The sequence below is a fragment of the Pseudarthrobacter sp. rb genome, from assembly GCF_056389225.1.
Genome location: NZ_JBWJAR010000009.1, coordinates 1 through 55,515, shown reverse-complemented (window position 1 = coordinate 55,515; position 55,515 = coordinate 1). Strand labels below are relative to the sequence as shown.

The 55,515-nt window shown below is 66.1% G+C and carries 55 protein-coding genes and 1 pseudogene (1 of these 56 only partly in view); 23 read left to right on the top strand and 33 right to left on the bottom strand.

The window, feature by feature from the left end:
• Both ACWRN3_RS13565 and ACWRN3_RS13560 read left to right on the top strand, forming a co-directional pair.
• A protein-coding gene (locus tag ACWRN3_RS13565; protein ID WP_476740944.1) for a Tex family protein crosses the window boundary here: on the top strand, positions 1-1,391 show its 3' portion. The gene continues 1,042 nt to the left of window position 1, outside the view; the window shows 1,391 of its 2,433 coding nt (coding positions 1,043-2,433); its start codon lies beyond the left edge, outside the window; the stop codon is at positions 1,389-1,391.
• A gap of 46 nt (positions 1,392-1,437) precedes the next feature.
• On the top strand, positions 1,438-1,773 hold the full coding sequence (locus ACWRN3_RS13560; protein ID WP_476740943.1) for a hypothetical protein: 336 nt from the start codon (positions 1,438-1,440) through the stop codon (positions 1,771-1,773).
• On the opposite strand, the gene ACWRN3_RS13555 is transcribed toward ACWRN3_RS13560, so the two are convergent.
• From ACWRN3_RS13555 to ACWRN3_RS13525, 7 genes and pseudogenes are all read right to left on the bottom strand, one after another.
• Positions 1,770-2,579: a YqjF family protein gene (locus ACWRN3_RS13555; protein WP_476740942.1), complete on the bottom strand. Its 810-nt coding sequence runs from the start codon at positions 2,577-2,579 to the stop codon at positions 1,770-1,772. The genes ACWRN3_RS13560 and ACWRN3_RS13555 overlap by 4 nt on opposite strands.
• Before the next feature lie 58 nt (positions 2,580-2,637).
• Positions 2,638-3,417 carry an isocitrate lyase/PEP mutase family protein gene (locus ACWRN3_RS13550; protein ID WP_476740941.1) on the bottom strand — a complete coding sequence of 260 codons (780 nt, stop codon included), beginning with the start codon at positions 3,415-3,417 and terminating at the stop codon, positions 2,638-2,640.
• Entirely contained in the window at positions 3,359-3,664 is a 306-nt protein-coding gene (locus ACWRN3_RS13545; protein ID WP_476741019.1) for an HNH endonuclease, read from the bottom strand. The genes ACWRN3_RS13550 and ACWRN3_RS13545 overlap by 59 nt, the downstream gene beginning before the upstream one ends.
• Before the next feature lie 350 nt (positions 3,665-4,014).
• A pseudogene (locus tag ACWRN3_RS13540) lies at positions 4,015-4,866 on the bottom strand (DUF222 domain-containing protein); the annotation flags it as partial.
• A 528-nt stretch (positions 4,867-5,394) separates the two neighbouring features.
• Positions 5,395-5,790 (bottom strand): DUF1622 domain-containing protein, encoded by a 396-nt coding sequence (locus ACWRN3_RS13535; RefSeq protein ID WP_324644309.1) that lies wholly within the window; start codon positions 5,788-5,790, stop codon positions 5,395-5,397.
• 69 nt (positions 5,791-5,859) lie between these two features.
• A complete protein-coding gene (locus tag ACWRN3_RS13530; RefSeq protein WP_476740940.1) occupies positions 5,860-6,720 on the bottom strand; it encodes an SDR family oxidoreductase in 861 nt (286 codons plus the stop codon).
• A gap of 3 nt (positions 6,721-6,723) precedes the next feature.
• The gene (locus tag ACWRN3_RS13525; RefSeq protein WP_255174591.1) at positions 6,724-7,638 is read right to left on the bottom strand and encodes an MSMEG_6728 family protein; all 915 of its coding nucleotides are present in this window, start codon (positions 7,636-7,638) and stop codon (positions 6,724-6,726) included.
• Between the two features lie 156 nt (positions 7,639-7,794).
• Here ACWRN3_RS13525 and ACWRN3_RS13520 point away from each other — a divergent pair, with 156 nt between their 5' ends.
• Positions 7,795-8,382 (top strand): hypothetical protein, encoded by a 588-nt coding sequence (locus tag ACWRN3_RS13520; protein ID WP_255174592.1) that lies wholly within the window; start codon positions 7,795-7,797, stop codon positions 8,380-8,382.
• A 182-nt stretch (positions 8,383-8,564) separates the two neighbouring features.
• Here ACWRN3_RS13520 and ACWRN3_RS13515 read toward each other — a convergent pair whose 3' ends face one another.
• Positions 8,565-9,206: a transglycosylase family protein gene (locus ACWRN3_RS13515; RefSeq protein WP_476740939.1), complete on the bottom strand. Its 642-nt coding sequence runs from the start codon at positions 9,204-9,206 to the stop codon at positions 8,565-8,567.
• Between the two features lie 311 nt (positions 9,207-9,517).
• Here ACWRN3_RS13515 and ACWRN3_RS13510 point away from each other — a divergent pair, with 311 nt between their 5' ends.
• The 3 genes from ACWRN3_RS13510 to ACWRN3_RS13500 all read left to right on the top strand — a co-directional run bounded on the left by ACWRN3_RS13510 (position 9,518) and on the right by ACWRN3_RS13500 (position 12,209).
• Entirely contained in the window at positions 9,518-10,579 is a 1,062-nt protein-coding gene (locus tag ACWRN3_RS13510) for an adenosine deaminase (RefSeq protein WP_476740938.1), read from the top strand.
• 262 nt (positions 10,580-10,841) lie between these two features.
• Complete coding sequence (locus tag ACWRN3_RS13505; RefSeq protein ID WP_255174594.1) at positions 10,842-11,777, top strand: pullulanase X25 domain-containing protein; 936 nt, start codon at positions 10,842-10,844, stop codon at positions 11,775-11,777.
• Positions 11,778-11,882: 105 nt separating this feature from the next.
• The gene (locus ACWRN3_RS13500) at positions 11,883-12,209 is read left to right on the top strand and encodes an acylphosphatase (RefSeq protein ID WP_476740937.1); all 327 of its coding nucleotides are present in this window, start codon (positions 11,883-11,885) and stop codon (positions 12,207-12,209) included.
• 20 nt (positions 12,210-12,229) lie between these two features.
• Here the strand turns inward: ACWRN3_RS13500 and ACWRN3_RS13495 are convergent, their stop codons facing one another.
• The 4 genes from ACWRN3_RS13495 to ACWRN3_RS13480 all read right to left on the bottom strand — a co-directional run bounded on the left by ACWRN3_RS13495 (position 12,230) and on the right by ACWRN3_RS13480 (position 20,167).
• Entirely contained in the window at positions 12,230-15,907 is a 3,678-nt protein-coding gene (locus ACWRN3_RS13495; RefSeq protein ID WP_476740936.1) for a TM0106 family RecB-like putative nuclease, read from the bottom strand.
• Between the two features lie 146 nt (positions 15,908-16,053).
• Positions 16,054-17,256, bottom strand: a complete 1,203-nt coding sequence (locus ACWRN3_RS13490; protein ID WP_476740935.1) for a TerC family protein — start codon at positions 17,254-17,256, stop codon at positions 16,054-16,056.
• 37 nt (positions 17,257-17,293) lie between these two features.
• Complete coding sequence (locus tag ACWRN3_RS13485; protein ID WP_476740934.1) at positions 17,294-19,024, bottom strand: RecQ family ATP-dependent DNA helicase; 1,731 nt, start codon at positions 19,022-19,024, stop codon at positions 17,294-17,296.
• Positions 19,025-19,192: 168 nt separating this feature from the next.
• Positions 19,193-20,167: an aldo/keto reductase gene (locus ACWRN3_RS13480; RefSeq protein WP_476740933.1), complete on the bottom strand. Its 975-nt coding sequence runs from the start codon at positions 20,165-20,167 to the stop codon at positions 19,193-19,195.
• Between the two features lie 314 nt (positions 20,168-20,481).
• Here ACWRN3_RS13480 and fdhA point away from each other — a divergent pair, with 314 nt between their 5' ends.
• A complete protein-coding gene (gene fdhA / locus ACWRN3_RS13475; RefSeq protein WP_255174599.1) occupies positions 20,482-21,693 on the top strand; it encodes a formaldehyde dehydrogenase, glutathione-independent in 1,212 nt (403 codons plus the stop codon).
• A gap of 113 nt (positions 21,694-21,806) precedes the next feature.
• Positions 21,807-22,160 (top strand): GNAT family N-acetyltransferase, encoded by a 354-nt coding sequence (locus tag ACWRN3_RS13470; protein WP_476740932.1) that lies wholly within the window; start codon positions 21,807-21,809, stop codon positions 22,158-22,160.
• Positions 22,161-22,227: 67 nt separating this feature from the next.
• On the opposite strand, the gene ACWRN3_RS13465 is transcribed toward ACWRN3_RS13470, so the two are convergent.
• The gene (locus tag ACWRN3_RS13465; RefSeq protein ID WP_476740931.1) at positions 22,228-22,686 is read right to left on the bottom strand and encodes a hypothetical protein; all 459 of its coding nucleotides are present in this window, start codon (positions 22,684-22,686) and stop codon (positions 22,228-22,230) included.
• Between the two features lie 504 nt (positions 22,687-23,190).
• Between ACWRN3_RS13465 and ACWRN3_RS13460 the strand changes: the two genes are divergently transcribed.
• The 3 genes from ACWRN3_RS13460 (at position 23,191) to ACWRN3_RS13450 (ending at position 26,350) form a co-directional block, all read left to right on the top strand.
• On the top strand, positions 23,191-24,126 hold the full coding sequence (locus ACWRN3_RS13460) for a serine hydrolase (protein WP_476740930.1): 936 nt from the start codon (positions 23,191-23,193) through the stop codon (positions 24,124-24,126).
• 68 nt (positions 24,127-24,194) lie between these two features.
• Positions 24,195-25,556 (top strand): MFS transporter, encoded by a 1,362-nt coding sequence (locus ACWRN3_RS13455; protein ID WP_476740929.1) that lies wholly within the window; start codon positions 24,195-24,197, stop codon positions 25,554-25,556.
• A gap of 44 nt (positions 25,557-25,600) precedes the next feature.
• Positions 25,601-26,350 (top strand): dienelactone hydrolase family protein, encoded by a 750-nt coding sequence (locus ACWRN3_RS13450; protein WP_476740928.1) that lies wholly within the window; start codon positions 25,601-25,603, stop codon positions 26,348-26,350.
• A gap of 14 nt (positions 26,351-26,364) precedes the next feature.
• Here ACWRN3_RS13450 and ACWRN3_RS13445 read toward each other — a convergent pair whose 3' ends face one another.
• The 5 genes from ACWRN3_RS13445 to ACWRN3_RS13425 form a co-directional block, all read right to left on the bottom strand.
• Positions 26,365-26,814: a hypothetical protein gene (locus ACWRN3_RS13445; protein WP_476740927.1), complete on the bottom strand. Its 450-nt coding sequence runs from the start codon at positions 26,812-26,814 to the stop codon at positions 26,365-26,367.
• Positions 26,815-27,013: 199 nt separating this feature from the next.
• A complete protein-coding gene (locus ACWRN3_RS13440) occupies positions 27,014-28,309 on the bottom strand; it encodes a hemolysin family protein (protein ID WP_476740926.1) in 1,296 nt (431 codons plus the stop codon).
• A 40-nt stretch (positions 28,310-28,349) separates the two neighbouring features.
• Positions 28,350-29,102 (bottom strand): ArsR/SmtB family transcription factor, encoded by a 753-nt coding sequence (locus ACWRN3_RS13435; protein WP_255174606.1) that lies wholly within the window; start codon positions 29,100-29,102, stop codon positions 28,350-28,352.
• A gap of 55 nt (positions 29,103-29,157) precedes the next feature.
• The gene (locus tag ACWRN3_RS13430; protein WP_476740925.1) at positions 29,158-30,393 is read right to left on the bottom strand and encodes a mechanosensitive ion channel family protein; all 1,236 of its coding nucleotides are present in this window, start codon (positions 30,391-30,393) and stop codon (positions 29,158-29,160) included.
• A 105-nt stretch (positions 30,394-30,498) separates the two neighbouring features.
• Positions 30,499-30,906 carry a DUF1304 family protein gene (locus ACWRN3_RS13425; protein ID WP_476740924.1) on the bottom strand — a complete coding sequence of 136 codons (408 nt, stop codon included), beginning with the start codon at positions 30,904-30,906 and terminating at the stop codon, positions 30,499-30,501.
• Between the two features lie 117 nt (positions 30,907-31,023).
• On the opposite strand from ACWRN3_RS13425, the gene ACWRN3_RS13420 reads away from it, so the two are divergent.
• Entirely contained in the window at positions 31,024-31,359 is a 336-nt protein-coding gene (locus ACWRN3_RS13420) for a cupin domain-containing protein (protein WP_476740923.1), read from the top strand.
• A 132-nt stretch (positions 31,360-31,491) separates the two neighbouring features.
• On the opposite strand, the gene ACWRN3_RS13415 is transcribed toward ACWRN3_RS13420, so the two are convergent.
• The 10 genes from ACWRN3_RS13415 to ACWRN3_RS13370 form a co-directional block, all read right to left on the bottom strand.
• Entirely contained in the window at positions 31,492-32,568 is a 1,077-nt protein-coding gene (locus ACWRN3_RS13415) for a glycerophosphodiester phosphodiesterase family protein (RefSeq protein ID WP_476740922.1), read from the bottom strand.
• 196 nt (positions 32,569-32,764) lie between these two features.
• A complete protein-coding gene (locus tag ACWRN3_RS13410) occupies positions 32,765-34,006 on the bottom strand; it encodes an MFS transporter (protein ID WP_476740921.1) in 1,242 nt (413 codons plus the stop codon).
• 182 nt (positions 34,007-34,188) lie between these two features.
• A complete protein-coding gene (locus tag ACWRN3_RS13405; protein WP_324644329.1) occupies positions 34,189-35,442 on the bottom strand; it encodes an AGE family epimerase/isomerase in 1,254 nt (417 codons plus the stop codon).
• A gap of 43 nt (positions 35,443-35,485) precedes the next feature.
• Positions 35,486-36,229: a sulfite exporter TauE/SafE family protein gene (locus tag ACWRN3_RS13400; RefSeq protein WP_255174613.1), complete on the bottom strand. Its 744-nt coding sequence runs from the start codon at positions 36,227-36,229 to the stop codon at positions 35,486-35,488.
• The gene (locus tag ACWRN3_RS13395) at positions 36,230-37,669 is read right to left on the bottom strand and encodes an NAD-dependent succinate-semialdehyde dehydrogenase (protein WP_476740920.1); all 1,440 of its coding nucleotides are present in this window, start codon (positions 37,667-37,669) and stop codon (positions 36,230-36,232) included.
• Positions 37,670-37,733: 64 nt separating this feature from the next.
• The gene (locus tag ACWRN3_RS13390) at positions 37,734-38,549 is read right to left on the bottom strand and encodes a carbohydrate ABC transporter permease (protein ID WP_324644331.1); all 816 of its coding nucleotides are present in this window, start codon (positions 38,547-38,549) and stop codon (positions 37,734-37,736) included.
• A gap of 4 nt (positions 38,550-38,553) precedes the next feature.
• Entirely contained in the window at positions 38,554-39,510 is a 957-nt protein-coding gene (locus ACWRN3_RS13385) for a carbohydrate ABC transporter permease (protein WP_255174616.1), read from the bottom strand.
• Positions 39,507-40,796, bottom strand: a complete 1,290-nt coding sequence (locus tag ACWRN3_RS13380; protein ID WP_255174617.1) for an ABC transporter substrate-binding protein — start codon at positions 40,794-40,796, stop codon at positions 39,507-39,509. Before ACWRN3_RS13380 ends, ACWRN3_RS13385 begins: the two co-directional genes overlap by 4 nt.
• A gap of 92 nt (positions 40,797-40,888) precedes the next feature.
• The gene (locus ACWRN3_RS13375) at positions 40,889-41,773 is read right to left on the bottom strand and encodes an aldolase (protein WP_255174618.1); all 885 of its coding nucleotides are present in this window, start codon (positions 41,771-41,773) and stop codon (positions 40,889-40,891) included.
• 12 nt (positions 41,774-41,785) lie between these two features.
• Positions 41,786-42,700, bottom strand: coding sequence for a PfkB family carbohydrate kinase (locus ACWRN3_RS13370; RefSeq protein WP_255174619.1), 915 nt, complete (start codon positions 42,698-42,700; stop codon positions 41,786-41,788).
• A gap of 139 nt (positions 42,701-42,839) precedes the next feature.
• Here ACWRN3_RS13370 and ACWRN3_RS13365 point away from each other — a divergent pair, with 139 nt between their 5' ends.
• The 7 genes from ACWRN3_RS13365 (at position 42,840) to ACWRN3_RS13335 (ending at position 47,666) form a co-directional block, all read left to right on the top strand.
• Positions 42,840-43,982: a Gfo/Idh/MocA family protein gene (locus ACWRN3_RS13365; RefSeq protein ID WP_255174620.1), complete on the top strand. Its 1,143-nt coding sequence runs from the start codon at positions 42,840-42,842 to the stop codon at positions 43,980-43,982.
• A 69-nt stretch (positions 43,983-44,051) separates the two neighbouring features.
• Positions 44,052-44,834, top strand: a complete 783-nt coding sequence (locus ACWRN3_RS13360) for a DeoR/GlpR family DNA-binding transcription regulator (RefSeq protein ID WP_255174621.1) — start codon at positions 44,052-44,054, stop codon at positions 44,832-44,834.
• Positions 44,831-45,748, top strand: a complete 918-nt coding sequence (locus ACWRN3_RS13355) for a 2-hydroxyacid dehydrogenase (RefSeq protein WP_476740919.1) — start codon at positions 44,831-44,833, stop codon at positions 45,746-45,748. Before ACWRN3_RS13360 ends, ACWRN3_RS13355 begins: the two co-directional genes overlap by 4 nt.
• Before the next feature lie 31 nt (positions 45,749-45,779).
• Positions 45,780-46,247 (top strand): SRPBCC family protein, encoded by a 468-nt coding sequence (locus tag ACWRN3_RS13350; protein WP_324644336.1) that lies wholly within the window; start codon positions 45,780-45,782, stop codon positions 46,245-46,247.
• A gap of 8 nt (positions 46,248-46,255) precedes the next feature.
• Entirely contained in the window at positions 46,256-46,600 is a 345-nt protein-coding gene (locus tag ACWRN3_RS13345) for an iron chaperone (protein WP_476740918.1), read from the top strand.
• A 118-nt stretch (positions 46,601-46,718) separates the two neighbouring features.
• Entirely contained in the window at positions 46,719-47,042 is a 324-nt protein-coding gene (locus tag ACWRN3_RS13340) for a hypothetical protein (protein ID WP_255174625.1), read from the top strand.
• Between the two features lie 237 nt (positions 47,043-47,279).
• Positions 47,280-47,666 carry a VOC family protein gene (locus tag ACWRN3_RS13335; RefSeq protein WP_476740917.1) on the top strand — a complete coding sequence of 129 codons (387 nt, stop codon included), beginning with the start codon at positions 47,280-47,282 and terminating at the stop codon, positions 47,664-47,666.
• 59 nt (positions 47,667-47,725) lie between these two features.
• On the opposite strand, the gene ACWRN3_RS13330 is transcribed toward ACWRN3_RS13335, so the two are convergent.
• From ACWRN3_RS13330 to ACWRN3_RS13320, 3 genes are all read right to left on the bottom strand, one after another.
• Positions 47,726-47,893, bottom strand: a complete 168-nt coding sequence (locus ACWRN3_RS13330; RefSeq protein ID WP_476740916.1) for a hypothetical protein — start codon at positions 47,891-47,893, stop codon at positions 47,726-47,728.
• Between the two features lie 285 nt (positions 47,894-48,178).
• Positions 48,179-49,435: an MFS transporter gene (locus tag ACWRN3_RS13325; RefSeq protein ID WP_324644339.1), complete on the bottom strand. Its 1,257-nt coding sequence runs from the start codon at positions 49,433-49,435 to the stop codon at positions 48,179-48,181.
• Positions 49,432-49,893, bottom strand: a complete 462-nt coding sequence (locus tag ACWRN3_RS13320; RefSeq protein WP_324644340.1) for a MarR family winged helix-turn-helix transcriptional regulator — start codon at positions 49,891-49,893, stop codon at positions 49,432-49,434. Before ACWRN3_RS13320 ends, ACWRN3_RS13325 begins: the two co-directional genes overlap by 4 nt.
• A gap of 132 nt (positions 49,894-50,025) precedes the next feature.
• Between ACWRN3_RS13320 and ACWRN3_RS13315 the strand changes: the two genes are divergently transcribed.
• Both ACWRN3_RS13315 and ACWRN3_RS13310 read left to right on the top strand, forming a co-directional pair.
• Positions 50,026-50,532, top strand: a complete 507-nt coding sequence (locus tag ACWRN3_RS13315; protein ID WP_255174630.1) for a DUF3592 domain-containing protein — start codon at positions 50,026-50,028, stop codon at positions 50,530-50,532.
• Between the two features lie 63 nt (positions 50,533-50,595).
• Positions 50,596-51,195 (top strand): SOUL family heme-binding protein, encoded by a 600-nt coding sequence (locus ACWRN3_RS13310; protein ID WP_476740915.1) that lies wholly within the window; start codon positions 50,596-50,598, stop codon positions 51,193-51,195.
• 77 nt (positions 51,196-51,272) lie between these two features.
• Here ACWRN3_RS13310 and ACWRN3_RS13305 read toward each other — a convergent pair whose 3' ends face one another.
• Complete coding sequence (locus ACWRN3_RS13305; RefSeq protein WP_275182203.1) at positions 51,273-51,665, bottom strand: VOC family protein; 393 nt, start codon at positions 51,663-51,665, stop codon at positions 51,273-51,275.
• Positions 51,666-52,073: 408 nt separating this feature from the next.
• On the opposite strand from ACWRN3_RS13305, the gene ACWRN3_RS13300 reads away from it, so the two are divergent.
• Both ACWRN3_RS13300 and ACWRN3_RS13295 read left to right on the top strand, forming a co-directional pair.
• A complete protein-coding gene (locus tag ACWRN3_RS13300; RefSeq protein ID WP_476740914.1) occupies positions 52,074-53,348 on the top strand; it encodes an HNH endonuclease family protein in 1,275 nt (424 codons plus the stop codon).
• A 138-nt stretch (positions 53,349-53,486) separates the two neighbouring features.
• Positions 53,487-54,224, top strand: a complete 738-nt coding sequence (locus ACWRN3_RS13295) for a PASTA domain-containing protein (protein ID WP_476740913.1) — start codon at positions 53,487-53,489, stop codon at positions 54,222-54,224.
• A 1,023-nt stretch (positions 54,225-55,247) separates the two neighbouring features.
• Here the strand turns inward: ACWRN3_RS13295 and ACWRN3_RS13290 are convergent.
• Positions 55,248-55,515: hypothetical protein (locus tag ACWRN3_RS13290; protein ID WP_476740912.1), on the bottom strand; the 268-nt coding region annotated here is incomplete at its 5' end.

The window sequence follows — 55,515 nt, the reverse complement described above, 5'->3', positions numbered from 1 at the left end:
CGCTGGGCCTCGACCCGGGACTGCGGACCGGGGTGAAAGTTGCCGTGGTTGACGGCACCGGGAAGGTGGTGGCCACCGATACGGTCTACCCGCACGCCCCGGCCCGGAAATGGGACGAAGCCCTGGCCACCTTGGCGCGTTTGGCGCGCCAGCACGCCGTCGAACTTGTGGCCATCGGCAACGGGACCGCCTCACGCGAAACGGACAAACTGGCTGCCGAACTGATCAAGCTGCTTCCGGAGGTGGACCGGAAACCCCAGAAAATCGTGGTGTCCGAGGCCGGCGCGTCCGTCTACTCCGCCTCCGCGCTCGCCGCCGCTGAACTGCCGGGAATGGATGTTTCGCTTCGCGGGGCCGTGTCCATTGCCCGCCGCCTGCAGGATCCGCTCGCCGAACTCGTGAAGATCGATCCCAAGTCCATTGGTGTAGGCCAGTACCAGCATGATGTGACCGCGTCGAAACTGGACCGGAGCCTGGACGCCGTGGTGGAGGACTGCGTGAACGCCGTGGGTGTTGACGTCAACACTGCCTCGCCTGCGCTGCTGAGCCGGGTTGCCGGCGTCGGGCCCCTGTTGAGCGAAAACATCGTGGCCTACCGGAACGAGCACGGACCCTTCAGCAAGCGGACCGACCTCAAGAAAGTGCCGCGGTTGGGCGCCAAGGCGTTCGAACAGTGCGCGGGATTCCTGAGGATCACCGGCGGAGCCGAGCCGCTGGACGCCTCAAGCGTGCACCCGGAGTCCTACGCCGTGGCGAGGAAGATCCTCGTTGCCGCCGGTTCCGCCCCAGCCTCGTCCCTGGACCCGCAGAAGTTCGTCGACGGCACGTTCGGCCTGCCCACCGTCAAGGACATCCTCGCTGAACTGGACAAGCCTGGCCGTGACCCCCGGCCCGCCTTTGCCGCCGCCACGTTCTCCGAAGGCGTTGAGAAGATCTCGGACCTGGTGCCGGGCATGATTCTCGAAGGAACGGTAACCAACGTTGCGGCATTTGGGGCGTTCGTGGATGTTGGAGTCCACCAGGACGGCTTGGTCCACGTTTCCGCCCTGTCCAACCGCTTTGTGTCCGATCCGCGCGAGGTGGTGAAGTCCGGCCAGGTAGTCCGGGTGAAGGTACTGGAGGCGGATCCGGAGCGGAAGCGGATTTCGCTCACGTTGAGGCTTGACGACGAACCCGCCGGCGGCGGCGCGAGTTCAGGCCGGCGTGATTCAGGTTCCGGTCGGCGCGATTCTGGGAGCCGAAAGACCGAGCGTTCCGGGCGTCCGGACCGCCAACAGCAGGGGAAGCAGGGATCAGGCACGTCCGGTGGGAGTGTCAGGTCGAGCCCCGCATCCCAACCCGTCAACACGGCCATGGCCGAGGCACTTCGAAAGGCCGGCCTGGGCAAGTAGTCCACCAGGTCTTTTGGCGGTGACGGCTTTTCTGCAAGGGTGGGGTATGACCTATTTCCTGGAGTACACCGTTCCCGTTGCCCCCGGCGATGCCGAGTTCGAGTTCCCCAACGATGAGATCAACACCGGCACCACGGTTCCGCTGACCCAGACGGACGCCGACGTGGTGCACACACCGGTTCTCCCGGCCCGCACCGGAATCGTCGGCGCAACCGTGCCCGAGGCGAAGCTCGAGGCCGAACAGCTGATTACCCACAGCCGCGCGTCGGAAGCATCCCTGTACTTCGATCCCTCTGACTCCCTCCAGGCAGGCGTGGGTACCTTGGTGAGCACGTTCAGAGAAGGCCAGGGCTGGCAGGACGTCCAGGACGCGGGTCTTTAGCCGGCGCTCTCCAGCGTGCGCGGCCTGCCGAACCTTGTCCGGACCCCCGGGGAGTAAAGGGCGGACTCTGGCGGACCGCTGACGCTGATCCCGGCGGCTCCTACCAATCCATCGTTGAGCTGGTGGACCTCAGCGCCGAAGAGCGGCCACTCGTGGTGCGTGTTCGGAACATAGATGGTTCTGCCGTGGAAGCGGCCGTGCATGCCGTATCTGGCGGTCAGGAAGATGGATAAAGGGTCGGCTGCCGCGGTGTGCAGCTTGGGGATGACCCCAAAGTTGCTTCGGGCGGCAGTGGCGCCCAGCCGGCGTACCGAGTAACCAACGGCAGATCCATTCCGGCCGCCGGGTGTTCCGGCCGCGCCGGTGGCGTGCTGCCGTCCCCCGCCGTACCCCGGAAAGGGAGGCCATTGCCGGATGTGCGACCACACGTAGGGAATCCCGGCAGCCCGGGTCGCCAGGACAACGGGCAGCCGGTCTGCGTCCAGGCTCAGGAACACCACTCCGCGGGTGCCGTCCGGCTCGCGGGAGTAAAGCCGGACGTTCACCTCGTTGAAGCTTCCCAGATATGGGATGCCGGGGCCTCGCCCAAGCGCTGCCTGCTCCATGCGGAAGCCGATCAGGCCAACCCAGGAACTACCGTCGAACACATCGGGTTGGACTCCCTCCGGCATGAACGCGGCGGCGGCAGCCTCCGGAATGCGCCAGTGAAGGAAGACGGCATCAAGCCACCGCTGGTCGGAAAATACCGGCCTGGGAAGTGCCGGCGGCCGCGGCCACACTCCCGCGGTATTCAGGTTTCCGGTCAAGCTCCCACTCCTTCGCTCGGTCCAGGTGGCGAAGCTCCTGGTTTCCGCCCCGCAGCTCTCAGTTCAGCGGACGTGTGCCTTCTGGAAGCTGGCCACCGGCGAGAAGTTCGGCAGCTGTGTCAGCCAGGGCAGTCAGCGCCACCCGCTGGGTCCAGGGACCGTACGAAATGCGGGCCACGCCCAGTTCCTGCAGCTTCGCCGGAGGCAGGGACCCGGGCACGTTAATGACCGAGACCTTGTTCCAGCCGATGCCTTCCACCAGGGCCGTGACCGTGGGCTCGTCCAAAAGGCCCGGGACGAAGACCGTGGTGGCACCGACGTCCAGGAAGGCCTTGCCGCGTGCGATGGCATCCGCAAGAACGTCTTCAGGGTCCCGGTCCTTGCCCTTGAGGAAGGCGTCGGTCCGCGCGTTCAGGACGAAGTCAATTCCCTCTGCAGCGCCGGCATGCACAACGGCTGCCATCTGGTTCACCGCGTCCTCGAGCGGGCGCATCTGGTCCTCGATATTGGCGCCAACAATTCCGACTCCGATGGCCTTGCGGGTTGTCTCCCCAGGGTTCCCGTAGCCGGACTCAAGGTCAGCGCTGACCGGCAGGTGGGTGGCGGCCGCGATGCGGCCCACAAAGCTGATCATCTCGTCGACGGGAATGTTCTCGCCGTCCTCGTAGCCCAGCGTGGCGGCGATCGAGTGGCTTGCCGTTGCCAGGGCAGTGGTTCCCGGGATGTCCGTGATGACTTTGGCTGTGATGGCATCCCACACGTTGACCACTTGGAGGATCTCAGGGGCCTGGTGGAGGCGGAGAAGTTCGGAGGCTTTTGCGCTGCTGTTTTCGGTCATGGGTGAAGCCTAACGGACAGTCTTTGGACACTCTGCGGTGTGGTGGTTGGGGTGGCGGGGGTGGTTTGAAGTAGTGGTTTTGTTGGGGTTTTTGGGTGGGGTCGATGTGGGGTGGGGGGACGAAGGCGGGTGTGCCGGGGGTGGTGGTGATAGTCCATTGTTCTTTGTGGATGACGTGGTGGTGGTGGCTGCAGAGCAGGACGCCGTTGTTGGTGGTGGTGGGTCCGCCGTGGGACCAGTAGGTGATGTGGTGGGCTTCGCACCAGGGTGCGGGGATGGTGCAGTTGGGGAAGGCGCAGCCTTGGTCGCGGGTGATGAGGGCGGTGCGTTGGGCGGAGGTGAAGAGGCGGGTTTTGCGTCCGAGGTCGAGGATTTCGCCCGCGGTGCCCAGGAGGGCGGGGATGATGTCGGCGTCGCAGGCGATTTGCGGAGGGTGGCGGCGGGGACGGGTCCGGTGAAGGCGAAGGTCCCGGTCCCTGTTTCCACGCTGTGGTCTTTTCCTGCCAAGGTGGCGGACGTGACGGGGTTGGTGGGGAAGAGGTCTTGGTAGTTGATAGTGGCAATGATTTGGGGTCGATTGCCGCCGGTTATGGGCAGGGTGTTGGTGGCGAGGGCGGTTTTGGCGGCGGTGATGAGGCCGTCGAGTTGTTTCTGGGCGCGGGTGCGCCGGTCCAGGTTGGGAAGCGCGGTGTGCTCGCTTGCGCCGTGTTCTGTTGTGTTGTTCGCCGCCGGGGTCTCGGAACTGCCTGGCCGGCCTGGATTGCCTGAACTGCCTCGGCTGTCTGGACTCGTTGCTGTGCCGGCGGTGGTGCGTGGGTTGGTGGCGGTATTCATGACGGTGAGGAGGTGTTCGTATTGGTCGGTGGTGGCGAAGATTTCGAGGTGGTGAAGGCCGTGGCGGGGTTTGCGGATGAAGGCGCCTTGGGTGTGGCGGAGGGCTTCTTCGGTGGGTTCGGAGCCGTCGGCGTCGATGGTGTCCGTCCAGCGTTGGGCCAGGCGGGTGAGGAAGTCAGGGTCGGTGGTGGTGGCGGCTGTGGTGAGGTGGTGTTCGATCGTGTCCAGGGTCTCTGCCGTGGTGTGGTGCTGGAGGCGGTCCAGGGTGGCGGCGATGATGGTCGCGGCGTGCGAGGACACGGCCGGGCCCTGAGCCGACCCGGGCCAGGTGCCGGCCTCGGTGATGGATTCGGAGTTGGCGGGGGTATCAGTGCCGGCGGGTGTGAGGGCGGCGGCGAGGTGGGGCCGGGTTGGTGGGAGTGGTTCGCCGGTGAGGCTGGTGGCTGGGAGGACCTGGTGGGCGAGGGTGAGGCGGCGGCGGGCTTCGCGGATGGGGATCCGCAGGCGCAGGCGGAGGAACTCTGCGGTGTTCCGGCACCCGTCTTCGGCCGGTGACACCACCGGGCGGCCTGGACGCGTGGGCGGGTTGGGCCAGGTCGCGTCGGTCTCAACCATGGCGGCGGACCGGTCAGCACCATTCGTGGGGGAGGTGTTCAGGGTTTCGACACCGTTGGTGTCCCACCGGCTGGTCCACTCCCCGGACCCGTTGGCGCGGGCCGTGGCTGCGGCGTCGGTGATGGCCTGGGCGCGGGTCCGGTCCACCGCCGCGGCGCTCAGGAGTTGCAGGTACTCCACCCTCCGGGCGAGGTCCTCGGCGCGGGCGGCGAACTCGGCGGCTTCGAGGTAGGAGGCAGACGCCAGCACGTCCGGGGCGGCCAGGGCAGCGACTGCCAACTGTGAGGCCAGCTCATTCAATACATCCGGCTGACCGGGTCCGGCGGCTGATGGCTGTGGAGGCTCCTCCGCACCGGGGACCGCGTGAAGGTGGGCCGGGTGCGGCAGCCCACTGCCGGCGTCGTACGCTTTCCCGCCGTACACCACACCAAGATGCTCCCCAATGGCCTCCATAACCTCACTCTGCCAGCCACCACCGACAATGAAGACCCCCCAAAACCCCTATGTGGAAAACGCGGGCGGCGGACCTCAGCCGGCGGCGGCGGTGGACCCGGCACGGGCCGCTGAGGGTCCCTTCTGCCACGGCCAGCGCCCGGTGATTTCCAGCTCCAGGGAAAAGCTGAGGAACGTCCTGATCAGCACGATGATGGCCAGCACCCCGACGCTGGCGAACGTGGGCGTGACGGCAACGGTGCGGATGATGTCGGCAGCGACGAGCAGTTCCAGGCCCAGCAGAATGGATCTGCCCAGCAGCTGCCGGTAGGAGCGGTAAAAACTCAGCTTTTCAGCACTTGGCGGAAGCTGCCGGGGCTGATGACCACGGATCGCCAGCGGGAGGGAGACCACCGCGCCGATCACCATCACGGCAACTCCGGCGAAGTCGACCAGCTGCCCAACCGTCTCAATAATCTGCCGAAATTCCATGCCCTGCCTCAACTAAGGCCAAGGCCCGCCCAGCGGGCCCTGGCAGTGGTCAGGGGACGGCGGACTCAGTCACGGATGGCGGACGCCGTTCCCCGCTATAACGTCCCTGTACCCTTCCCGGAACGTCGGAAACGTGAAGGAAAATCCAGCGCTGCGGAGGAGATCGTTACGGCAGCGCTTGTTGCCCCCGCGGGCAGGTCCTGCGTCACCCACCTTGGGTTCAGGGAAGCCGAGTTCAGCTGCCAGGAATCGCAACACCGCGCCGAGGTCGGCCGGCTCGTTGTCCACGCCGATGTATACGGGGCCCGGTACAGCTGCCATCCCGGCAAGATGCACGATGGCAGCCGCGGCGTCGTCGCGGTGGATCCGGTTGGTGTAGCGCACGTCTTCATGGATCACGGCAGAGCCCGTCTTCACCTGGTCAATCAGGCGCGTCCGTCCCGGCCCGTAGATGCCTCCCAGCCTGAGCGAGACGCCGGCTGTACGGGTCCCCGAGAGCCTGGCCTGCAGGAGCCCCTCGGCTTCCAACAACACCCGGCCGGAAAACCCGCCCGGCTCCGCTGCGGTGGACTCATCCACCCAGCCGCCACCCGCGTCCCCGTAAACGGCAGTGGAGGACACAAAGATGATCCGCTCAGGCGACACCTGGTCACGCTCCAGGGCATCAAGGACGTTTTCCACGCCGCGTACATACGCAGCGCGGTATGCCTCCTCGGCAGGGGAGTCAGCAGCAACAGCGATGACGACGGCGGTGGTGTCCGCGGGGACGGGCGGCAGGTCTTTCGATCCCAGGTCAGCCGCGGCACCTTCGATCGCCGCCGGCAGTTTCGCGGGGGAGCGGCGCCAGCCCACAACCCGGTGGCCCAGGGCAGCAAACCGCAGCCCAGCCTCGGTGCCCAGGTCCCCGCACCCCGCCAACAGAACCGTCATGGCCTACGGTGCCTCCACCGGGAAGAACACGCGGGGATCCTGCAGCAGGGCAGGGTACGCGAATGCCGAACGGTCAATGATCTCCATGACTTCGAAGTTCCTGCCGAAACGGCCGTCATCGAGGGTAAGGGGGCGCCCAACCACCTGTCCTACGGCGAACTTGGCCCCATTCTCGAACGGAACAGCAACCGGCGTTTTTCCCGGAAGGGTCCGGAAGGCCTCCTCCTGCGCCAGGCGCTTACGGGTGGGCTTCTTCATCTGCGGCCTGGGCGGCGCCTTCTTGGGGGCCCTGGAAGGCCGGCGGGACCCGTCCTCCACGTACACGGGAGAGTAGCCGTCGCCCCCGGCCGCCGCGGCGGCTGCAGCATTCCGGTTCACGGGTGGAAGCGCCACGGTGGTCAGGGACTGGGGGTCGACGTCGTCGTGCGGCTCCCGCAGGATCCACAGAATGTCCCCTTCCGGCTCCTGCGGCAGGAACTCGTGCCGCGGCTCCGGCCAGACGTAGTCCATATCCGGGATCGCATCCGGGAAAACGCGGGAGTAAAACTTGGGTTCCTTGTGCACCAGCTTGGAACGGTGGCTCAAATGGAAGTCAGGGTCCCCGAGCCACGGCGGCATCACAATTTTGGCGGCGTAGTCAGGGTGGGCTGCCTGCGGCGCGAACTCCGCGATGTTCGCGCGGGTGTTGTCCGGGTGGCCGCGCTCGATCCATTCGTCCGCCATGGCCAGGCCATACATGGTGAGGGCGGGTACGTGGCCCATCCACATCCGGATTGCCGGATGGGTCTGCCAGCCGTACTCCGGAATCACCAGGGCACGAAGGGTTTGCAGCGCTTCAACCCGCTGCTTGCCCAGCCGTGCGGTGTCCAGGGCTTTGGCGCTTTCGCGGAAGTCAGGGTACGGGAGGAAGGTTTGCATCTATTCAGTCTGACGGCATGCGCCGGATGTTCCAATTACAGTGCGCAGGACCACGTGAGGCAATGCAACGTGTCCAAATAATGGACACCTACATACGGCTTTCAGCTGAAACCACTAAGATCACCGCAACCACCCCCGCGTTTTGGAAGCTCTCTCATGACATCTACACCTGACAAAGCCGTCGACCACGCCCGCACCGCGTTGCCCCGCTACGGGCAGATGCTGGGCCCGGAAGCCCAGGGAATCCTGGTTCTGGACGAGTTCACAATCGATCCCGCCGCCGCGCGCAAGGATCAGCACCGGTTCCGCGATGGCATGGCTGCCGTCGCCCGGACGGTCCGTCGCATCGCCGCCCTCCGGGTGGTCATCGCGCTCGTGGCCATTGGAAACCTGCCACTGTTCCTGCTCTCCAGCGGCTGGTGGATCTATGGCGTCTCGCTGACCCTCGTGGTTGCAGTGCACGCCGCCGTAACACTGCTCAACCGGCACGAGCCGCGGCTCAAGCAACGCTCCGCGCTGGAACTGCACATGCACCGGGAACGCAGCGCCAACTACCGGCAGCTGCGCGACGCCGTGAAGTACATGATCGACACCCCCAGCCGGATGAACGAGCACCTCTACCTGGAGCTGCTGGCCGTCAAACGGGTTGCCCTGAATCTTGCACATGGCACCGTCGCCCTGCTGGACACCAGCGACGAGTCCGCGTGGAAGGTGCGGATCGTTCGCGAGCTCCCCGCCAGCTGACAGTCCGGTCCCTGCCGCCCAGGGCGGCAGGGGCTGACTGATTAAAGTACGACGCCGGCACATCCCTTATGGGGGTGTGCCGGCGTCGTTCTTTGGTCAACGGAATTTGTCTATCGCCGACCTGTCTGTGGCGCCTGTGAAAGGCGCGGCGGCCGCAGCCGCTGGTGGAACGTCCCCAGGTGTTAGGCGGGGAGCTGGATGACCTGTCCCTCGAACACGAGGTTCGGATCCGAAATGGTGTCCAGGTTTGCGTCGGCAAGGTGCTGCCAGCCGCCTTGGATGCCGAGCTTCTGGGCCACGATGCTCAAGGTGTCCCCGGCCTGCAGGGTGTAGGTCTCGCCGCTGAGGGGAACCGAGGTTGCATGCCGCGGTGCAGGTGCCTGCTTGACCTGAGCGCTCTGGACCGGCGCGCTCTGAAGCTGGGTGCTCTGCACGGGGGCACTCTGTACGGGGGCGCTCTGGACCGGTGCTCCGCCGCCGCCGCTCAGTCCGAGTTCCGACGAGCAGGACGGCCAGGCGCCCCAGCCCTGGGATGCCTGGACCCGCTCGGCTACAGCGATCTGCTGTTCCCGGCTGGCGTTCTCCGGGGAGCCGGTTCCGCCATAGGCTGACCAGGTGCTGGAGGTGAACTGCAGGCCGCCGGAAAAGCCGTTGCCCGTGTTGGTGGACCAGTTCCCGCCGCTCTCGCACTGCGCGAGTGCATCCCAGGTGGACGTGGGGGTCGCTGCGTTGGCCGCCGTGGCTGAGAGGGCCAAACCTGCCGCGGAGACGGCGGCCAGGGTGACTCCGCGGCGTGCGGCAGTACGGAATTTGGTGTTTTTCATGATGGTGATGCTCCTGAAGGCCACCAGCGCTGGTTCCGTCCCCGGAGATCGTCGCGCCACTGCCCGCCCCTGACGAATAGAGGTCACTATCGGTGGCTGCCGCTGGGCAGTTCTGGTGAAGGCAGCACCGGGCAATCAAGAAGCCCGCCGAACGGGCATGCATTTCACGCTAAGACATCGTTTGGGTGTTATCAAATCGAGATTCCAGCGGGCGTGTTGAGTGTGGGCCACGGCACGCGCCACGTGTGGGACCCATCCGCTTCCAGAGGCCCGGGCAGGCGCGAAACGGGACGGGGCACTATCCTGACCGGATGGACAACTTTCCCGGCGGCAGCACCATGCCCGAAACCGAAACGGACTTCGCGGAACCTGCGGTCCCTGCCAAGCCCCTCCCGGTGGCCGAACTGCACCTGCACATTGAGGGCACGCTGCAGCCCGAGCTCATCTTCGCCCTGGCCGAACGCAACGGCATTGCGCTGCCGTATTCGGGCCTGGACGAACTGCGCGAAAAGTACGAGTTCACGGACCTGCAGTCCTTCCTGGACCTCTACTACGCCAACATGGCCGTGCTGCGCACCGAGCAGGACTTCGCGGACATGACCCGGGCATACTTGGAGCGGGCTGCTGCCGCCGGCGTCCGGCACGCGGAAATCATGATGGACCCGCAGGCGCACGTATCCCGCGGGATTCCCCTGGATGCGTGCGTCCAAGGTGTGGCCTCGGTGCTTGCCACGTCGGAGGAGGACTACGGCATCTCCACCATGCTGATCGCTGCGTTCCTGCGTGACCTCCCGGAGGACTCCGCCCTCGAAGTCCTGGACCAGCTGCTGGCCATGAACGCTCCGATCGGCGCCATCGGCCTGGACTCCGCCGAGGTGGGCAACCCGCCTTCCAAGTTCGAGCGGCTGTACGGGAAGGCGCGTGAAGCGGGCCTGCGGCTGACCGCCCACGCAGGGGAGGAGGGCCCGGCCTCGTACATTATCGAAGCCCTGGACGTCCTGGGCGTGGAACGGATTGACCACGGCATCCGCTGCATGGACGATCCCGACCTGGTGGAGCGCCTCGTGGACGCACGCATTCCCCTGACGGTCTGCCCCCTGTCCAACGTCCGGCTCCGCGCCGTGGACACCCTCGCCGACCATCCCTTGCCCGCCATGCTGGCGGCCGGCCTGAACGTCTCGGTCAATTCCGACGACCCTGCGTACTTCGGCGGGTACGTGGATGACAACTTTGCGCAGCTCACCGCGGTGTTCGACCTCTCCGATTTCGACAAGGCGCGCCTGGCGGCGAACTCCATCCACTCGTCCTTCGCGTCGGAGGAGCGGAAGGCGGAACTCCTGGCGGAATTGAACGGCAGGGAAGTGTCTGACTGACCCCTGCTGTGTCGGGCGCAACAGCGGTGCTTTTTGCCCGGTAAACTAGGTGCCGCAGGCGTGTCCGGGGAGTGCAGGGCGGCACCCATGCCAGCGCTTCCAGGGTTATGCAGACAGCCCTTACCCGAGACCTCCGCCTCACTTGCGGCACCATCCGCTTCACAGTCGGTCACGACACGCAGAGTTAACCAATTAAAGTCGCGCGATTTAATGGGCAGTTGGCAAGATGCCTAAGACCGATCGCTTTTATATAAGGGGAATCATGGCCAAGTCCACCGCAGAAAACACCTACCTTCGACTCAAGACCGTCCTGGATGTCCTGACCGAAGGCGTGTGGTCCGGCGATGCACTGAATGCGGGCCAGGTCCTGGCGGAGGCAACCGCCCGGGTGCCGTTCAACGACCATGAGGCCGAACTCCTCAGCGGCGGCATCCCGCGCGGCCACAAGACCCTCACCTCGGCCACCGCCAAGCTGGTGAAGGCCGGCTGGCTGATCAAGGGCCGCACCGGCTGGACCATCACCGAGGACGGCATGCGCGCCACGGTCGCCTTCCCGGATGCTGACTCCTTCGCGGCCGCGCTCGACGCCGGTACTCCCGTCCCTGCCGACACCCCGGTCCCCACGGCTCCCGAAGGCTTTGTCCGTCCCGTCTCCGCCGCCGCCGCCACACTTGAGGTTCCGGCCAAGACGGAAGCTCCGAAGAAGACCGCCAAAAAGGCCCCGGCCAAGAAGGCAGCCTCCGTTGTGGGCAAGGCAGCCAAGGCGATCGAAGACGCCGTCGAGCCCGTGGTGGCAGCCGTCCGCAAGGGCAAGACTCCCGCGAAGGACAAGGCCGCTGCTGCACCTGCTGCCGATGTTGCTTCCGAACCGTTGGAGGGTCCGGACGTCGAAACCCTGCCGCAGCCCGAAGCCGTGGCCCTGGCCGGCGACTTCAACACCATCCTGGGTGCACCCGAGAACTGGGCGCCGCAGTATGACGAAGCACAGATGGAGTTCGACTTCCTGGACCAGCTGTGGAAGAAGAGCGCCGAGCTTCCCGCCGGCTTTTACACGTTCAAGATCGCCCTTAACCGCTCGTGGACTGAGAACTACGGCGCTTTCGGCACCTTCGACGGACCCAACCACGAGCTGCACCACGCCGGCGGCACGGTGACCATCCGTTACAACCACGCCACCCGCGACATCACCATCAACTAGCCCTTACGCAGCCTCCCATCGGGTCGCAGTACCGTCTCCCGGGTTGAGGGACGCGGGTACTGCGACCCGATCGGGGCGGGCAGCTAGGTATGGAGAAGGAGCACCATGGGCAGGCACGCAGGCTCAGCGCACGATTCAGCGCGGGGCGGTTCGGCCCAGGACGCTGTCCGGCTGGACGCCCGGGTGTTCGGGACGGTCCAGGGTGTGGGCTTCCGCTACTGGACCATGGGCACCGCGGAGGAACTTGGATTGTCCGGCGAGGTGAGCAACCTCGACGACGGGTCGGTGTCGGTGATTGCCGAAGGCGCCGAACCGCAGGTCCGGAAACTGCTGGACTGGCTCAAGTCGGACCGGACCCCTGGGCGGGTGGAGCGGGTTGAGTCCGGCTTTTCAGCTGCCCAGGGGACCTTTGGGGGATTCCGGGCGCGCTGACGGCACCCGTTTCTGTGCGGTTACTCCCGGGGGCTTAGGCCGATGAAGGCGCCAAGTTCCTCCAGCGCCGCGGGCTTGTGGGGCATGTAGCTGGTGAGCTCGGGGGAGCGGATGATCACGGCACGCCATTGTCCGCGGGACACGGCCACGTTGATCCGGTTCCGGTTGAGCAGGAATTCCGCGCCGCGCGGGGCCTCGGACACCGCCGAGCACGCCATGGAGACCAGCACCACCGGAGCTTCCTGGCCCTGGAATTTGTCTACGGTTCCTACCCGCACCTCCGGCAGACCGGCCTCTGCCAAATGCTTACGGATTAGATGGACCTGGGCGTTATAGGCAGCAACCACCAGCAGGTCCTGCTGCCCGAGGGGGCGGGCTTCGTTCTCCGGGTCGCAGGTCCACTTCAGGCCGAGATGGCGGCGGGCCTGGCGAACCACTTCCACTGCCTCCTCCCTTGACGCTGTGGTGTTGCCCGCGTGGTTGACCAGGACCGTCTCCACGCCCGGGGCCAGCTGCTCCAGTTCGCGGAGGGACGCGGCAGGAGCGGAACGCAGCTTTCCTTCATAGCTGAGGTTGGACACCGCCCGGCACAGCTCCGGATGCATCCGCCATGTATCTGCCAGGAAGTACCCAAGGCTGTCGGGCAGGGTAGCGTGGCCGGCGGCAAGCCAGCCGAGAGCGGATTCATCCACAGGTTCGGGGTGCGTGCCCTGTGTAACCTGCGGGAGCTGCTGCGGGTCGCCCAGCAGGAGCAGCCGGTTGGCTGCCCCAGAGACCGCCAGGGTGTTGGCCAGCGAGAACTGGCCTGCCTCGTCAATGACCAGAAGATCCAGTGACCCTGCCGGGACTTCCTTTCCCGTCACGGTCCATGCCGTGCCTCCGACCAGGCATCCGCCCGGCGACGCGAGCAGCCGGGCCACATCGCCTTCTGACGTTTGGCTCCAGGGAACCTGGTGTGGGGCGGCCAATTTCTTGGCCACCAGCTGCGGATCCACTCCACCGGTTTCTATGGCCCGGCACAGCAGGTTTTCCACCACGTTGTGGGACTGGCCCACCACCCCGATCTTCCACCCCTGGGCTACCAGCCTGCCGATCACATGGGCACCAACGAAAGTCTTGCCTGTCCCCGGCGGCCCTTGGACGGCCAGGTAGGAATGGTCCAGGTCCTGCAGCGACCCGGTGATCGCCCGTGCATAGTCAGCGGCGCCGTCTTTACCAGGCAGCACTTCGGCTGGTCCTTGCCGGGAGCGGAACCGCGGCGGCAGTTTCCGCAGGATGTCCAGGCCCGGCTGCGCGGGGAGGGACGGCACGGAGGAGCCAACAGCCTGGGCTATCGCCGCGATGGCGGCTTCAATACTGGCGGTGGCGAGGGGCTGGTCCTCGGTGAGGGCCACCGGCAGGTGCGGGTAGGCGCGGACCTTTCCGGTCTCCCGCTCCGCAACGGTGATCAGGTGCTCCGGGCTGTCCGGCGCCGCTTCCAGCTCACTGATCCTGGTCCCGAACGTGAATGCCCGGGCACCGGTTGCGGCCGGAGGATCGGTCATGCCATCGGGTCCAGGCGCGTCATACAGGCGGCACCAGCTGGAGTCGGGACGGAAATCTGAGCCCTCGGTCATGGTTCCGCGCAGCTTCAGGACCCGCGTGCGCATCCGTTCCCGGGGCTTTGCCAGGGCCCAGTCAGACACAACTTCCGCCGAGGACACCACGAACACGTTCCGTTGGTCGGACCAGTTGTCCAGCGGTGCCTCGACCCGGTCGAAGTGCTGCCACCAGAACTGCTTGCGCTCGCGGCGGTGGTATCCGGTGGCGGCAGCAACCATGGCGATGGCGCGCTCGTCGTCGGTCCAGGGGCGGTTGTCCGGCAGGCCTGCAAGGTACTCCCGCAGCCTGGTTTCCTCAGGCGACTCCTCGGCGCGGGCTGCACCGTCACCGGCAGTTCCTGTGTCAGCCGGTGACAGGACGTGCCCGGGCAGAGTGGCCTGTCCGCCCGCAGCATCCACCGCTTCCACTGCGTCATGGCCCGGCTCTCCGGTGACACCGGTTTTCTGGCCCAGCTGAAGCAACCAGTCCCGGAGCCGGAGGGTGGAGAGGCAGTCGTACTGGTTGTAGTCCGAGATCGAGGCCAGGATGGCGTCGGCATCCTCCTGCCGCCCGTCATCGCGGGCGGCGCAGTAAGCGGCGTAGGCAACCACGGAGGCCCCGGCGTCCTTGACTTCCCCGGACCTGAGGTTGTCCCCCATGTAAAGCGGTTCCAGCTTCTTGATGGAATAGGATGCTTCCGAAACCCGGATGGAGTGCCGGACCGTGGCGTACAAGTCCACCAGCAGCCCCTGCCGGAGCCAGTCGTCCACCGTGTCCTCACCGGCCTGATGCGCCAGGGACAGTTTCCGCAGCGCCGTTTTTTCGTACGCGGCGTAGTGGTAGACGTGCATGTCCGGGTACACGGCGCGGCGTTTCTCGACGTAATCCAGGAAGTCGAGGAAGGCGCGGCGCTCACCGGAGCGGGAATGGGCCCAGAACGGCCGGAACACCGGGTCCCCGGGGGCGCCCGGCACCGGGGCCTCTATGACACCAAACAGGTATTCGATGCCCCAGGCGCCGGTGGCGGGATCCTGCCAGAGCGGATCGCCCTCGAAGTCAAAGAAGATGTCGCCGGCGCTGGCGGCAGGTAGCGAGCCGATCGTATGGTCCGGAAGGACGCTGAACGACACTGTTTGCGGCTGTCCATCCTTGATGAACGTCCGGGAACCTGCAGTCCGGTCCAGGCCAAGTTGCATCCGTGCCTGGGCGCGGAGCCGGACCACCGAGTTCCTGGCCTCGTCGGCAGGCATGGCTGCAAGTTCGTCGATGGTGGTGATGCCGGCCGCGTGCAGCTTCCGCCGTTGGACCACGGACATGCCCGCCACCATCAGGAGGTCCCTGTGAAGCTGCACCTGCTCGGCGCAGTAGTCGCAGCGGCCGCAGTGGGCGACGCCGGGCTGTTGCCACTGCACTGCGCCGTCACCGGCGCGGTGGCTGGCTGTGAGGTGGCGGAAGCGCCGGCGTCGTTCCCGGAAGACGGGCAGGAGGTCCGGCAGGGAATGGCTGCTCCTGAGCCAGTCATCGCCTACCCGCGTTCCAAGTACCAGCGTGACAACCGGTGAGGGCTCCAGGCCCATTCCCAGGAGCTGGTCGCCGTAGGCGGCAAGCTGCAGCAGGGCCCCGACTTTGGCATGGCGGGCAAGTTTGGTGTCCCACACCTCGTAGCGGCCGGGTTTGCCGGTCCCGGCGGCCTCGTTGACCAGGAAGTCGGCGTAGCCCAGGAACTCGCCGTCGAAGAACGTCGCCTGAAAGACCACATCTGCCCCGGAGCGGAGGGCGAGTTCGGTTTCCGCGTGCTTTGCCTGCAGCTCGGCGCGCAGGGTCCGGCCACGGTCAAGGGAATAGACCCCTGCGCCGCGGCTGGCGTCCCATTCGCCGTACTTGGCCACCAGGCTGGCAAGCACGGTCCGCTCATGCTGGTCGCCCAACTCGCCGGCGCGTTTTTGCATCTCGTCAGCGGGAAACTCTGCCTTGGCGGTGCGGCCCAGCTTTTCGTCCAGGATGCGGAGCGTGCGGTACTCACATTCGCTGGCTGCCACCAGGTCGCTGGCCGAGAAGACCAGGTCCGGCGGCGTGCCGGGTCCGGCGTCATGGCCGGCAGCGTCGAGCAGAAACACGGGGCCTCCCCAACTGTTCGCGGGCCGGAGGACGGTTCCCCTGGCCTTGAATCAAACGTAGCAAGAGGGGCTGACAAACACTCCGGCAGGCCCTCATGATGGCCCCGGGCAGGACTTTTTTCAGGCCCCGTACCCAGCTGCCGGCGTCAGCCCTCGTTGGCGGCAGCCCGCACCTGGGCTTTGTCGTGCTGGTCATGGGCGGTCCGGATCAGGTCCAGGAACTCGGTCTCATTGCGGATCAGCCGCTTGTACTTCTCGGGGAGCTTGCGGATCTGGTCCTCCTCACGGACCATCCTGGCAAAGATCTTGTCCCGCTCCGCCATGTCCGTCTCGTAGTTGAGGTCCACGTACTCGGTGGCATGCCGCCTTGCCCCCGAGACCGCGTTCTTGGCCTTGCCCTTGGGGCTGAAGACAGACGCCAGGATGGTTACCACGAGCACCCCGAGGATCACGGTGAGTGACAGGCCGGTGCTGACCTCCACCACGTTGACGTGCTCGCCGTCGTTGATGAACGGCAGGGTGTTCTCGTGCAGGGCATGCAGGATGAGCTTCACGCCGATGAAGCCAAGGATGACCGCCAGGCCGTAGGAGAGGAAGATCAGCCGGTCCAGGAGGCCGTCGATCAGGAAGAACAGCTGCCGCAGGCCCATCAGCGAGAACGCGGTGGCTGTGAAAACGACGAAGACGTTCTGGGTCAGGCCGAAGATGGCCGGGATCGAGTCCAGGGCGAACAGGATGTCCGTGCCGCCAATGGCCACCATGACCAGCAGCATCGGGGTCAGGACCCGCTTGCCGTTCTCCACTGTGAAGAGTTTGTCGCCGTCGTAATGTTCGGAGGCAGGCAGCAGTTTCTTGGCAAGCCGGACCACCAGCCCGTCGGAGTCGTCATCGTGGTCGTCCGGCTTGAGCAGGTTTCCGGCCGTGACCAGCAGGATGAGCCCGAAGATGTAGAACACCCAGGCAAAGCTGTTGATCAGTGCCGCGCCCAGGAAGATGAACGCCGTACGCGCGATCAGGGAGAACACGATGCCGAACAACAGCACCTTCTGCTGGTCCGCTCGGGGCACCTTGAAGCTGGCCATGATGATCAGGAAGACGAAGAGGTTGTCCACCGACAACGCCTTTTCCGTGACGTAGCCGGCAAAGTATTCGGTGCCCATGTCGGCGCCCCCGAACAGCAGCACAACCAGGCCGAACACCACCGCGATGGTCACATAGATGGCGGACCACGTGGCCGATTCCTTGAGGGAGGGGGTGTGGGCCTTGCGGACGTGGAAGAAGAAATCGAAGGCCAGCAGCCCGATGATTCCCGCAATGGTCAGGGTCCAGACATACGCAGGTACTTCCACGCGCGGGGCCTTTCGTCGGAGGGTCCTCCCAGCCTACCTAAGCGGGCTTCAGGAGTTGATGCTCCACCACGGCCGCCCGCGACAGCGTCTTGTACCCCTCCTGCTCAAAGAGCACCGTGATGACATCATCCTCGTGCCGCATCACCAGGCCGGGGCCCCATTCCTTGTGGACCACCGTGGACTGCAGCGGGAATGGCTCGTCGGCCGCGGGAGCCGGGACCCCGCCGTCGGACGCCTTCTTGCCGCGGTCCTTCTTCCCCGACTGCTTCCGGCCCTCCCGCGCGCCGTCCTGCCGTGCCCCGTCTTCCTGCGCACCGGGAGCGGCCGCGCACCCGTCGCAGTTTCCGCAGGGCTCCGGAAGGTCCTCGCCAAAGTAGCCCAGCAGGAATTGCCGGCGGCAGCCGTCAGTTTCCGCGTAGGCGCGCATCATGGTGAGCCGGGATTGGTCCACGCGCTGGCGGGCCCCGGCCAGTTCGACGGCGTCGGCCACCAGCGCGGGCAGCTTTGCCTTGGATGTCAGCCGGACTCCCCGTTTGCCGGCACTGACCGCGCCTGTCTCCTCCAGCTGGTTCAGAAGCCCCGTAATGCGCCGGGCCTTGAAACCCGTCAACTCAGCAAGGGAGGACCTTGGGGTGGGGGCATGGGCCGCCTTGAGGACCTTTAGTACCTCAAGGAGCGAATCGGGATCAGGGGAGTGGGTGCCGAAGAATTTCCGCAGGCCCAGGTCCTCCGAGCGGTAGTGCAGGATGGCGGATGCCGGTTTGCCGTCCCTGCCTGCCCGTCCGATTTCCTGGTAGTAGGAGTCCAGCGATTCGGGGATGTCGGCGTGGACCACGAAACGGACGTTGGGCTTGTCGATGCCCATGCCGAACGCGGTGGTGGCCACCACCACGTCCAGTTTGTCGTCCATGAACATCTCGTGGATGTGTTCCCTGTCCCTGGCGGAACGGCCTGCGTGGTATGCCTCCGCCCGCAGCCCCTCCTTGGCCAGCTTGGCCGCGTATTTTTCCGTGTCCTTGCGGGTGGCAGCGTAAAGGAGTCCCTGCCCGCTTCGTGCCAGGTCCGCTACCTGCTCAAGCACGGCCTTGCGCTTGCCCGTGTCTTCGTGGTGCCGGACCACGTCAAGGGTGATGTTGGGCCGGTCGAAACCATGCACCAGCACCAGGGGCTTCTCCATGCCGAGCCGCTCCACGATTTCGTCCCGGACCGGCGGGGAGGCCGTGGCCGTCAGGGCAGCCACGGGTGGGTTGCCCAATTGAGCGCGGACATTTCCCAGCGCGAGGTAGTCCGGTCGGAAGTCGTGCCCCCACGAGGAGACGCAGTGTGCCTCGTCCACCACGAACAGCGTGATGTTTAGGGCTTTGATCCGGTCCACGGTTGACTGCTTGGCCAGCTGTTCCGGAGCGAGGAACAGGAACACTGCCGTGCCCTCCTCGGCGGCCTGCCAGGAAGCCTCCACGTCGGCGTCGCTGTGCGAGGAGTTGATGGCCACCGCGGCGCCCGGTCCGAGGACCTGGGACAGGCCGTCCAGCTGGTCCTCCTGCAGGGCAATCAGCGGAGAAACTACGACGGCGGGACGTCCCGTTGCCTTGTGCAGGAGCAGGGCTGCCACCTGGTAAATGGCGGATTTGCCGTAGCCAGTGGGCATGACGGCCAGGACGTCGCGGCCCCCGGTAAGGGCGGCCATGCCGGCCAGTTGGCCGTCCCGCAGGTCCGGAAGGTTGAAGGGTGATGCAGCAAGCGCCCGAAGGGCAGATTCGTCGGACATGAAAAGGGGCTCCGCACAGAAGAAACCTGCGGCCGCTTGCTTCAGCCGTGAAAACCACCCTACGCCAGCCCCGCCCCGTCGTCGTAAACTCCGGGGCCTATGTGGAAAAGCGCCGGGCTGGAGCGCCGCGTGCCAGACGCCGGTGCTCCAGCCCGTGCGGGTGCCGCGTTACGTGTCGATGGTGGACATGTTGGGGTACCGGGCGCCGGCAGTGGACCCCGCCGGTGCCAGCTGGTCCAGCAGCTGAAGCTCGTCCCGGGACAGCTCCACGTCCACGGCGCCCAGGTTCTCCCGCAGCCGTTGCCGCTTCTTGGTCCCCGGGATCGGGACAATATGCTCACCCTGCGCCAGCAGCCAGGCCAGGGCCAACTGGCCGGGAGTGCATTGTTTCCGGTCCGCCAACTCCTTGACCCGGTCTACGAGTTCAAGGTTCCGCGTGAAGTTCTCCCCCTGGAAGCGGGGGGAGTGCTTGCGGAAGTCGTCCTCCGCGAAGTCATCCGCGCTGCGGATCTGCCCGGTGAGGAAGCCGCGGCCCAGGGGGCTGTACGGCACAAAACCGATGCCCAGCTCCGCGAGCACGGGAAACACCTTGGTCTCGGGCTCCCGCTCCCACAGCGAGTACTCCGTCTGCAGCGCAGTGATGGGATGGACGGCGTGGGCCCGCCGGATGGTCTCGGCGGATGCTTCGGACAGGCCTAGGTGCCGGACCTTCCCGGCCTGGACCAGTTCCGCCATGGCCCCCACGGTGTCCTCGATGGGCACAGTCTTATCCACCCGGTGCTGGTAGTAGAGGTCGATGTGGTCCACTCCCAGCCGCTGGAGGCTGGCGTCGCATGCGGCCCGGACGTATTCGGGCCGGCCGTTGATGCCCACCCAGGAACCGTCCTCGCGGCGTTCGTTGCCGAACTTGGTGGCGAGCACAACGTCCCCGCGGCGGCCGGAGATGGCCCGTCCCACGAGTTTTTCGTTCGTAAAGGGCCCGTACATGTCTGCCGTGTCCAGCAGCGATCCGCCGGAGTCCAGGAATTCGTGGATGGTGGCAACCGACTCCTGCTCGTCGCCGCCGCCGTAGAACTCGCTCATGCCCATGCAGCCAAGGCCAAGGGCGGAAACTGTCAGTTGTCCAATGCTGCGGGTTTTCATGCCGTTCTCCTCAACGGTAGAACTTGCCTGGGAACCGGCCATCCTGCGTCCGTGTCCGGACTGCGGGGCCGGTCGGTACAGCGTACGCCGTGGTTGGCACTTCCCCACGGGAAGCCTCCGGTAAACAAGGGGCTTCCACCCCTAGACCCTTCTCATGGCCGTGCCTAGACTGATCGAATCCCCACCCGGGAACCGGTACCTGACCATGCCAAACATCAGGATGCACAAACCGGCCAGGGCTGTTACCCGCACGGGATGTCCCACCTAACCAGATCATGGCCGTCCCACCGGACGCCTGACTATAGGAGCGCTAGATGACAGGGAACAAAGCCGTTGCCTACAAAGAAGCGGGCAAGGTCGAAGTAATTGACATTGATTACCCAACGTTTGAGCTCAAGGACGGGCCAGGGGTCAACCCCGCGAACGTCGGGCGGCCGGTCAACCACGGGGTCATTCTGAAGACGGTGGCCACCAACATTTGCGGATCCGACCAGCACATGGTCCGCGGCCGCACCACAGCTCCGCCCAACCTGGTGCTGGGCCACGAGATCACCGGCGAAGTGGTGGAAGTGGGCCGGGACGTGGAGTTCATCAAGGTGGGCGACCTCTGTTCGGTGCCGTTCAACATTGCCTGCGGCCGCTGCCGGAACTGCAAGGAGCGCAAGACCGGTATCTGCCTCAACGTCAATCCCGCCCGGCCAGGCGCTGCCTACGGATACGTGGATATGGGCGGCTGGGTGGGCGGCCAGGCCAACTATGTCCTGGTGCCCTACGCCGACTGGAACCTGCTGAAGTTCCCGGACAAGGACCGGGCCATGGAGAAGATTATGGACCTGGCCATGCTCTCGGACATCTTCCCCACCGGGTTTCATGGCGCCACCACAGCCGGCGTCGGCGTCGGCTCGACCGTGTACATTGCAGGGGCCGGTCCGGTGGGCCTCGCAGCGGCGACCAGCGCACATCTGCTGGGTGCCGCCGTCGTCATTGTTGGCGACATGAACGAAGACCGGCTGGAGCGGGCGCGCAGCTTCGGCTGTGAAACCGTGAACCTGACCCAGGGTGAGCCGAAGGACCAGATCGAGCAGATCCTGGGCATTCCGGAGGTTGACTGCGCCGTTGACGCGGTCGGCTTCGAAGCCCGCGGCCACGGCAAGGGAGCACAGGAAGCGCCCGCAACCGTGCTGAACACCTTGATGGACATCACCGCCGCGGGCGGTGCCCTGGGTATCCCCGGTCTGTACGTGACGGGCGATCCGGGCGGCATTGACGAGGCAGCCAAGAAGGGGTCCCTGAGCCTTAGCCTTGGCACCGGCTGGGCAAAGTCGTTGAGCTTCACCACCGGCCAGTGCCCCGTGATGAAGTACAACCGTCAGCTGATGATGGCCATCCTGAATGACAAGGTCAACATCGCCAAGAACGTCAACGCCAAGGCAATCCCGTTGGAGGAGGCACCCAAGGGCTACGCGGAGTTCGACGCCGGCGCAGCCACCAAGTACGTCCTGAACCCGAACGGCTATCTGAGCTGACACGGCGGCGGGCGGGGATGTTGCCAAGGAACCCTCACTTGCGGAAATAAGAGCGGACCGGGCCGGGTTAGGCTTTGCACGGTCAGCACACACCCGCAACTGAAGGAGTTCCCTTGAGCGACATCACCGTCCGCCACACCCCTGGGCGCGAACGCTTCGAGATTCTTGATGCCGGCAATGTCATCGGCAAGGCGGCGTACAAGGAGTACGACGGCGGGGAGTCGCCGCAGCGGATCTTCTACCACACGGTCATCAACGAGGAATACGGCGGGCAGGGCCTGGCCGGCCGCCTGGCCACGGCCGCCCTGGACAGCACGGTGGAGGACGGCATCGGCATCGTCCCGGTGTGCCCGTTCATCAAGAAGTTCCTTGCCAAGAACCCCGAATACCTGGGCAGCGTGGTGGCCGTTGCCCCGGCGCACCTGGAATTCCTGGAGACCGCGATCGCTGCCCGCACCCGCGGCTGACTTTCGGCAACCATAGGCTTGCCCGGGCGTCACCATCCCGTGGACAGCCCACTTGGCGCTGGCAGCCTTAGTGGCTGAACCGCTCCCGGGCCGTTCGGGCGGATGTGCCGAGGGCGGCGCCGATAACCTCCCAGGAGTCTCCGTTCGCGCGGGCGGCCCGGACGGCGGCGTCCAGCTCGGCCTCCGCCTTTTCGGCAACCGTCCGGGCAGCGGTGATCCGGCGGAAGTCCGCGGCGTCCCTGTCAACTTGGGGTGCCGGGGTCAGGCGAAGGAGTGTCCCATCCACCCGCAGCGGCGCGGCTAGATGCTCCACGTGCAGGACGTAACCTTCTTCGGGCCCGCGCTGAACATAGAGGGTGAGGACAGTCTTTCCGTCGCCATCAGCAAAGTCCACTTTCCCGTAGCTCTCACGCGGGCCAACGGGCCATGGGCGCGGCCTCAACCGCCCTGCAGCTTCGTACTGCGTCGGTTCGTGGACGTCCTCTCCGACGCGGGAGTAGGGTGCTTGTGCTTCACGCGGGGTCATACCGGCCGTTCTCCTTATCGTTGGCACTACGCCCTGGCGCGTCGGGGCGCCGCCAGGGCTCTCAACGAGGGCGCAATGCTGTTTCGCGTTCAGTTCCCCCGATCCACACGATCACTCTGTTTTCGCAGCGGCGTGAGGGCACCACTCTCGTTCAGGTACCAGTACATGTCACGGATGGTTGAAGCGCACGAGTACCGGGTACTCGAAACTGTCCGCCAAGAGGCCGGCCACCATGCAGGTGGACTCGGCCAACAAGACCCACTTTCCGATGGGGGCAAAACCGTCTTCGAACCGGATATTCCCTGGCGTGGCCGGTATTCGGGCCGCGCGGGGTAATTCGCGCGCCGGCAGCAGTTTTGCGCGTCGGCGGGACGGCCCGGCGGAACACCCGGCAAGCCTTCAGGAAGCTCCCAACCTCCGGTGATTTAATCAGCACTTGTCAGCGCGGCTCAACGCCGCGCTGACGTTGTTTTGTGATTGCCGAGGCGGGACAGGAGCCCTTGTATGTCCATGCACCCCGTGGTGCCCAAACCAGGCCGCGACGCTCCGCCGCCGGCACCGGGCAAGCCGTCTTCAGGCAAGGCACGGGGCAACAGAAGGCTGGTGATCCTGGCCCTTGCCGTGGTGCTGGTCATCGTCGGCACCATCACCCTGGCCGTGGTCCGGTCCGAGCCGCCGACGGGGGCAGCGGTTCCCACCGAGCCGGCGGTGCCGGCGGCACCGGTGGCGGCAGCCCCGCCGTCGTTGCAGGACAGCGTGGACAGCATCCTTAGCGAAGCCGACGAATACCGGATCGGGCTGGCGCTCGCCGACGTGTCCGGGGGCGCCGAGCGGACGTTCGGCGATGAAAGCACCTTTACCGCGGCCAGCACGGCGAAGATCCTGACCGCCGCCGCCTACTACCACCTCGTGGAGAACGGGCAGGCAAGCCTTGACGAACCCATGGGCGACTACGACGCAGCGTTCCAGCTCAAAGCCATGGTCAACAACAGCAACAACGATTCGTGGCTGTTGCTCATGGACGCGGTAGGCCACCCGCAGCTGACCGCCTACGCGGCCTCCATCGGCGTCGCGTACGACCCCGATCAGAACCTGCTGACCGCCGCGGACATGGCCCTGATCCTGAAGAAGCTGTACGCGGGGGAGCTCCTGGACAAGGACAACACGGAGCAGCTGCTGAGCTACATGCAGGACACCAACAACGAGGACCTCATTCCTGCCGGGTCGCGATCCGGCGTGGACGTGCACCACAAGTACGGGGAAGTGTCCGGGGAACTGCACGACGCTGCGCTCCTGAGTTACCGCGGGTCGACGTTCGCGCTGGTGATCTATACGGAGAACCCGGAGGGCGTGCCGGATGACGGACAGGCAGAGGTGATCCGGGACCTTACCCGGGCAGTCGAGGACGCGCTGTTCCCGGTGGGACTGACGGGCAAGTAGCGAACTCCACACCACGCCGGGATCCGCCCAAGTCGTCCCCGGCGGCACGTTTGGGCCAGACTGTTACCGTGAGCAACAACCCCCGGACTGCCCTGGCCGTCGCCGGCCTCAGCCTGGGCACGGCACTGAACCCGCTGAACTCCTCCATGATCGCCGTGGCACTGGTGGTGCTCCGCGCAGACTTCGGGCTCGACGTCGCTGCCGTCACATGGGTGGTGACGTCCTTCTACCTGGCCTCTGCCGCCGGCCAGCCCGTCATGGGCCGGCTCGCCGACCGGTTCGGCCCGCGGCGGATGTTCCTGCTGGGCATGGGGCTGGTGGCCATCACCTGCGCCCTGGCTCCGCTGGCCCCCAACTTCGCCCTGCTCTGCGTCGCACGGGCCGTCATGGCCCTCGGCACGGCCACCGCCTATCCCAGCGCGGTGGTGATGGTCGGTGTGCTCGCGCACCAGGCGAAGGTGGATACGGCACGTCCGCTGGGCCGGCTGCAAATGGCCAACACGTCCGCCGCCGCGGTGGGTCCCGTGGTGGGTGGCCTGCTGGTGGGCTTCGTGGGCTGGGAGTCTCTGTTCCTGGTCAATGTCCCGCTGGCCCTGGCAGCGCTGCTGATTGTGCGGAAGGCCGCCCCGCCGGACAAGGCCCGGGAGCGCGGCAGCGTGGCGGAGCTGGTGCGGGACTCGGACCTGCCGGGCATCGCCGGATTCATCGGCGCGCTGCTGCTGGTCATGATGGCCGCGCTGAACGTAGCACCGGACTACCGCTGGCTGATGCTTGCAGTTGGAACCGTCATCGCGGCGCTGTTCGCCTGGCGCGAGCTGCGCTTCGCCAAGCCGTTCCTGGACCTGCGGCTGCTGGGCCGGAACAGGCCGCTGATGCTGGTGTACCTGGCCTTCGCCGTTTTCAGCAGCGTCTACTACTTCGTCTTCTTCGGCCTCCCACAACTCCTGCAGGAAGCCGGCGGCTACGATCCCGGCGTAGTGGGCCTGCTGATGCTGCCGCTGGCCGGCATGTCTGTGGTAGCCACCCCATGGGCAGTCTCTGCAATGGGAACGTTCGGGGTCCGGCGGGTGCTGCTTGCCGGCGTCGTCCTCTTGACGGTGGCGGCGGCCCTCATGTGGTTGCTGACCGGCACGCTTGCCATCCCCGTCGTGGTGGTCCTCACTGCCCTCATGGGCATCCCGTACGGGACTGTGGGTATCGCCTCCAATCAGGGCATGTTTGTGTCCACCCGGCCGCAGGACCGGGGCGTCGCTGCCGGGATCTACCAAACCTGCCGCTACGTCGGGGCGATCACCGCCACCGTGATGATCGGCGTTTTCGCGTCCGGCGGCGTGCACCAGGACAGCTGGATGCGGATGGTCCTGGCCATGCTGGTTCTCTGTGCCGTGACATTGGGGATCTCCGTATTCTGGCGGCAGCAAAAGGCGTAGCCCTACCTCTGGAAGGGCCCGGGGGAGCGTGCCATGCTGGCCCCATGGGAAACATGATGACTCTGGGCAACGCCCAAACCGCCGTTCAGGCGTACATCAGTGAACCGGCCGGGGTTCCCAAAGGCGGCCTAGTGGTGGTCCACGAAGTGTGGGGGCTGGTGGGCCATACCAAGGATGTGGCTGACCGCTTCGCGGCGGAAGGCTACGTCGCAGTGGCCCCTGACCTGCTGTCCGGAGCCGGGGGAACGGCCGACCTGACAGGGGAGCTGCAGGAGGCGGCGTTCGATCCGGAACAACGCAGCAACGCCCAGCCGCGGTTGCGCAAGCACATGGCGCCGATGCGCTCCCCGGAGTATGCCAAACACGCAGTCGCCGCCCTCCGCGTGTGCTTTGACCACCTGGAAGGCGTGCCGGGATTGGCAGGGCGGGTGGCCGCGACGGGCTTCTGCCTGGGCGGGACCTACACCTTCTCCCTCGCCGTTGCCGAGCCGCGGCTGCGCGCCGCCGTGCCGTTCTACGGGCACGCCGAGTTCAAGGACGCAGAGCTGCGCGCCATCAACTGCCCCGTCCTGGCTTTTTACGGCGAGCAGGACGGCGCCCTCATGGAGGAGCTTCCCGGCCTGAAGTCACGCATGCGCGCCGCCGGGGTGGACTTCGAAGCCGTTGTCTACCCGGGCACCGGCCATGCCTTCTTCAACGACACCAACAGGTATACCTACAACGCCCCGGCGGCCGCCGACGCCTGGGCGCGGACGCTCACCTTTCTAGAGCAGAGCCTTGGTGCCCCGGCGTGACCGGCTGCCGCTGACTACGGGCAGTAGTGCGCCTCGCGGTCGTACTGGACGGAGTTCCCCACCTGGTGGGAATCCTCCCTTTCCCAGCACTGCCGGGTGCCGTCCGGGCCTGTCAGCGTGGTTTGCTCACGGTAATGCTGACCCATCTCGAAGACCTGCCCGTCGCGGACCAGAAAATGGGAGTGCGTCTGGGTGCTGATGGTCGTGGACGTGCTCCCATCATTGGAGCTCAGGGCGTCCGTGTAGTTGCTCGAGGACGAGGAAGACTCGATGCCGCTGGGGGTTGAGACGTGGTGGCTGACCACAATGCCCGTACGGCAGGTCTGGACCTCGCCGGTGGCCGTACATTCGTTGAACTTGGTGACCTCTGCGCCGCTGCTGCTTGCGGCCTGTGCTGGTGCCGCGAGGGCCGCGGCAGCAAACGCCAGGGTAGCGCCAATGAGGGTGGTGCGTTTCGTGAACATTGTGGTGTGTCCTGTCTGCCGGGGTTTGGGAGCACCGTGCCCATGTGCCCCGTGGATAGGAAGCGGACGCGGGCTCCAGCCCCTTCTGGCCGTTCAGGCCAGCCGCTCCTTAACTGTGACCGGTACCGGGCCCTGCCCGTAGGGCCTTTAGTCCCCGGGGAAGGCGCCTACCGCCGTCGTGCCTTCCAGCCCTGGCCGGTCAGTCAGCGTGGCCTGTCGCCGGTGTGACCCGGATGCGGGCGATCCGGAGCCTGTCCATGCTCAGGACCGTCAGCACGTATCCCGGGATCTGCACACGGTCGCCTGCGCGGGGCAGGCGGCCCAGCCGGTCCATCATGAACCCGGCGACGGTCTCGTAGTGGCCCTCCGGGAGGACCATCCCCGTGGCGGCCTTGAACTCCTGCAGGATCAGGCCGCCGTCCACGTCGATGAAGCCGTTGGCCACGTTGATCCGGTCCTCGTGCTCGGCGCCGGTGTCGTACTCGTCATAGATCTCGCCCACCAGTTCCTCCACCAGGTCTTCGAGCGTCACTACCCCGTCAGTACCGCCGTACTCGTCCACCACCAGGGCGATGTGCTGGTTGGTCTTGCGCATCCGGGACAGCGACGGCAGTACCCGGTTGGTCCCGGGCAGTGGAAGGATCTCCCGGGCAAGGGTCCGCACCGGGGACTGTTCCTGGACCTCGTCGCCGGGCATCAGGTCCCGGATGTGCACGAAGCCCAGGACATCGTCCGGGCTCCTCCCGATCACCGGGAACCGCGAATACGGGCCGTCCCTGACCATCCTGCGGGCATCCGCAACGCTCATGGCGCCGTCGATGAAGGTCACCTCCGTACGGGGGCGCATTACCTCCTGCAGTGTCCGGTCCCCGGCGCCGAACACATCGGCCACGATGTTCCGGCTGCTCTCTTCGAGCAGTTCGCTGTCCGCCACCATGTCCCAGAGCTCCTCGGAACTGATGCCCTCCCGCTTGGCCCGGGGGTCGCCGCCAAGGAGCCTGACCACGGCATCGGTGGACACGGACAGGAGCCAGATGACCGGCCGCATGACGCGGGCGAGTCCGACCAGCGGCGGGGCGAGTACTTTGGTGAACGCGACGGGACGTTGCAGCGCCAGCCGCTTGGGGGCAAGCTCACCGAGGACCAGGGACAGGTAGGCCACCAGCAGGGTCATGCCGATGAAGGACACCGGCCCCGCCGCCCCGCCCAGCCCCAGCGCTTCGAGGAGGGGGACGACGGCGGGGGCGATCGCGGAGGCGCCATAGGCCGCCGAGAAGAACCCGGACAGGGTCACCCCGATCTGGACGGTGGAGAGGAACCGGTTGGGGTTGCGTGCCAGGGCGGCGGTCCGGGCGCCGGTGTCACCGGACTTCTCGATCCCGCGCACCTGGCTTTCGCGCAGGGACACCAGGGCCATCTCCGCCGCCGCGAACACCCCGCCCAGCAGTACGAAACCGAGTACCAACCCAACATTGACCAGGGCGCCGCTGTCCATGACATGACCTTACCGATCCGTGGACCGCTTGGCGCGGCCCCTACGTGTACATCAGGGAGCCCGGCGTGGTGAGCTTTTCGCCGGTTTCCAGCCACGTCTTCAGGCCCGAGAGGATCATCGGCCAGCCGCCGTAAAGCTGCTCGTTGGCGCCCTCGCGCAGGTCGCTGTGGGTGACGGTGAGGTGGCAGGAATCACCTACGGGCTCGATCTCCCAGGTGACCTTGGACGTGCCCTCGGCCTTGACGTCCTCGCCCCACAGGGCGCGCATGGTCTGGACCAGGCGGCGCGGCGGGTCTACTTCCAGGTTTTCGCCTTCGCCCAGGATCTGGCCTGCCTTGGGGTTGCCCATTTCGAAGCGGCCGCCAGGCGTCCAGTCGGACTGCAGCGTATTGCCGAACTGGTACTTGCTGCGGATGTCGCTGTCCGTGATGGCTTCCCAGAGCTTCTCCGGTGTGGTCTTGATGTAGATCTCAAAGATTTTTTCCATGGGACTTTCCAATCTGGATTTGAGGTCGCTGAGGGCAGCGGCCCATGGTTCTGCGTATTTGCTGACCCAGCGGTCGTGGACCAGGCGGATGGGGACCGGGTTCAGGAAGTGCAGCTTTTCCCGCCCGCGACGGCGCGTCACCACCAGGCCTGCGTCCTCCAGGATGCGGAGGTGCTTGGCGATCCCGAACCGGCTCATGCTGAACCGTGCCTCAAGCGCACTCAGGGTCTGGCCGTCCTCGCGGAACAGCTCGTCGAGCAGGTCCCTGCGGGTGGGGTCGGAGAGTGCTTTGAACACGTCGTCCATGCCCTCAATAATAGGTGACCATATGGTCACCTATCAAGGGTTCTTCGGCCCGGGATCAGTTCCGGGAGGCCAGGTTGCGGTCCCGTTCCTCGAACACCTCGTCGCCGGGACCGGTGAAGGCCCGCGACCGTTCCACGGCCTCGATGGAGCCGGTGAACAGCTGCGATTCGTGGGGGTCAGCCGGGGCATGCGCACCCGCCGCCCCTGACGCACCCAGCCCGCGCAGGGGTGCCTTGCGCCGGGTGGCCGTGCCGCCGTCGTCCGCTGCCTGCTCCCAGCGCTGGTGCGGCAGCGCCTGAGGATGGTTCTGCTGGAGGAACGTGACCATGGTTTCGCGGACCAGGCAGCGCAGGTCGAAGAGCGCGGCACTGTCCGCGGCGCTGACCAGGATGCGGACGCGGACAAAGCCTCCGGTGGCATCGGTGATCTGCAGGACGCCCACGCGCTCATCCCACAGTTCGGTGCCGGCCAGCACCCGGCGCAGTTCGGTGCGCATGTCCTCCACGGGGGCGCGCCAGTCGAGGTCGAACTCCACGGTGCCCATGACCTCGGACTGGCGGCGGGTCCAGTTCTCGAACGGGGTGGTGGTGAAGTAGGTGGAGGGCAGGATCAGCCGGCGGTCGTCCCAGAGATGGACCACCACGTAGGTGAGGGTGATCTCCTCGATCCGGCCCCACTCCTTCTGGACCACCACCACATCGTCCACGCGGATGGCGTCGGTGAACGCGAGCTGCATACCGGCGAAGACATTCACCAGGGACGTCTGCGCGGCGAGGCCAGCCACGATCGAGATCACGCCCGCGGACGCCAGCAGCCCGGCCCCCAGCGCCTGGATCGCGGGGAACGTCAGCATGGCAGTGCCGACGGCGAGCACCACCACCAGCGCCACGGCGATCCGCCGGGCCAGGATCATCTGGGTGCGCAGCCGGCGGGCACGCCGGTTGTCCGCCACGTCCACGCTGTGCCGGTTCAGCACCACGGCCTCCACGATCAGCAGGACCGCGATGGCAAGCCACGCGAACGCGCCGATCATCGCGATCAGCAGGAGATGGTCGACGCCGGCGTGCCAGCTTTCGCGTGCAGCCGTCAGGCCCAGCGCGGCGCGGACGCCCACCAGGCACAGTGCCAGCCGCAACGGCTGGCGGGCCACCCGGGAAGTGGCGTGCAGTTCAGGACGCTTCCGGTTGAGCTTGAGGACGATCTTGCGGAGCAGCCAGGACAGGGTGAGTCCGGCCACCACCGCCAGGGCCATGGCGATGAAGGGCAGGGCGGGATTCAGGAAGTCAGGCATCCTTTAACCTCTATCAAGCCTTTGCCGGGCTCCGAAATCGGGTACCCCCGGCGCGTGTCCGTTGTAAGGCTGCGGCGGCCGCTGTGGACCGTGCCCCGGGAGAAGCTACGGCCCGAACGGCAGCAGGAGCAGGGCCACCAGGGCAGGGACCGTTGCCGCGAGGGTCCCCGGCACGCTGTCCCACTTCCGGGGATAGTGCCCCTGGAGGTCTGCGAGCAGCATGGTGGGTGCAGTGAGGACCATGTTGGCGCAGCAGTAGACCACCAGCGTGTAGCCCACCACCAGCTGGCCGGAGTTGGCCGCGACCACGCCGGCGATCACCCCCAGCGCCACCAGCAGGTTCCGGTACCCGGTGGGGATGGCCCACATCATCACGGCGGGCACGTTTTCCGGGGGCGTGCTCAGGAATTTCTGCGCCCACCTGTTGCGGCGGAGGAGGAAGCTCTCGACCGGAAAGACGAAGATATAGATGGCCGCGGCCATGACCGCGAAGATCTGCGACACGGTGTTCATGCTCGAAGGGTAGGCCCGGCCTCACCGGCACTCCATCCCCTCCCAAGGGGATTTCCAGCCTGCTCCGGCTGGAAGAAACCGGCCCCAGGGGCCGTGGACGCGGGTAGCCTTGGGCGCATGCAGAAGATATCGATCGACGCGCTGGCCCGGCAGCAGCTCGAGGCGGCGGTCACCTCCACCAACGGCCGCGCTGCGGACACGGTGTACGGCGGCCACGAAAAAGTCCTCCGGCAGACCGTCATGGCCATGAAGGCCGGAACCCAGTTGAGTGAACACCAGAACCCCGGTGACGCCACGGTCTTCCTGATCCAGGGCTGCGTCAGCCTCAAGGCCGGTGGCGAGTCATGGCAGGGCAAAGCCGGCGATCTGCTGATCGTCCCCCCCGGCCTGCACAGCCTGCACGCGGAGGAGGACTCCGCGTTCCTGTTCACCGTGGCCAAATACCGGGACTGAACACCGCCGGCTACGAAGCACTCGACGGGCGGCAGGACGACGGCAACTGCCGGACTTCCCCCAGCGGAAGTCCGGCAGCCGCCGTCGGGCTGTAGCGCAGGAGGGGCCAGCGCAGGGCCCTGATCCGCGGAACTATGCCTGCGGGGCGTAGGCCTTGGGCAGCTTCAGGCCGCGCTCATCCATGAGGGTGCGCAGGCGGGTGGGGTAGTCGGTGATGATGCCGTCCACGCCCTGGTCCATCAGCCGTTCCATGTCTGCGGGCTTGTTGACGGTCCAGGGGATGACGGCGAGGCCCAGCTGGTGTGCCTCGGCGATCATCTGCGGGGTGACAGAGCTGAATGTGGGGGAGATGACGTTGTACCCCTGGGCGGCGGCAGCCTTGGCGAGGGAGCCGTCGTAGTTGTCGATGTCGATGCCGCCCAGCTCAGGCGCGGCACCCGGCTTGCCCACCTGCATCCACGCGTCCCCGCTCGAAAGCGCAACGAGCGTGAGTTCCGGCGCCAGTTTCCTGGTGAGGTTCAGCGAGGACCAGTCGAAGGACTGGATGGTGGTGCGTTCCGCGGCGCCGGACGCCTGCACTTCTGCCACCACGGCCTTGGTCAGCGCCACCATGCCGTCGCCGCCGGCCTTGCCGTCCTCCACCTTGGTCTCCACATTGAAGCGGACCTTTTTGGCGTTGTACTGCTCCGCCAGCTGGTAGACGTCCTTGAGCTCGGCGATTCGGTTCCCCTCGATCACGTCCTGCTCCGGGAAGCCGGGCAGCTGCATGAAGCCGCAGTTCAGGGTCTTGACCTGGGCCAGGGACAGCTCCGCCACCCTGCGGCCGACGTACGGGAACTCAGGGTCACCGGCGGTGGCCGGGGCGGTGTCGATGCACTTGTTGGCCTGGATGGTGTCGTCATGCCAGACGATGATCTTCCCGTCCTCGGTGAGGTGGGTGTCCAGTTCCAGGGTGCTGACTCCGAGCTTCAGGGAGTTGCCGAACGCCGCCAGCGACTCCTCGGTCCGCTCACCGCGGCCGCCGCGGTGCGCCTGGAGGTCGAAGGAGCCGTTGCGCTCGTTCGTTGTGATGGCTGAGGTGGCGGTACCGGCAGCGTTCGACGACGGCGTGCCGGCGTCAGCGGTTCCGGCGGCAAAGGCGGCGCCGGGGGAGGCGACGGCGGCGGCGAGCAGGGCGGCGGTTGCCGCAGCGGTCAGGACTGTGCGCATGGGAATGGTTCCTCCTGGTGACGGGTTTCGGCAGTGCCGGGTGACCCGCCTACGCTAGGCCAGCCAGGTTGCGGCCGGGGTTCACACAGTTGGAGGGGAGATTAACGCCAGGTTCTGCCCTGCCCCCGCATCGATTGCTCCGTACCGGTCCTTTTGGCGGCTCAAAACGGCACTTACGGAGCAACCGATGCAGGGATCAGGCGGGGTCCTTGACCTTGTCAGTGACCGGCCGGGGTTCCAGCCAGATGCGTTCGCGCGGGCCCGGCGGGTAGGCGTACCGCTTGCCGGCGAGCGTGATCACGAATGCGGCGACCACCGGGATTGCCGCCGCGGCGGGAACCAGCAGCGGGCCGCCAACCACCAGGGCCGCCGAGCCGTAGAGCGCGCCGATGGTGATGCCCAGCTGGATGGTCAGGACCGTGAGCCCGTTGGCGGCCTCGCTGTACTCCCCGCCAGCCCGGAGGATCGCGGACTGGTTGTAGATGCCGATGGCGCCCAGGCCCGCCCCCCAGATGGTCATCAGCACCAGGGCCACGGGCAGGTTTCCCACGGCGAGCGGCAGCAGGAACATGGATGCGGCGATGGCCGCCGTCGTCATCAGCAGCGAACGGCGGGGACGCGAATCCACGGTGAGCCCCGCAATCCAAATGCCCAGCAGGCCGGAGCCGCCCAGCACCGTGAGGGAGAGGCTCGTGGCGTAGTCCGGGAGGTTCGCCTCGCGGATAAAGGGTGCAATGTAGGTGAACAGGGCGAAGTGCGCCAGGACCAGCAGCGGCCAGGCGACCGCCACCGACTTCACGCCTGGCTGGCCGATCGCCTTGCGCAGGGACGGACGGGCGGCGTCGGAAATGCGCTGGACGCGGGGGAGCAGCCAAAACGCGAGGACCGTCAGGACCACGCCGAACCCGGCGAGCACCAGGAACGCGGCACGCCAGCCCAGGAATCCGCCCAGGGCCGTGCCCACCGGTGCACCGATGGCCAGGCCCAGGCTGTTGCCGCTGAACACGATGGCCAGCGCCTTGCCCACTTTGTCGGCCGGAACCACGCGGGAAACGAACGGCGCCATGGTGGTCCAGAGCAGTCCGTGCGCCAGCCCGCCTACCAGCCGGGCGATCATCGCTGACGTGAAGTCCGGTGCCAGTCCCACCAGTGCATTGCTGAGCGCGAAGGTCAGGACCAGCCCCACCAGCAGGGCATGCCGCGGGATCTTCCCCAGCAGCCGTGCCGCCGGGACCACCGTGACAACGATGACTGCGGCGTAGGCAGCGGCAAGATAACCGGCCACCGGCTCGGAGACGCCAAGGCCGGTGCTGATCTGCGGCAGCAGCCCGGACGGGAGGAGTTCGGTGGTAATGGCGGTGAACGCAATGGTGGCCAGGACCACCATTGCGGCGTAGGGAAAACGGGCAGGGGACGGCGCGGAAATCGCGGAAGACATGGGGGAGCGTCCATTCAAAGGGTGGGGTTGGAACGCGGCTATGCTCGCCTGCAATTCCTCCCTTAAATTTACAGGATCAAATGGCGTGTCATAGCTGTGACACGTCGCCGCGCGGCCGCCCTGCCCCGCCCCGTTTCGTTGCCCGCCGGTTCCCGCTGCCGGCGGGCAACGCTGCCCTCTTCTTAAGCCCGGGTTCCGCTGATGCGCGCGTCAAGCAGCCCGGCGGCAACCGCCGGAGCCAGCCCGGGTGCCAGTGGAAGGCGGGGAACCACCAGGCAGTGCCACAGGTGGTAGATGTCAGCCTTGCCCGACCACACGGTGGAGGTGACGTTTCCGTTCTCGTCGAGTTCCTGCTTCCAGGATCCATGCTCGTAGTCGATGAACCAGTCGCGGGCGTGGTCCCAGATCCGCTCGTACCAGTCCGCGTACTTCTTCTCGCCGGTGGCGATGTACAGGGCCGCTGCGCCTCCGATTGCCTCGGCTGGTACCCACCGGATGCGGGTGGTGACCACCGGCTTGCCTTCCCAGTCCACGGTGTACACGAAACCAGGATGGCCATCCGGTTCCCAGGCGTCGCGGATGGCTGCATCGAACAGGCCGCGGGCGTCTTCGAGGAGCCAGTCCGGGACGTTCATGCCCCTGGCCTCAAGGCCGGCCCGGATGTGCAGGAGCAGGCGCGCCCACTCCACCCAGTGGCCCGGCGTTCCCCCGTAGGCACGGAACTGGCTGGCACGGTCGTCCGTGTTGTACTCCGGCATCGGCTTCCACTCGGGGTCGAAGTGCTCAAACACCCGGTAGTTGTTGTTGCGCGCGAAGTCGTGGATGAGCACCTCGGCGATGTGCAGGGCCCGTTCCAGCCAGCGGTTCTCGCCGGTCACATCGGCCACGATGAGGTATGCCTCCACCGAGTGCATGCTTGCGTTCCCGCCGCGGTAGGCCTCGGTCTCGGTGAAGTCCCGGTTCCACGAGTCGAAGCACATGTTGGCCTTGTGGTCCCAGAACTTCGTGTCGGCTACCCGCAGTGCCTCGTCGAGCAGTTCACGGGCACCCGGGCGCCCTGCGGCGACCGCGCTCGCAGCGGCCAGGAGCACGAAGGAGTGCTGGTAGCCGGACTTGGTGTCGTTGACCGGGCCATTCTCATCGACCTCGGCGTACCAGCCGCCGAACTCATCGTCGTGGAGGGCCCCGTTCAGGGCTGCGATGCCGTGGTCCACCAGTGTGGCAGCGCCCGGCCGGCCCATCAGGGCGGCAACGGCAAAACTGTGGGTCATCCGTGCAGTAATCCACAGATGGGTGGGCTTGTCGGCGAACACCTTGCCGTAGTTGTCCAGCCAGCCGAATCCGGTTGGGACCTTGGAGGCCTCGGCGAAGTGGATCAGCCGGTCGGTTTCCGCCTCGAGCCATCGGGCGTGGGCGGGGCTGTCGAGCCACGTCATGTCATGTCCTCTTTCTGGTGTTGGTGCAAGTGAAAAGGTCGGGTCAGCCCACGGCGTCGGATACGCCGCGGATGATGGTGGCGGCCGCTCCCAGGTAGGCCAGGATGATCAGGAGGATCTGCGCGGCGCGGGCCGGGACGTGTTTGGCGGCGAGGTCGCCGAGTACCAGCCCTGCCAGGCAGGCAACGGCGACGGCGAGCCACATGGCCAGCGGCAGCACGGGGAAGGTCGCGGGAGCCGTGATGGCCTTCGAGATCAGCGAGAACGTACCGATGGTGAAGAAGTACGGCTGCATGGTGGCCGCAAAGGATTTGTGCTGCCACCGGGTGGCTATCGAGTACATGCTGACGGCAGGGCCACCCACCCCGGCTGCTGTGTTCATGAAGCCGCTGAGGCCGCCGGCGGTCAACAGGTAGCGGCGGCGCTCCGGCAGGGTGGCGGATTTCAGGACCAGCAGGACGGTCAGGCCGACGGCGAGGATCACTCCGATCGAGATCTCCAGCACAGGTGCCGGAATGAGCCGGATCAGGAAGGCTGCTGGAATGATGCCCAGCAGCGCCGAAGCCGCCAGCGCGGCGTAGCGCTTCCAGTCGATGTCCTTTACCACCCGGAAGATGATGGCCCCCGCCGTCACGGCCCCGCACACGTTCACCAGCACCACTCCCTCCACCGGCCCCAGGAGCAGGACCAGGAAGGGGGCGGCCACCAGCGCGAAGCCCATGCCGGTGACGCGCTGCATCCCGGCACCCATGACGACGGCGCCCAGCACCAGGCCGGTGGTCAGCATTTACGGCCTCCAGGCCACGTACTGGACCTCCTCGAACTCCTCCAGGCCCAGGCTTGATCCTTCCCGGCCCAGGCCGGACTGTTTGGCACCGCCCATGGGCGCGAAGGCCACGGACGGGAGGGGATCGTTCACGCCCACGATGCCGGCTTCGAGCTGCTCGGGGATGTCCCAGCCCCGCCTGGGGCTGCCGCTCCAGACGTAGGCGGCCAGGCCCATCTCGGTGGCGTTGGCCTTCCGGATCGCTTCTTCCTCCGAGGAGAAGGTGACGACGCCGGCCGCCGGGCCAAAGACTTCCTCGGTCACCAGGAGCGCGTCGTCGGGGACGTCGGCCAGCAGCGTGGGTGCCATGAAGGCACCTTCGCCGGGTACGGAAGTCCGCTCGGTGACCCGCCGGGCGCCGCGTTCGATCGCGTCGTCCACCAGTGCCTGCACCGCGGACACCCTTTCGGCGTCGATGACGGGACCGAGATCCGGGACCGGGCCGCCGTCGTCGGGAACTCCATGGCCGATGCTCATGGCATCAAAGCGGGCGCCCAGCTTTCGTGCGAATTCCTCCGCAATGCTGTCCTGGACCAGGAACCGGTTGGCGGCCACGCAGGACTGGCCGGTGTTGCGGAGCCGGCCGAGGACGGCACCGTCCACGGCGGCGTCCAGGTCGGCGTCCTCGAAGACGATGAAGGGTGCGTTGCCGCCGAGTTCCAGCAGCGGCCGGACCACGCGCTCCGAGGCGGATGCCATGATCTGCCGTCCCACCCCGGTGGAGCCGGTGAAGCTGACGGCCCGGACTGCGGGGTGTGACATCAGGGCGGCGGTGATTTCGCGGGAGGGGCCGTGGACCAGGTTCACCACACCGGCGGGGAACCCGGCGTCGTGCAGGACCTCGAACAGGCCGGTGGCGGCCAGCGGGGCCTTCTCTGACACCCTGCCCACCACTGTGCAGCCGGCGGCAAGCATTGCGGCAAGCTTCCGGGCCTGGATGGACACCGGAAAGTTCCAGGGCGTCAGGCTGAGGGCCACGCCGAGGGGTTTGCGGGTGCTGAGGTGGCGGCGGCCCTGCAGTTCGGGCGGGCTGACGGTGCCGGTGGCGCGGCGGGCCTCCTCGGCGAACCAGCGGAAGTACTCCACGGAGAAGTCCACTTCCCCCTGAGCTTCGGGGAGCCGTTTGCCGGCCTCGAGTGCCAGGGTGTGTGCGAGCTCGTCGCGGCGTTCTGCCAGGAGATCGGCAGCGTTGCGCAGCAGGTCGGCGCGGTGGCGTGCGGTGGTGTGCGACCAGGACCTGAAGGCCTCGGCCGCGGCGTCGCCGGCTGTCGTGGCTTCCTGGGCGGTGCCCCAGGCCACCTCACCTACCGTGCTGCCGTTGCCGGGGTCCGTCACGTCCCTGGCGGTTCCGCCGGTGTGCCAGCTGCCGTCGATCAGGTGCCGGGCTGACTTGAGGTTCATGAATGGTGCCTTTCGTTGGCTGGGAGGGGGCTGCCGCCGCAGGTGCTGCCCGCCGTCGTCGTACTCATCCCTTGCTGGCGCCTGCCGTGATGCCGGCAACGAAGTAGCGCTGCAGGAAGACGTACGCCACCACCACGGGCAGGGACGCCAGGATGACGCCGGCGAACAGAAGCGGGTAATTGGTCTGGAACTCGCCCTGGAAGCTGAGCAGCGCCAGCGGCAGCGTCCGGTTCCCGGGGGTCTGGATGAACAGCAGCGGGTAGAGGAGTTCGTTCCAGTGGATGACGAACAGGAAGATGGCGGCTGCAGCGATGGAGGGTGCTGACAGCGGCAGGGCAATGGAGGAGTAGGTCTTCCACGGACCGCTGCCATCAATCGAGGAGGCTTCGTAGAGTTCCTTGGGCAGGGTCCGCATGAACCCGCCCAGGATGAACACGGCGATGGGCAGCGTGGAGACCACGTTGGCCAGGATCAGGCCGGCCAGATTGTCCAGCAGGCCCAGCCTGCCGAAGAGCACATAGAGCGGGACCATGTTGGCCTGCGCCGGGATGGCCATGCCCAGGACCAGGAACCCGAAGATGGCCCAGGACATGAACCCCTTCAGCCGGGACACCGCGTACCCGGCCAGGCTGGCCAGGAAGAGGGTGAGCGGCACGGAGATGCCGGTGACGATCACGCTGTTCATGAAGGACGAGCCGAGGTTCTGGCCGCCCACCACTTCGGTGAAGTTGTCTGCGGAGAGCGAGTGGGGCAGGCTGAAGGGCCCTGCGAAGAGTTCCTGCGTGGTCTTGAAACTGCCGAAGGCCACCACGGTCAGCGGAACGATGATGATGACCGCGTAGATGGCCAGGATGGCGCGGCGGCTTAGTGAGGCGAGCATGCTGCTAGTCCCCCTTCGGGGTCAGCCGGAGCAGGCGGCGCTGCAGCCAGGTGACCAAGGCGATCATCGCCATGAAGATGATCGACTGGGCGGCGGCGTAGCCGAATTCCGAGTTGGCAAAGGTGCTGTAGATGCGGGTGGACAGGATGTCCAGGGAGCTCTTGGGCGGATTTCCCGCGATGCCCAGGATCAGGTCGAACGCCTTGAAGGACTGCACGGTGGTGTAGGCCACCACAATGGATGTGGCCGGGGCAACGAAGGGCCAAGTGATTGATTTGAACTGCTGCCATTTGTTGGCACCGTCCATCTCCGCCGCTTCGTAGAGTTCCCGGGGGATGGCCTGCAGCCCGGCAATGTAGACCACCATCATCTGGCCCGAGTGGAACCACACCTGGGTGACGGCAACCCAGTACAGGGCCTGGGCGTCGTTGCCGAGATAGGCGCCGCCGTCCACTCCGACGGTCCTGAGGACCGAGTTCGCCAGCCCGAAGTTGGGGTCGTAGATGAACTTCCAGATGAAGGCCACCGACACCGAGGACAGGATGGTGGGGAAGAAGAACAGCGCCCGGAGCAGGATGCTGCCCCGGGAGTTCTTCGTCAGGAGCAGGGCGAGGATCAGCGAGAAGAGGGTCTGCGCGATGACCACCAGCAGCACGAACTTCAGGTTGTTGGTCAGGGCATTGGTGAACAGCGAGTCCTTGGTGAACGCGCGGATGAAGTTGTCCAGGCCAACATAGTTGAATGCCGCCGAGAAGCCGTTCCAGTCCGTGATGGCGTACTGGAAGGCCTGCAGCGTGGGCATCACCAGGAAGAAGGCGACGACGGCGACGGCCGGCAGCGGGAAGAGGTACAGTGCCGGATTCACGCGGGTGGGGGAGCGGCGGCGCACCTTGGCCGCGCTGGCGGCGGTTTGGTCCTCCGGCGCCTTGTGCTTCGCAGCGGTTCCGGGATGGATGCTCATAGCCGTTCATCGACAATCTTCTGGGCGGCAGCGGCTGCCTGCTCCGGGCTGGTGCCGGAGATGACGGCCGTGGCACTGGCTTCCACCGCGTTGCGGACATCAAGGTTGTTGAACTGGAAGCGGGCGGCGAGCGCGGTCTTCTTCTGCAGCCAGGGGCTCAGCCGCTTCAGGTCCGGGTTGGTGTATTCCACCTTGTCCACCGAAACGTGCTGGGCGGTCTGGTTGGCGTAATAGCCCGCATTCTCGGGCTCGGAGAGGAAGTCGATCCAGGCTGCTGCGGCGGCCTGGTTCTTGCTGGCGGAGTTGACGCCCAGGATGAAGGTGGCGTTGTAGGCGCCTTCATACTTGCCCTTGCCGTCGGAGGTGGTGTTGGGGAACACCAGGTCGATGGGGAACTTGGCACCCAGGCCGCGGACTGCGGCGATGTGGTACGAACCGGTGGCCAGCATGGCGGCCTTGCCCTGCGAGAACAGGTTCTGCGCCGGCTCCACGGCGGTGCCCGTGGCGTTCGGCTGTACGAAGGGCTTCAGGTCCTTGTACTGGTTGAGCATCTTGATGAACCAGTCATCGGTGCACTTGAGCTTGCCCTGTTCGATCTGGGCGCACATGTCGTCCACCGGGGCATTGTTGGCAATCATGCAGTTGAACAACTGGCCGCCGTTGCCCACATCGCCGCCCGGCCAGGAGATGGGGATGACCCCGGCGGAGGCGAGTTTTTCACACATCGCCAGGAACGCATCCCAGTTCTTGGGGGCGATTTCCGCGCCGGCCTTGTCGAAGAGGTCCACGTTGGCCATGGGCATGGGGAACACCACCTGGTACGGCAGGCCCAGCTGGTTGTTGCCGCTCTGGCCCGCGGACAACAGTCCCTTCTGGTAGTTCGCCACGGCTTTGCTGTCCTTGAGGTCGGTGTAGATCCCGGCTTCGCTGAAGTTCTTGAACTGGGCGCCGCGGAAGGTGGCGAACGCGTCACCGATGGAGCCTCCGCGCAGCTTCTGCAGGGCTTGTGCGTTGTAGTCGTTGGAGGTGGAGATGTCCTGGGCCACCTCCACGCCGTCGTGCTTGGCGGCGAAACGCTTAATGAGCTCGTCGAACACGGCCTTGTCCTCGCCGCGCCAGTGGGCGAAGGACACCTTGCCGGTCACTGCGCCGGTGGACGGGGCTGCCGGTCCGGAGGCGCCGGCCGGCGAGGTGGAACCGCCGGGGCCTGCGCACGCCGCCGCCGTGGCGCCGAAGCCCAGGGCTCCGAGAATGGCCATAGCCTGCCTGCGTGAAATCTGACTCACAATAATCTCCTCGTTGAGTGTTTGCTGTGCCTTGTGTGCTTACTGCGGAAACGGGTTGCCCCGGGGAGGACGCTGTGGCGCCTGGACGGTGCCTATGCGTGGGCCCGTTGTGCTGAAACGACGTCGTCAACCACGGCGCAGAGGCGCTGCAGCCTGCGGACGGCGTCGGTGGACAGGGACTCGACGACGTCGGGGGCTCCGATGCAGGATGCCCAGACGGCGCGTCCGGAGAGGAAGCCGCTGGCGCCTTCCAGGCAGGCCCACCGGACGGCGTCGGGGAAGACGTCCTCGGGAACGCCGCTGGATAGGACCACCCAGGGGCCGTCGATGGCTTTGGTCAGTTCGGCGCAGGCCGCGCGGACATCATCCTCGGAGGCCTGTCCTTTGAAGGGGACCTCGGCCTTGTAGAGGTCGGCGCCAAGGCTGCCCAGTTCCTTTGCTGCGGCCAGGATTCCGGCGTTCCAGTCGAAGTCGCCACCGGCAAGGGGCTTGCGGGACACGGGCTCAATGATGCTGATCAGCCCGGCGGACCGGCAGCTGTCCACGAATTCGCGGACCATGGCCACCCGGCCCTCGGCGGGCTCGTCCGGGCGGTAGAGCACCAGCAGCTTGAGGGCCTTGACGCCCAGGGCCTTGTACTTGTGCGGGTCCACCAGCCGGTCGATGGTCACCTCGCCCACCAGCTCGCCGTGCGCGGATTCGAAGTGGTCCGCGGAGGCGATGAGCCCGCAGCTGGAATCCACCACACCGGCGTCGATGGCCTGGTCCAGCGCGAACTGGCGGTCGATGAGGATGCCGGAGGCGTAGGGGGTGAGGATACGGGCGGCCTCGAGCTTGAAGTCGCGCAGGTCATCGTCGGTGACGGGCTGGTCGGTGTGCTCGGCGAACATGTTGCGCATGGCTTCGCGCTGGTCGACGGCAAGCATCGCAAAGGCGCCGGACGGGCGCTGCAGGGGGGAAAGATCGGTGTGGCTCATGGGCTGCTTCTTTCAGCTGGACAGGTTGGAAACTGGGACAGGGGCGATGGTCTGGTGCGGGATGGCGGAGCGGCCGTCCAGTCCGCCACACGAGGCGGAAGCGGTGCGGCCGGCGAACACTGCGGCGTCCACCAGCGGAAGGCCGGCGGCGACGGCCGCCAGCAGGGCGCCGTGGTAGACATCGCCGGCGCCGAGGGTGGAGACGATGGTGGCGGGGGCGGCCGGGATGTGGACCGGTTCGCCGCCGCGTTCCACAACCCAGGCTCCTTCGGAGCCGGCGGTGGCGACGACGGCGGAGGCGCCGTCGTCAAGCGCTTTGCCCAGGAGGGCCTCGGGGGAGAGGCCCGCGCCGTACTCCGCCTGGAGCCTTTCAATGGTGGGCACGTAGAGCGCCACGCCGCGGGGGGTGAAGGCGGGGATCGGATTGCCGGCGTCAACGCTGAGGTTCAGGTCCTCCGGGTTGAAGCCGGGCACCGTGGCAACTGCGTTCCAGCCCAGGTGGTCCACGTGGACCCAGGCCGCGGACTGCAGCAGCTCGGTAAAGCGGCTGGCGGCGGGAAAACTGACGGGCGGCACTGGCCGGGTGACGATGGCCCGGCTTTCGGTGGCCTTGCTGACCACGATCACGCTGGCTCCGGTTTTGACGCCCGGATCGCGAATGACTGCGGAGGTGTCCACGCCTTCCCCCTGGAGCCCGGCAATGATGCGGTCTCCTTCTTCATCGGTGCCGAGGACGCCGGCGAAGGCGGTGCTGGCGCCTGCCCGGGCCGCCGCGACGGCTGCCGTGGCTGCGGGGCCGCCGCCCGCCGTCGCAAAATCCGTGGCGACGGTGCGGCTGTCCGCGGCCGGGAAATCCTCCACCAGGGCGATGGAGTCAAGGGTGGCGCAGCCTACGAAGAGCAGGGTTCCAGTTGACGGTTGGGGCACGTTCCACCTCGTTGTAGTTCCGGCTGGTATTGAAGAAATATACACACGCTATGTTGGAAAAACAACACTTTCTGTATAGTTGTGTTTGGGATGCAACGCCGCGGTCCCGCCCCCTCAACGTAGAGAAACGGAGCAGCTCATGTCATTGCCTACTGCGGAATCACCCCGGACTATCCGGTACGGCCTCATCGGAGCCGGCCACATGGCCCGCGAACATGTCAGGAACCTTGCACTAATTCCGGGCAGCCTCGTCACCGCAGTTTCGGATCCCACACCGTCGTCCCTGGAAGAGACGGTCGCGGAGATCGGACATGAGGTGCAGACGTTCGCCACCCACCAGGAACTCCTGGCCTCGGGCCTGGTGGACGCCCTAGTCATCGCCAGCCCCAACGACACGCACCTGGGCATCCTGAAGGACGTCTTCGCCAGCGGCACCAACCTGCCCGTGCTCGTGGAAAAGCCTGTGTGCACCAGCGCGGAGCAGGCGGACGAACTGGAAGCCCTCGCCGCCAACTACCCCGCACCGGTGTGGGTGGCCATGGAGTACCGCTACATGCCGCCGGTGCAGGAAGTCATCCAGGCGGCGCACGGCGGCAAGCTGGGGAAGATCCACATGCTCTCCATCGTGGAGCACCGCTTCCCGTTCCTGCACAAGGTGGACGCATGGAACCGCTTCGCCGAGCGCACCGGCGGCACCCTGGTGGAGAAGTGCTGCCACTTCTTCGACCTGATGCGGCTGATCCTGCAGGATGAGCCTGTCCGGGTGTACGCCAGCGGCGGCCACGACGTAAACCACATGGACGAGGTCTACGACGGCCGGGTGTCCGACATGGTGGACAACGCCTACGTGATTGTCGATTTCAAGGGCGGCCGCCGGGCCATGCTGGAACTGTCCATGTTCGCCGAGGGATCCAAATTCCAGGAACGGATCTCCATCGTGGGTGATGCCGCAAAGATCGAGACGCTGATCCCGGTAGCAGCCAACCACTGGATCCCAGGAGATGAGGCCGAAGCCACCGTGGAGTTCAGCCCGCGGTCCCCGCTGGGCCCCGAAAAGCACGAAGTCCCGGTGGACGAGGCCGTCCTCGCGGCCGGTGCCCATCACGGGTCCACGTACTACGAGCACCTGGGGTACCGGAAGGCCATCCTCGGCGAAGGTCCCGTCGAAGTGACGGTTGCCGACGGACTGCAGTCAGTCCGGATGGGCCTCGCGGCGGAACGTTCCATTACGGAAGGACGCCCCGTGGAGCTTGCCAATGCTGTTTCCGGGGTACGTTCATAGAAGAATTTTGTTGGAAGTCCAACATCCCGCCAGGCTCCTGCCCGGCACATTGGGGAGGGAAGAGCAGCTATGAGCACCGCACATGAAGAGGCGCCGCTGACGCCCCGCCAGCGCACCATCCTGGACGAGCTGGGCCGGAGGGGCTTCATTTCCACGAACGACCTGGCGGAGACGTTCGCGGTCTCCGACATGACCGTGCGGCGTGACACCCGGGTCCTGTCCAAGCGCGGACTGGCCCGGGTGGTGCACGGCGGCGTCAGCGCCGTGGACGGTCATGGCCAGAACGCGGACTTCGCCGCCCGGGTGAGGGAGGATTCGGATGCCAAACTCCGGGTGGCGCGTGCCTGCATCTCGTTGATTGGCGAGCGGGACGCCATCATCCTGGATGCCGGCACCACGACCTACCAGATCGCGCAGGAGCTGCCCACATCCTTCACGGGCACCATCATCACGCATTCCGCCCCCGCCATCCAGCGCTGCCTCCAGCTCACGGCAGCGCGTACCATCTGCCTTGGCGGGGAGCTGCTGCTGGACAGCCAGGCGTTCAACGGCCCCATGACGGTCACGGCGGCGGCCGGCCTGCGCGCCAAGACAGCCTTCATCGGCGTGACCGGCATCCATGACGAGGCGTTCTATATTGAGCGGGACGTGGAACGCGCCACTAAGATCGCCCTTATGAATTCAGCGGAACAGGTGGTGGTGGTCGCCACCCATCAAAAGATGCTGCGGTACGCGCTGGCGCGGCTTGCGGCCTTCGATGCGGTGGACATCCTGGTGACGGACGCCCCGCCCCCGCGGGAAATCGAGGATGCCCTGGGCGCCGCCAACGTGAAGCTGATGGTCGCCGCGTGACGGCCCCGCTGCGCGTCTGCCTGCCCGCCCAAAACCTGCTGGACGCACTGGCGCCCATGGACGGCGTCGAGTTTGTCCTGTGGGACCTTGATGGACCTGCGCCGGAGGGCCGGCTGGACCTGCTGGTGCCCGGCTACATGGGCAAACCGTCGGCGCTCGCCGCATTGGAGGGCGCTGACGTGGGCCTGGTGCAGAGCCAGTCCATCGGGTACGACGGCGTCGCCGCAGTCCTGCCCGAGGGCGTCACCTTCGCGAACGCGGCCGGAGTCCATGAAACGTCGACGGCGGAGCTCGCCGTGGGCATGATGGTGGCGTCCCAGCGGGGCATCCCGGACTTTGTCCGGAACCAGGAAACCGGAACATGGGACAACAGCCAGCGGCCCAGCCTGGCCGACCGGCGGGTGCTGCTGGTGGGCTACGGCGGAGTGGGCAAGGCCATCGAAGCCCGGCTCCTGCCGTTCGAAACCGACGTCACCCGGATGGCCAGCCGCGCCCGTGAGGACGACCGCGGGACCATCCACGGAATCGATTCGCTCTACGAGCAGCTGCCGCTGCACGAGATCGTGGTGGTCAGTGTTCCGCTGGGTGAGCAGACCCAGCAGCTGGTGGACGCCAAGTTCCTCGCGGCCATGCCGGACGGAGCCCTTTTGGTCAATGTGGCCCGCGGCCCCGTGGCGGACACCGACGCCCTGCTCGCCGAGACATCGAGCGGCCGGCTCCGGGCTGCCCTGGACGTGACCGACCCGGAACCGCTGCCCGCGGACCACCCGCTGTGGACCACACCGGGCGTGCTCATCACCCCGCACGTCGGCGGCGCCAGCTCGGCCATGTTCCCCCGGATGGTCCGGCTGCTCAGGAAGCAGATCGGCCTCCTGCTCGAGGGCAAGGACCCCCTGAACGTCGTCCTCCCTTAACGCCAGCGGCTCCGGCCCCTATGCTAAGCCCATGTCCACTTTTGACGTCCGCCGCACGGCGGTCATCCCTGCCTCCCCGGAGCAGATCTTCCCCCTGGTCAACAACTTCCACGAATGGACCGCCTGGTCCCCCTGGGAAACGATTGACCCGGGCATGAGCCGCCGTTACTTCGGCAACGAGGCCGGCGCCGGCGCGGGGTACGAGTGGAGCGGCAACCGCAGGGCCGGCAGCGGCACCATGGAACTCACAGAATCCATACCCGCCAGCCTGATCCGGATCCGGCTGCAGTTCACCAGGCCGTTCAAGGCACTGAACCCCACCACGTTCAGCTTCACCCCGGTGGACACCGGTACCGAGGTGACCTGGCGGATGACGGGTGAGAACAAGGGCCTGGGCAGGGTGTTCGCGCTGTTCATGGACATGGACAAGATGGTGGGCGCTGACTTCGAGCGCGGGCTCGCCGCGCTGGCTTCCACCGTTGCGGCCCGGAAGAGCTGAGGTTCCCCTTGGGCGCCGTGGACGAGGCGCTGGCCGCGCTGGATGAACCCGACCGCAGTTGCCTGCAGCATGTGGTGGAGACTGCGCGCTCTCTGGCTCCCGAGGCCACGGAAGGGATGAGCTACGGCATGCCCGCCCTGAAACTCGAGGGCAAACCGCTGTTGGCAGCCGTCCCGGCGGCAAAACACCTGTCGATCTTTCCCTTTTCCGGCGCGGTGGTGGAAGCGGTGGCCGGGCGGCTGGAAGGGTACTCGCTGTCCAGGGGGACCATCCGCTTCACCGCGGACCACCCCGTGCCCGACGACGTGCTGGAAGACATTGTTCGGCTGCGGATGGCCGAGATCCGGAAGTAAAGAAGCGGACGGCGCCGGCCAGCACGGCAGCAGGGTACCCGCTTCCCAGTGCGCCAGGAGGCTCCTCAGGACTTATGGTCCTTCCTGCAGCCACGCCTGGCGCCCTAACGTGAGGGCCATGGCTGACACTCTTGCGTCCCTTGCAGAATCCTTTAAGAACATGGGCGTCACCCGCGCCTACGGCACCCCCGTCAACCTGGGCGGGGAGGAGATCGTGCCCGTGGCGCTGGTGTCCTTCGGCTTCGGCGGCGGCACGGAGTCGGAGGACGGCGCCTCCGGCGGAGGCGGCGGCGGGTTCGTTGTGCCACTGGGAATCTACCGGACGGTTAATGGGCGTCCGGCCTTCCGCCCCAACACCATCGTCGCGCTGGTATGCCTGGTTCCCCTCGTATCCGTAGCGGGCGCTGCCCTGCGTAAAGCAATCTGGGTGGCACGTAAGTAGCAGGGGGAGGCCGCTTCAGGGCCGTTTAAATCCCCTATTCCGTCGTGGGATTTTCGGTCCCATAATGGCCTCGTAGACTTCGGGAACCTCCCGCTGCTGTTCTGCGCCGCGGCGGACCCAGGGGTTTCAGGCGGCCGCCCCGGCAATCGGCGGGAAGGACGGCCACGACGCCCGGCGGGGGACGGCCGGACCATTTCAGGGGGAGAGCAACGCCATCAGAGCACAAGGAGATTCGTCATGCTCAAAGATATGGAAGTCATGGCTGTGCTGCCGGCCAAGGACATCGACCGGGCGCGGGATTTTTATCGGGACAAGCTGGGGTTTGAGCCCGAGCGGACAATGGCGGACGGCGGCCTTGTCTATCGGTGCGGAAAGGGAACCTCGTTCCTGATCTACCAGACGGACAACGCCGGTTCGGCCAAAAACACGCAAATTGGCTGGGCCACGGACGACGTTCAGCGGGACGTGGACGAACTCCGGGCCCGCGGCGTCGTTTTCGAGGATTACGACATGCCAGGGCTGAAGACCGAGAACGGCATCGCAACGATGGAGGGATACGGCCAGGCAGCGTGGTTCCTGGACAGCGAGGGCAACATCCTGAACATCTCCTCCATGCCGTCCTGACGGCCAAGGCTTGCAGCAGGAGGTTCAGCAATAAAGCGGTCGACGCCGGCACGTGCCGCCTACCGCACCCGCACCCGGGTGCGTGGCAGCGGCAGGCCGGCGCCGCCGTCGTCAGCAGTCCGGAGGGAAGGGAAAGCGGTGGGCGTGGAAGAAGTGGTGCCGGAGACAAAGGGCGTCTCCATGGAGCTTCTGTCGACGGTGGATCTTGCCGGGGAGATCGAGGGCATGGACGGGCGCCAACTCCGGATGCGGATGGTGACCATCGAGCCAGGCGGAGTTTTCGGGCCCCTCCATGACCACGTGGGCCGCCCCGGGACCGTTTATGTCCTGCAGGGGACCATCACCGACCACCGCGACGGGGTGGCCACGGACTACGGGCCGGGGTGGGCTGGCCGGAGGACCGCCACACCACCCACTGGCTCGAGAACAAGGGAACGGTCCCGGCGGTGGAAGTTTCCGTGGACATCGTGGCCGCCCCGCAACAGTGAAGCCCCGTCCCGTAACAGTGAAGCTCAGACTGCGGGCTCGCGCCTGCCGAGGGCCATCCGGAGTGCGCCACGCAGGGTGAGCCGGTTGCGCCTGGTGACCACGATGACGGCGGCGATACCAGCGAGCAGCACCACGATGCCGCCCACCGCGACGGACCAGCGCGCGCCGAACTCGCTGCCGACCCAACCCACCAGCGGCGAACCGATGGCAGTGCCGCCCTGGAGGATGGCCAGGTAGAGGGCCAGTACGCGGCCCCGGAACTGTGGCTCCACGGAGAGCTGGATGCTGGTGTTGCAGCTGTTCAGGAAAGTGATGGACGCCAAGCCCACGGGGATCAGGATGGCCGCGTACACCCAGAATGTCGGCGCGACGCTGCCCAGGATGGTGAAGCCCCCCAGTCCCAGTGCCCCGCCCAGCAGGAACCGCAGCCGCGGTCCGGAGCGGCGTGCCGCCAGGAGCGCGCCGGCCAGCGTGCCCACGGCCATGATGGAGCCGAGGAGTCCGAATTCGCTCGGGCCCATGCTGAATTCAGTGGTGGCCATCAGCGAGTTGATCACCGGGAAGTTCATGCCGAACGCGCCCAGGATGCCCACCAGGACCATGATCAGCATCAGGTCCGGACGGCGCCGCACGTAACGGATGCCCTCGACCACCTGGTGCTTGCTCCGCTCTCCCTTGGCAACGGGGGCAGGCTGCGTGGTGCGGATCCGGAACAGCGAGACCAGGACGGCGGCGAAGCTCGCGGCGTTCAGGAGGAACACCGGGCCGGTACCCACCCAGGCGATGAGGACGCCGGCGATCGCAGGACCGGTGAGCCGGGCCGTGTTGAAGGACGCGGAGTTGAGCGCCACGGCGTTGGAAATGTTGTCCTGGCCCACCAGTTCGGAAACAAAGGCCTGGCGCGCGGGTGCATCCACGGCGCTGGCCACGCCCAGGCAGAAGGCGGCAACGTAGGCATGCCACAGCTGGGCGGTGCCGGTGACCACCAGGAGGCCGATGGCGAGGGCCGTGAAGCCCATGGCCAGCTGCGTCCACATGAGGATGATGCGCTTGCGGTAGCGGTCCGCCAATACCCCGCCGTAGGGGCCGAACAGCAACATAGGCAGGAACTGCAGGCCCGTGGTGAGGCCGACGGCGGCACCTGAGTGGTCGGTGAGGACGGTCAGGACCAGCCAGTCCTGGGCCACGCGCTGCATCCAGGTGCCGATGTTGGAGACGATCGCGCCGCTGGCCCAGATGCGGTAGTTGGGGTTCTCCAGGGCCCGGAACATCGCGCTCATTTGCCGCTCATTTCCTGCATGATGCGGGCCGCGCGGCTGAGGGTGAGCCGGTCTTCCTCGCTGAGTCCGGCCACGCGCCGGGCGAGCCAGGCGGTGCGCTGGCTCCGGGCCTCTGCCAGGACTTTCCTGCCGGCATCGGTGATTTCCACGCGGACCTGCCGGCCGTCGTCGGGATTGGCGGACCGGGTAACGAAGCCCTGGTCGGCGAGGGCATTGACGATCCTGGTCATGGACGGTGCCTGGACGTGTTCACTTTCGGCAAGCGCGCGCAGGGTGCTGGGACCGCTGCCGTTCAGCAGGGCCAGCACCGTGTACTGGCCGGGGGTGATGATTTCGCCTGTTGCCTCAACGCGGAGCCGGCGCGAGGTACGCATCACGGCGGTTCGGAGATCGATGGCAAGGGTATCCGGGGCAGTGGGGTCTGCGGTTGCCTGGTTTTGCGTCTGGGTGGGGGACATGTAGGTGGATGCGCCTCCTGCGGATTTTATTAGCACTGCTAATTAGTTCTGCTAATTATTATGGCGCAGCTGGTTGTTGAGGGCAATGGGTGCCCATGTGGTTTTGCCGACAGCTCCGGCAGAATGGGAGCCGTGACTGGGCGCAGAATTGACGGAAACCGTAAACCCTGGCTGTCGTGGAAGGGGAAACTGAACCTGGCGGTGACCCTCCTGGTCCTATGCCTTGGTCCGGTGATGATCGGCGTGGGCAGCTTCATGATCAACGCCGATGAAGAGCTTGCACGGATTGGAGCGCAGACCACCGGAACGATCGCCCACTTCGACGACGTCACCAAGGCTTCGGAGCGCAGGATCAGGGTCGACTACACGGCCGCGGATGGGCTGCCCCGCAAGACGTTCGCCGCCGTGGACCACGACCAGCATCCCGTGGTGGGCAGCAGCGTCACGGTCATCTATGCCGAGACTGATCCCGGCCGGGCCATTGTGCCCGGCTATGAGAGCGATGGTGTGTGGGTCCGTGGCGTGGGCGTGGTCCTGACTGCCATATTCGGCGTGATGGGCCTCCTCCTGGTCGCACTGGTCGGCAGCGCCGTTCTGCGCGCCAGGTCCCGGGCGCGGGGGACGCAACAGGTGGTGTAGCAGAGCCTGGTCGCGGCCCCTGGTCTATCCGCTCCTGCCGGACGGGCGTAGGCTTTGCGCACCATGACTGAAAAGCAGCCCTATGAGTTGATCCGGCGTTATCCGCACTTCGAACTGCGCCGGTATCCGGATTACGTGGTGGCCGAGGTGACCGTGAACGCGAATTTTGACCGCGCGGGCAACGCCGCCTTCCGGTATCTCTTCAACTACATCAGCGGCAGCAACACTGCCCGGCAGAAACTTGCCATGACCGCCCCGGTGATCCAGGAACCGGGACCACAGAAGCTCGCAATGACAACGCCCGTACTCCAAAGCGGTCCGCTGCCCGGCGCCGGGCAGGCCGCCGAATTCTCGGTCGCCTTTGTCCTGCCTGCCGGCGTGACCGCGGAAACTGCTCCGGTGCCCGACGACCCCAAGGTCAGGGTGCGGGCGGTGCGTGGTTCTTTGGCGGCGGTGCTGGGCTTTTCGGGCAGCGGCTCGGCATCGGCCTTTGAACGGCGCAACAACGGACTGCAGGCGGCGCTCACGCTGGCGGGCCTGACTCCCGTGGGCGCGCCCAGGTTCGCCCGCTTTGACCCGCCGTTCAAACCCTGGTTCCTGCGCCACAACGAGGTGGTCCAGGACGTGCTGGAACCCGTTGAGGCCGTGCTGCCGTCGTCGTAACGGCGTGCCGCTGCTGACGCCCGCTCAGCTTTGGTGGGTTTGCGGCTGACGCCCGCTCCACCGTCGGTCCGCTCTTCCTACGCCCTGTGTGCGTCCCGGACGTGCTCCTGCGTCTGGCCCTGTATGACCCAGCGGTTGCCGTCAGGATCGCTGAAGTAGGCGAACAGGACGCCGCCAAGGTCCTGGATCTCGCTGATATCTGCACCGCGCCGGACCAGCTCGCTGCGGACTTCGGTGAGATCGGGAACAACCAGTTGGAGGCCCTCCAGGCTGCCCGGCGTCATGGTGGTCATGCCGGTGCCGATCACCACCGATGTGGCAGAACCCGGGGGAGTCAGTTGGACCACGCGCATGCCCGGAATGTGCTCCACATCGTGGTCCAGGATGAATCCCAGTTTTTCCGTGTAAAACGCTTTTGATTTGTCGACGTCTGAAACCGGTACCTGTACAACCTCGAGGCGCATCTGCATGCAGCCCACTCTATCTTCGGCCTTGTTCCAAGGGAATGGAGGCTGAAAATGCCGTCGATGGCCTTGCCGGGCGCGAATTTATTAAGCAGCAGCAGCGTATTGCGACAGTCTTTCCTCAAGCTCGCATCAAGAATTCCTGAATGTTCGCTGAGGATCCTGAAAGGCCGCGTATTGAGCCCGGAACGGGGCATAGGCTCGTCGACGATGACTTTACCGGGCTAAGCAGCAGGCCCGGCAAATGCGGGGGCGCGGGTTTTCGGGCCTCCTGTAATTGGGGAAAGAATGTCCGACTACGAAACCCTTATGGGGTTTGTTCCGTCCGCTCCGGCACCGAAGCCGCCGCGGAAACCACGCTATTCAACGTTTATTGTTGGGGCGATTACCGCGCTGTTTATGCTTTTGGCGTCAATGCGCAGCGGATTCGCGGGGGCCCTGGTTGTCCTGGCCATCTCGCTGGCCCTCACCGGCCTCTACGTCCTCCTTACCGGACGCCGATCCTGGGCATGGCTTCCCGCAAAACGGAAAGCCGGAGCCGTCGCGATAGCCGCGTCTTTGGCGCTCTTCATCGGGGGTGCCGTCGCAATGCCGCGGGTGGCCGGCACTGACCTGCAGGCCGCCTCATCGGAGAGCACTGCCAAGGCCACCCAATCGACAGCGAGCCCAACCGCAACAGCCAAGGCGTCGCCGTCGTCCACGCCTAGTCCCACTGCCGACGCCACGGGCGAACCGCTGGACCCGGAGAACCCATACGTTCTTGCCTCCGGCGTCACCGCAACCGCGCCCAACGCGCAGCCTGCCTACGCCACCAAGGCGTTGGATCTGCTGGCTGCCCTGCCCATCAAGGGCCGCGCACCGAAGACCGGATACGACCGGGCGCAGTTCGGCCAGGCATGGGCAGACGTGGACCGGAATGGCTGCGATACCCGCAATGACATCCTCAAACGCGACCTCACCGGCACTTCATACACGAACAGTGTGCCGTGCAAGGTGCAGTCGGGAACTCTGGCCGATCCTTACACGGGCAAAACCATCAGCTTTGTGCGGGGTTCCGCGACCAGCAGTGCCGTCCAGATTGACCACGTCGTGGCCTTGAGCGACGCCTGGCAGAAGGGCGCGCAGCAGCTAACGGCGGAGCAGCGGACAGCTTTTGCCAACGATCCGCTGAACCTGCAGGCCACGGACGGGCCCACCAACCAGCAAAAAGGCGACGGCGACGCGGCCACCTGGCTGCCTCCGGCGAAGGGCTTCCGGTGCGAGTACGTTGCGCGGCAGGTTTCGGTGAAGGCGACGTACGGGCTGTGGGTCACCCAGGCGGAGCACGATGCGATTGCCCGGATCCTTGGCGACTGCGCCGGGCAGTTGGCGCCGACAAACCAGCAGGCTCCGGCTCCTGTTGCGGCTGCCCCGGCACCCGTTGCGGTTGCACCCGCACCTGCCCCGGCTCCAGCAGCACCCGCACCGGCACCCGCACCCGCTGCCGTGGCGCCCGCACCGGTTGCACCGGCGCCCGTGGCCCCGGTTCCTGCCGCGCCGGCACCTGCTGCTGGAGTGGCCCCTGCACCCGCGCCGGCACCTGCTGGTGGAGGGGCCACGGCGCTGTGTGTGGACGGAACGCTGTCCTACTCGGCAACCCACCAAGGTACATGCTCACATCACAAGGGCGTCGCCGTCTGGTACAAGTGACGCTCCAATCGTTGGCGTGGCCGGACCACGCCGGTCTCGACCGTGACTCCGACGGCGTCGCCTGCGAGTAGGCACGTCACGTCCGGTCATTCCGGGCCCTGATTCTTAACACCATCACAAGCATTCCCAGGGGGAAACATGAAAGAAAACACCGTTCCAGCGATGGGCAGGATGAAGGCGTCAGTGGCGTTGGTTCTGCTGACCGGCCTCATGCTGACAGGGTGCGGCGGCAAGCAGGCGGCGACGCAGCCAACCGGGACCGCCACCGCTACAGCTGTCTCGCAGACAACGGAGACCGTCGTAGTGCCGGCCGTGGTGAATCTGACGTTGGATAAGGCCACAGACCAATTGAAGAAGCTCGGGTTCAAGGTTGAGTCCGTGGACACTGTGCATGGCAAATCAATTTTTGCCGAGAAGAACTGGCAGGTGATCTCCCAGGATCCTGCCAACGGGGCGCAGGCTGCCAAGGGCTCCACGGTGCACCTCGGCGTCAAGAACCTCGACGACGTGGCGGCGGAGAAGGCCGCCGCTGAAAAGGCAGCAGCTGCGAAAGTTGCAGCTGAACAGGCTGCAGCCGCGAAGGCCGCTGCTGAAAAGGCAGCAGCTGACAAGGCCGCCGCCGACCAGGCTGCCGCTGCAAAAGCTGCAGCCGATCAGGCGGCCCGGGACGCAGCTGCCAAGGCAGCAGCTGACCAGGCAGCGGCGCAGGCAGCACAGAAGGCCGTGCAAGCGCCCGCTCCTGCGCCGGCTGCTGCAGGAGGCGCAACACCAGGTGCTTTCTGTTCACCCACGGGCGCAGTCGGACTGAGCGACAAAGGAATCACATACACCTGCAAGCCGTCAGCTACTGATTCACGTTCGCGTTGGCGTCAATAGCTTGGGGCGGCTCGCCCGAGCTTTGGGTACTGGCCACTGATGACAAAAATGAACTATGAGGAGTTGCTTTGAAGAAGCTCTACGCGTTGGGAGCCATTGGCGTTCTACTACTGGCCGGGTGCGCAACAGGATCTCAAGCCGACAGCCCCTCTGTCGGCTCCCAGGAAGCCGCACAGCCTGTCAGTGCCGCACCCAGTCCCACCCCTAGCGTACTGAGCACGGAGGAAGCAGGCAGATACTACTCTCCATTGTCTGCCCCACGAATATTGCCTCCGACAGAACTTCAGCCGCGCTGCAGCTCAAGCCAATGGATGTGGAGGCGACCCGGACTCAAGCGGCCACTTTACGTGATGCCTACCGCAGCATGATCGAGAAGTTGTCAGACGAAAAAGTCATTTGGCCCACTACTGTGAGGTCTGACATTCAGGCACTCGCGGAAGCCTCGTTTGTAAATCTAAGTGGGGCGCAGAACTTGGCCAACCAGACCACCGACTCCAGTCTGATTAGCGCATGGAACAGTTGGACAACACCGCCTGATGGGCCTGCGACGGCACAAAAGATCAGACTCAAGCTTTCATTGCCGGCTGATACTTCAGGAAGCTGTGCGAGCCCGCGGTAGCCTCGGCGAGGATGCAAGCCCTATCCCTGTTTGGGTAGGCCCATAAAATTTTTGAAAAGTTGTGGATGTGTCGGCCCCCGCCAGTGCGATGGGTGTGTCAGCAGGGCGGGGGCCGGCCGCCCGTATCGGGGAGCCCAAGAAGCGGGAGCCCGAGAACTTCGGACTCCGAAGTGCGCAGACCACGGCTGCTGTGTTGCAAGGCACATTCCGGGATTACGACGCCGGCAGGCCGCTTGGGTGCCCGGAACGCCCCTTCTGCCCCGGAATTCCGCGGATTCTCCCCCTCCTTCCGCCCGATTTGCGGTGGGGGTTGTGTGCGGGTATTGTTTTCTGAGTCGCCGCCGCTGAAGCGGAAAAATAGCGGCCAACCCCCCTTTTTGAACGGCCTGGAAAATGGTTCGCTTTTATGCGTGCTGTTGCTGGGTGGGGGCGGTCTTCAATTCGGTGTGAATCCTGAAAGATGGATTTGCTTCGGGGGTGGGGATCGGGTAAGTTTGAAAAGTTGCTCCGGAGCGATCCTGAACGTTGGTTTGGGTGGTGCCGGGTGTGTCTGTTGTTTGAGAACTCAATAGTGTGCCAAGTTTGTTGATACCGATTATGTATGTAATTGGTTGAATTTGCCGAATCGTGCCGCCCCTGTGGTGTGGTTTGGTGTTTTTAGCTGGTTTCAAA

Bases quoted from the DNA above. Each gene is read 5' to 3' on its own strand.
- ACWRN3_RS13560 (WP_476740943.1), top strand. From the start codon at position 1,438: ATGACCTATTTCCTGGAGTACACCGTTCCCGTTGCCCCCGGCGATGCC.
- ACWRN3_RS13550 (WP_476740941.1), bottom strand. From the start codon at position 3,417: ATGACCGAAAACAGCAGCGCAAAAGCCTCCGAACTTCTCCGCCTCCAC.
- ACWRN3_RS13535 (WP_324644309.1), bottom strand. From the start codon at position 5,790: ATGGAATTTCGGCAGATTATTGAGACGGTTGGGCAGCTGGTCGACTTC.
- ACWRN3_RS13530 (WP_476740940.1), bottom strand. From the start codon at position 6,720: ATGACGGTTCTGTTGGCGGGGTGCGGGGACCTGGGCACCGAGGCTGGG.
- ACWRN3_RS13525 (WP_255174591.1), bottom strand. From the start codon at position 7,638: ATGCAAACCTTCCTCCCGTACCCTGACTTCCGCGAAAGCGCCAAAGCC.
- ACWRN3_RS13520 (WP_255174592.1), top strand. From the start codon at position 7,795: ATGACATCTACACCTGACAAAGCCGTCGACCACGCCCGCACCGCGTTG.
- ACWRN3_RS13515 (WP_476740939.1), bottom strand. From the start codon at position 9,206: ATGAAAAACACCAAATTCCGTACTGCCGCACGCCGCGGAGTCACCCTG.
- ACWRN3_RS13510 (WP_476740938.1), top strand. From the start codon at position 9,518: ATGGACAACTTTCCCGGCGGCAGCACCATGCCCGAAACCGAAACGGAC.
- ACWRN3_RS13505 (WP_255174594.1), top strand. From the start codon at position 10,842: ATGGCCAAGTCCACCGCAGAAAACACCTACCTTCGACTCAAGACCGTC.
- ACWRN3_RS13500 (WP_476740937.1), top strand. From the start codon at position 11,883: ATGGGCAGGCACGCAGGCTCAGCGCACGATTCAGCGCGGGGCGGTTCG.
- ACWRN3_RS13485 (WP_476740934.1), bottom strand. From the start codon at position 19,024: ATGTCCGACGAATCTGCCCTTCGGGCGCTTGCTGCATCACCCTTCAAC.
- ACWRN3_RS13480 (WP_476740933.1), bottom strand. From the start codon at position 20,167: ATGAAAACCCGCAGCATTGGACAACTGACAGTTTCCGCCCTTGGCCTT.
- fdhA (WP_255174599.1), top strand. From the start codon at position 20,482: ATGACAGGGAACAAAGCCGTTGCCTACAAAGAAGCGGGCAAGGTCGAA.
- ACWRN3_RS13465 (WP_476740931.1), bottom strand. From the start codon at position 22,686: ATGACCCCGCGTGAAGCACAAGCACCCTACTCCCGCGTCGGAGAGGAC.
- ACWRN3_RS13460 (WP_476740930.1), top strand. From the start codon at position 23,191: ATGTCCATGCACCCCGTGGTGCCCAAACCAGGCCGCGACGCTCCGCCG.
- ACWRN3_RS13450 (WP_476740928.1), top strand. From the start codon at position 25,601: ATGGGAAACATGATGACTCTGGGCAACGCCCAAACCGCCGTTCAGGCG.
- ACWRN3_RS13445 (WP_476740927.1), bottom strand. From the start codon at position 26,814: ATGTTCACGAAACGCACCACCCTCATTGGCGCTACCCTGGCGTTTGCT.
- ACWRN3_RS13440 (WP_476740926.1), bottom strand. From the start codon at position 28,309: ATGGACAGCGGCGCCCTGGTCAATGTTGGGTTGGTACTCGGTTTCGTA.
- ACWRN3_RS13435 (WP_255174606.1), bottom strand. From the start codon at position 29,102: ATGGACGACGTGTTCAAAGCACTCTCCGACCCCACCCGCAGGGACCTG.
- ACWRN3_RS13430 (WP_476740925.1), bottom strand. From the start codon at position 30,393: ATGCCTGACTTCCTGAATCCCGCCCTGCCCTTCATCGCCATGGCCCTG.
- ACWRN3_RS13425 (WP_476740924.1), bottom strand. From the start codon at position 30,906: ATGAACACCGTGTCGCAGATCTTCGCGGTCATGGCCGCGGCCATCTAT.
- ACWRN3_RS13420 (WP_476740923.1), top strand. From the start codon at position 31,024: ATGCAGAAGATATCGATCGACGCGCTGGCCCGGCAGCAGCTCGAGGCG.
- ACWRN3_RS13415 (WP_476740922.1), bottom strand. From the start codon at position 32,568: ATGCGCACAGTCCTGACCGCTGCGGCAACCGCCGCCCTGCTCGCCGCC.
- ACWRN3_RS13410 (WP_476740921.1), bottom strand. From the start codon at position 34,006: ATGTCTTCCGCGATTTCCGCGCCGTCCCCTGCCCGTTTTCCCTACGCC.
- ACWRN3_RS13405 (WP_324644329.1), bottom strand. From the start codon at position 35,442: ATGACGTGGCTCGACAGCCCCGCCCACGCCCGATGGCTCGAGGCGGAA.
- ACWRN3_RS13400 (WP_255174613.1), bottom strand. From the start codon at position 36,229: ATGCTGACCACCGGCCTGGTGCTGGGCGCCGTCGTCATGGGTGCCGGG.
- ACWRN3_RS13395 (WP_476740920.1), bottom strand. From the start codon at position 37,669: ATGAACCTCAAGTCAGCCCGGCACCTGATCGACGGCAGCTGGCACACC.
- ACWRN3_RS13390 (WP_324644331.1), bottom strand. From the start codon at position 38,549: ATGCTCGCCTCACTAAGCCGCCGCGCCATCCTGGCCATCTACGCGGTC.
- ACWRN3_RS13385 (WP_255174616.1), bottom strand. From the start codon at position 39,510: ATGAGCATCCATCCCGGAACCGCTGCGAAGCACAAGGCGCCGGAGGAC.
- ACWRN3_RS13375 (WP_255174618.1), bottom strand. From the start codon at position 41,773: ATGAGCCACACCGATCTTTCCCCCCTGCAGCGCCCGTCCGGCGCCTTT.
- ACWRN3_RS13365 (WP_255174620.1), top strand. From the start codon at position 42,840: ATGTCATTGCCTACTGCGGAATCACCCCGGACTATCCGGTACGGCCTC.
- ACWRN3_RS13360 (WP_255174621.1), top strand. From the start codon at position 44,052: ATGAGCACCGCACATGAAGAGGCGCCGCTGACGCCCCGCCAGCGCACC.
- ACWRN3_RS13350 (WP_324644336.1), top strand. From the start codon at position 45,780: ATGTCCACTTTTGACGTCCGCCGCACGGCGGTCATCCCTGCCTCCCCG.
- ACWRN3_RS13340 (WP_255174625.1), top strand. From the start codon at position 46,719: ATGGCTGACACTCTTGCGTCCCTTGCAGAATCCTTTAAGAACATGGGC.
- ACWRN3_RS13335 (WP_476740917.1), top strand. From the start codon at position 47,280: ATGCTCAAAGATATGGAAGTCATGGCTGTGCTGCCGGCCAAGGACATC.
- ACWRN3_RS13330 (WP_476740916.1), bottom strand. From the start codon at position 47,893: ATGCCCTCGATCTCCCCGGCAAGATCCACCGTCGACAGAAGCTCCATG.
- ACWRN3_RS13325 (WP_324644339.1), bottom strand. From the start codon at position 49,435: ATGAGCGCGATGTTCCGGGCCCTGGAGAACCCCAACTACCGCATCTGG.
- ACWRN3_RS13320 (WP_324644340.1), bottom strand. From the start codon at position 49,893: ATGTCCCCCACCCAGACGCAAAACCAGGCAACCGCAGACCCCACTGCC.
- ACWRN3_RS13310 (WP_476740915.1), top strand. From the start codon at position 50,596: ATGACTGAAAAGCAGCCCTATGAGTTGATCCGGCGTTATCCGCACTTC.
- ACWRN3_RS13305 (WP_275182203.1), bottom strand. From the start codon at position 51,665: ATGCAGATGCGCCTCGAGGTTGTACAGGTACCGGTTTCAGACGTCGAC.
- ACWRN3_RS13300 (WP_476740914.1), top strand. From the start codon at position 52,074: ATGCGCAGCGGATTCGCGGGGGCCCTGGTTGTCCTGGCCATCTCGCTG.
- ACWRN3_RS13295 (WP_476740913.1), top strand. From the start codon at position 53,487: ATGAAAGAAAACACCGTTCCAGCGATGGGCAGGATGAAGGCGTCAGTG.